Origin of the sequence: Micromonospora sp. NPDC005686, from assembly GCF_042871665.1 — a bacterium.
Lineage (GTDB): Bacteria > Actinomycetota > Actinomycetes > Mycobacteriales > Micromonosporaceae > Micromonospora.
In genome coordinates this window covers 221,008-275,412 of record NZ_JBIAIY010000010.1, presented here as the reverse complement: position 1 = coordinate 275,412, position 54,405 = coordinate 221,008, and the positions used below count along the sequence as shown (strand labels likewise).

The 54,405-nt window shown below is 72.7% G+C and carries 61 protein-coding genes and 1 pseudogene (1 of these 62 only partly in view); 27 read left to right on the top strand and 35 right to left on the bottom strand.

Annotated elements, in window-relative coordinates; genetic code table 11:
• Together ACFYON_RS23500 and ACFYON_RS23495 are read right to left on the bottom strand one after the other, a co-directional pair.
• On the bottom strand, positions 1–465 hold the 5' end (the start) of the coding sequence (locus ACFYON_RS23500) for a HAMP domain-containing sensor histidine kinase (RefSeq protein ID WP_354872085.1). The gene continues 885 nt to the left of window position 1, outside the view; 465 of the gene's 1,350 nt are visible here — the first part of the coding sequence; its start codon is at positions 463–465; its stop codon lies beyond the left edge, outside the window.
• The gene (locus tag ACFYON_RS23495; protein WP_354872083.1) at positions 462–1,136 is read right to left on the bottom strand and encodes a response regulator transcription factor; all 675 of its coding nucleotides are present in this window, start codon (positions 1,134–1,136) and stop codon (positions 462–464) included. The genes ACFYON_RS23500 and ACFYON_RS23495 overlap by 4 nt, the downstream gene beginning before the upstream one ends.
• 149 nt (positions 1,137–1,285) lie before the next feature.
• Here ACFYON_RS23495 and ACFYON_RS23490 point away from each other — a divergent pair, with 149 nt between their 5' ends.
• The 5 genes from ACFYON_RS23490 to ACFYON_RS23470 all read left to right on the top strand — a co-directional run bounded on the left by ACFYON_RS23490 (position 1,286) and on the right by ACFYON_RS23470 (position 4,412).
• Complete coding sequence (locus tag ACFYON_RS23490) at positions 1,286–1,651, top strand: STAS domain-containing protein (protein WP_354872080.1); 366 nt, start codon at positions 1,286–1,288, stop codon at positions 1,649–1,651.
• Positions 1,652–1,660: 9 nt separating this feature from the next.
• Entirely contained in the window at positions 1,661–1,975 is a 315-nt protein-coding gene (locus ACFYON_RS23485) for a hypothetical protein (RefSeq protein ID WP_354872078.1), read from the top strand.
• Entirely contained in the window at positions 1,972–2,538 is a 567-nt protein-coding gene (locus ACFYON_RS23480) for an STAS domain-containing protein (RefSeq protein ID WP_355096138.1), read from the top strand. The genes ACFYON_RS23485 and ACFYON_RS23480 overlap by 4 nt, the downstream gene beginning before the upstream one ends.
• Positions 2,532–2,822: a BON domain-containing protein gene (locus tag ACFYON_RS23475; protein ID WP_354872074.1), complete on the top strand. Its 291-nt coding sequence runs from the start codon at positions 2,532–2,534 to the stop codon at positions 2,820–2,822. The genes ACFYON_RS23480 and ACFYON_RS23475 overlap by 7 nt, the downstream gene beginning before the upstream one ends.
• Before the next feature lie 138 nt (positions 2,823–2,960).
• Positions 2,961–4,412, top strand: a complete 1,452-nt coding sequence (locus ACFYON_RS23470) for a cellulase family glycosylhydrolase (RefSeq protein WP_387189438.1) — start codon at positions 2,961–2,963, stop codon at positions 4,410–4,412.
• Positions 4,413–4,456: 44 nt separating this feature from the next.
• Here the strand turns inward: ACFYON_RS23470 and ACFYON_RS23465 are convergent, their stop codons facing one another.
• Positions 4,457–5,347, bottom strand: coding sequence for a diiron oxygenase (locus ACFYON_RS23465; protein ID WP_354872071.1), 891 nt, complete (start codon positions 5,345–5,347; stop codon positions 4,457–4,459).
• Between the two features lie 48 nt (positions 5,348–5,395).
• Here ACFYON_RS23465 and ACFYON_RS23460 point away from each other — a divergent pair, with 48 nt between their 5' ends.
• From ACFYON_RS23460 to ACFYON_RS23445, 4 genes are all read left to right on the top strand, one after another.
• Positions 5,396–6,112, top strand: coding sequence for a TetR/AcrR family transcriptional regulator (locus ACFYON_RS23460; RefSeq protein ID WP_354872069.1), 717 nt, complete (start codon positions 5,396–5,398; stop codon positions 6,110–6,112).
• Positions 6,109–6,378 (top strand): DUF4873 domain-containing protein, encoded by a 270-nt coding sequence (locus ACFYON_RS23455; RefSeq protein ID WP_354872067.1) that lies wholly within the window; start codon positions 6,109–6,111, stop codon positions 6,376–6,378. Before ACFYON_RS23460 ends, ACFYON_RS23455 begins: the two co-directional genes overlap by 4 nt.
• Positions 6,379–6,399: 21 nt before the next feature.
• Positions 6,400–7,038, top strand: a complete 639-nt coding sequence (locus ACFYON_RS23450) for a YdcF family protein (protein WP_387189360.1) — start codon at positions 6,400–6,402, stop codon at positions 7,036–7,038.
• 85 nt (positions 7,039–7,123) lie between these two features.
• On the top strand, positions 7,124–7,885 hold the full coding sequence (locus ACFYON_RS23445; RefSeq protein ID WP_387189362.1) for a glycosyltransferase family 2 protein: 762 nt from the start codon (positions 7,124–7,126) through the stop codon (positions 7,883–7,885).
• Between the two features lie 96 nt (positions 7,886–7,981).
• Here the strand turns inward: ACFYON_RS23445 and ACFYON_RS23440 are convergent, their stop codons facing one another.
• Together ACFYON_RS23440 and ACFYON_RS23435 are read right to left on the bottom strand one after the other, a co-directional pair.
• Positions 7,982–9,361: a PHB depolymerase family esterase gene (locus tag ACFYON_RS23440; protein WP_387189364.1), complete on the bottom strand. Its 1,380-nt coding sequence runs from the start codon at positions 9,359–9,361 to the stop codon at positions 7,982–7,984.
• Positions 9,362–9,488: 127 nt separating this feature from the next.
• Positions 9,489–10,574 (bottom strand): DUF4037 domain-containing protein, encoded by a 1,086-nt coding sequence (locus ACFYON_RS23435; protein WP_354872055.1) that lies wholly within the window; start codon positions 10,572–10,574, stop codon positions 9,489–9,491.
• A 99-nt stretch (positions 10,575–10,673) separates the two neighbouring features.
• On the opposite strand from ACFYON_RS23435, the gene ACFYON_RS23430 reads away from it, so the two are divergent.
• The gene (locus tag ACFYON_RS23430; RefSeq protein WP_387189366.1) at positions 10,674–11,597 is read left to right on the top strand and encodes a 5'-3' exonuclease H3TH domain-containing protein; all 924 of its coding nucleotides are present in this window, start codon (positions 10,674–10,676) and stop codon (positions 11,595–11,597) included.
• A gap of 8 nt (positions 11,598–11,605) precedes the next feature.
• Here ACFYON_RS23430 and ACFYON_RS23425 read toward each other — a convergent pair whose 3' ends face one another.
• Together ACFYON_RS23425 and ACFYON_RS23420 are read right to left on the bottom strand one after the other, a co-directional pair.
• Complete coding sequence (locus ACFYON_RS23425) at positions 11,606–12,493, bottom strand: MHYT domain-containing protein (protein WP_354872050.1); 888 nt, start codon at positions 12,491–12,493, stop codon at positions 11,606–11,608.
• Between the two features lie 168 nt (positions 12,494–12,661).
• The gene (locus ACFYON_RS23420; protein WP_354872048.1) at positions 12,662–15,442 is read right to left on the bottom strand and encodes a DEAD/DEAH box helicase; all 2,781 of its coding nucleotides are present in this window, start codon (positions 15,440–15,442) and stop codon (positions 12,662–12,664) included.
• Positions 15,443–15,528: 86 nt separating this feature from the next.
• Here ACFYON_RS23420 and ACFYON_RS23415 point away from each other — a divergent pair, with 86 nt between their 5' ends.
• Entirely contained in the window at positions 15,529–16,293 is a 765-nt protein-coding gene (locus ACFYON_RS23415) for an HAD family hydrolase (RefSeq protein ID WP_387188987.1), read from the top strand.
• A 56-nt stretch (positions 16,294–16,349) separates the two neighbouring features.
• A complete protein-coding gene (locus ACFYON_RS23410; RefSeq protein ID WP_387189369.1) occupies positions 16,350–17,285 on the top strand; it encodes a DMT family transporter in 936 nt (311 codons plus the stop codon).
• On the opposite strand, the gene ACFYON_RS23405 is transcribed toward ACFYON_RS23410, so the two are convergent.
• From ACFYON_RS23405 to ACFYON_RS23395, 3 genes are all read right to left on the bottom strand, one after another.
• Positions 17,248–18,174 (bottom strand): diacylglycerol kinase family protein, encoded by a 927-nt coding sequence (locus ACFYON_RS23405; RefSeq protein ID WP_387189371.1) that lies wholly within the window; start codon positions 18,172–18,174, stop codon positions 17,248–17,250. The two genes, ACFYON_RS23410 and ACFYON_RS23405, sit on opposite strands and share 38 nt — an antisense overlap.
• A 107-nt stretch (positions 18,175–18,281) precedes the next feature.
• The gene (locus tag ACFYON_RS23400; protein ID WP_354872042.1) at positions 18,282–18,932 is read right to left on the bottom strand and encodes a fasciclin domain-containing protein; all 651 of its coding nucleotides are present in this window, start codon (positions 18,930–18,932) and stop codon (positions 18,282–18,284) included.
• Between the two features lie 119 nt (positions 18,933–19,051).
• Positions 19,052–19,750 carry a hypothetical protein gene (locus ACFYON_RS23395; RefSeq protein WP_354872040.1) on the bottom strand — a complete coding sequence of 233 codons (699 nt, stop codon included), beginning with the start codon at positions 19,748–19,750 and terminating at the stop codon, positions 19,052–19,054.
• Between the two features lie 183 nt (positions 19,751–19,933).
• Here ACFYON_RS23395 and ACFYON_RS23390 point away from each other — a divergent pair, with 183 nt between their 5' ends.
• Positions 19,934–20,833: an ABC transporter substrate-binding protein gene (locus ACFYON_RS23390; protein ID WP_387189374.1), complete on the top strand. Its 900-nt coding sequence runs from the start codon at positions 19,934–19,936 to the stop codon at positions 20,831–20,833.
• Here the strand turns inward: ACFYON_RS23390 and ACFYON_RS23385 are convergent.
• The 8 genes and pseudogenes from ACFYON_RS23385 to ACFYON_RS23350 form a co-directional block, all read right to left on the bottom strand.
• Positions 20,805–21,539 (bottom strand): annotated as a pseudogene (locus ACFYON_RS23385) (ISL3 family transposase); the annotation flags it as partial. The gene ACFYON_RS23390 and the pseudogene ACFYON_RS23385 overlap by 29 nt on opposite strands.
• Positions 21,540–21,579: 40 nt before the next feature.
• The gene (locus ACFYON_RS23380) at positions 21,580–22,161 is read right to left on the bottom strand and encodes a dihydrofolate reductase family protein (protein WP_387189376.1); all 582 of its coding nucleotides are present in this window, start codon (positions 22,159–22,161) and stop codon (positions 21,580–21,582) included.
• Between the two features lie 63 nt (positions 22,162–22,224).
• Positions 22,225–23,064, bottom strand: a complete 840-nt coding sequence (locus ACFYON_RS23375) for a helix-turn-helix domain-containing protein (RefSeq protein ID WP_387321040.1) — start codon at positions 23,062–23,064, stop codon at positions 22,225–22,227.
• 369 nt (positions 23,065–23,433) lie between these two features.
• Entirely contained in the window at positions 23,434–24,387 is a 954-nt protein-coding gene (gene tatC, locus ACFYON_RS23370) for a twin-arginine translocase subunit TatC (protein WP_354872035.1), read from the bottom strand.
• 20 nt (positions 24,388–24,407) lie between these two features.
• Positions 24,408–24,737, bottom strand: a complete 330-nt coding sequence (tatA, locus tag ACFYON_RS23365; RefSeq protein WP_354872032.1) for a Sec-independent protein translocase subunit TatA — start codon at positions 24,735–24,737, stop codon at positions 24,408–24,410.
• A 219-nt stretch (positions 24,738–24,956) separates the two neighbouring features.
• Entirely contained in the window at positions 24,957–25,199 is a 243-nt protein-coding gene (locus ACFYON_RS23360) for a hypothetical protein (protein WP_387188992.1), read from the bottom strand.
• Between the two features lie 16 nt (positions 25,200–25,215).
• Positions 25,216–26,223 (bottom strand): YafY family protein, encoded by a 1,008-nt coding sequence (locus tag ACFYON_RS23355; RefSeq protein ID WP_354872026.1) that lies wholly within the window; start codon positions 26,221–26,223, stop codon positions 25,216–25,218.
• Positions 26,220–27,218, bottom strand: coding sequence for a WYL domain-containing protein (locus ACFYON_RS23350; protein ID WP_354872024.1), 999 nt, complete (start codon positions 27,216–27,218; stop codon positions 26,220–26,222). The genes ACFYON_RS23355 and ACFYON_RS23350 overlap by 4 nt, the downstream gene beginning before the upstream one ends.
• Before the next feature lie 103 nt (positions 27,219–27,321).
• On the opposite strand from ACFYON_RS23350, the gene ACFYON_RS23345 reads away from it, so the two are divergent.
• From ACFYON_RS23345 to ACFYON_RS23335, 3 genes are all read left to right on the top strand, one after another.
• Complete coding sequence (locus ACFYON_RS23345; protein ID WP_354872022.1) at positions 27,322–28,311, top strand: cation diffusion facilitator family transporter; 990 nt, start codon at positions 27,322–27,324, stop codon at positions 28,309–28,311.
• Positions 28,312–28,355: 44 nt separating this feature from the next.
• A complete protein-coding gene (locus tag ACFYON_RS23340) occupies positions 28,356–29,441 on the top strand; it encodes a DUF3866 family protein (RefSeq protein ID WP_354872020.1) in 1,086 nt (361 codons plus the stop codon).
• A 175-nt stretch (positions 29,442–29,616) separates the two neighbouring features.
• Entirely contained in the window at positions 29,617–30,561 is a 945-nt protein-coding gene (locus tag ACFYON_RS23335) for a hypothetical protein (RefSeq protein WP_354872018.1), read from the top strand.
• A 12-nt stretch (positions 30,562–30,573) separates the two neighbouring features.
• Here ACFYON_RS23335 and ACFYON_RS23330 read toward each other — a convergent pair whose 3' ends face one another.
• The 8 genes from ACFYON_RS23330 to arc form a co-directional block, all read right to left on the bottom strand.
• Positions 30,574–30,792: a hypothetical protein gene (locus ACFYON_RS23330; RefSeq protein WP_354872016.1), complete on the bottom strand. Its 219-nt coding sequence runs from the start codon at positions 30,790–30,792 to the stop codon at positions 30,574–30,576.
• A gap of 60 nt (positions 30,793–30,852) precedes the next feature.
• Entirely contained in the window at positions 30,853–32,211 is a 1,359-nt protein-coding gene (gene pafA, locus ACFYON_RS23325; protein ID WP_354872014.1) for a Pup--protein ligase, read from the bottom strand.
• A gap of 147 nt (positions 32,212–32,358) precedes the next feature.
• Positions 32,359–33,192, bottom strand: a complete 834-nt coding sequence (prcA, locus tag ACFYON_RS23320; protein ID WP_387188985.1) for a proteasome subunit alpha — start codon at positions 33,190–33,192, stop codon at positions 32,359–32,361.
• 54 nt (positions 33,193–33,246) lie between these two features.
• The gene (prcB, locus tag ACFYON_RS23315; RefSeq protein WP_354872012.1) at positions 33,247–34,086 is read right to left on the bottom strand and encodes a proteasome subunit beta; all 840 of its coding nucleotides are present in this window, start codon (positions 34,084–34,086) and stop codon (positions 33,247–33,249) included.
• Positions 34,005–34,553 (bottom strand): endonuclease VII domain-containing protein, encoded by a 549-nt coding sequence (locus tag ACFYON_RS23310; RefSeq protein ID WP_354872010.1) that lies wholly within the window; start codon positions 34,551–34,553, stop codon positions 34,005–34,007. Before ACFYON_RS23310 ends, prcB begins: the two co-directional genes overlap by 82 nt.
• Before the next feature lie 124 nt (positions 34,554–34,677).
• The gene (locus ACFYON_RS23305; protein WP_135239959.1) at positions 34,678–34,884 is read right to left on the bottom strand and encodes a ubiquitin-like protein Pup; all 207 of its coding nucleotides are present in this window, start codon (positions 34,882–34,884) and stop codon (positions 34,678–34,680) included.
• A 107-nt stretch (positions 34,885–34,991) separates the two neighbouring features.
• Positions 34,992–36,509, bottom strand: coding sequence for a depupylase/deamidase Dop (gene dop, locus ACFYON_RS23300; protein ID WP_354872007.1), 1,518 nt, complete (start codon positions 36,507–36,509; stop codon positions 34,992–34,994).
• A 166-nt stretch (positions 36,510–36,675) separates the two neighbouring features.
• A complete protein-coding gene (arc, locus tag ACFYON_RS23295; protein WP_387189390.1) occupies positions 36,676–38,457 on the bottom strand; it encodes a proteasome ATPase in 1,782 nt (593 codons plus the stop codon).
• A 177-nt stretch (positions 38,458–38,634) separates the two neighbouring features.
• Here arc and ACFYON_RS23290 point away from each other — a divergent pair, with 177 nt between their 5' ends.
• A complete protein-coding gene (locus tag ACFYON_RS23290; RefSeq protein ID WP_357711263.1) occupies positions 38,635–38,928 on the top strand; it encodes a ferredoxin in 294 nt (97 codons plus the stop codon).
• Between the two features lie 74 nt (positions 38,929–39,002).
• On the opposite strand, the gene ACFYON_RS23285 is transcribed toward ACFYON_RS23290, so the two are convergent.
• The 3 genes from ACFYON_RS23285 to ACFYON_RS23275 form a co-directional block, all read right to left on the bottom strand.
• A complete protein-coding gene (locus ACFYON_RS23285; RefSeq protein WP_354871999.1) occupies positions 39,003–39,575 on the bottom strand; it encodes a hypothetical protein in 573 nt (190 codons plus the stop codon).
• Positions 39,576–39,750: 175 nt separating this feature from the next.
• Positions 39,751–40,695, bottom strand: a complete 945-nt coding sequence (locus ACFYON_RS23280) for a tRNA (adenine-N1)-methyltransferase (protein WP_357711261.1) — start codon at positions 40,693–40,695, stop codon at positions 39,751–39,753.
• Positions 40,692–41,834: a M50 family metallopeptidase gene (locus ACFYON_RS23275; RefSeq protein WP_387188984.1), complete on the bottom strand. Its 1,143-nt coding sequence runs from the start codon at positions 41,832–41,834 to the stop codon at positions 40,692–40,694. Before ACFYON_RS23275 ends, ACFYON_RS23280 begins: the two co-directional genes overlap by 4 nt.
• A gap of 124 nt (positions 41,835–41,958) precedes the next feature.
• Here ACFYON_RS23275 and ACFYON_RS23270 point away from each other — a divergent pair, with 124 nt between their 5' ends.
• From ACFYON_RS23270 to ACFYON_RS23255, 4 genes are all read left to right on the top strand, one after another.
• Positions 41,959–42,876 carry a RecB family exonuclease gene (locus tag ACFYON_RS23270; RefSeq protein WP_387188983.1) on the top strand — a complete coding sequence of 306 codons (918 nt, stop codon included), beginning with the start codon at positions 41,959–41,961 and terminating at the stop codon, positions 42,874–42,876.
• Between the two features lie 171 nt (positions 42,877–43,047).
• Positions 43,048–43,764 (top strand): response regulator transcription factor, encoded by a 717-nt coding sequence (locus ACFYON_RS23265; RefSeq protein WP_354871994.1) that lies wholly within the window; start codon positions 43,048–43,050, stop codon positions 43,762–43,764.
• Between the two features lie 226 nt (positions 43,765–43,990).
• Complete coding sequence (locus ACFYON_RS23260; protein WP_387189394.1) at positions 43,991–44,755, top strand: ABC transporter ATP-binding protein; 765 nt, start codon at positions 43,991–43,993, stop codon at positions 44,753–44,755.
• Positions 44,755–47,304 carry an FtsX-like permease family protein gene (locus ACFYON_RS23255; protein ID WP_354871988.1) on the top strand — a complete coding sequence of 850 codons (2,550 nt, stop codon included), beginning with the start codon at positions 44,755–44,757 and terminating at the stop codon, positions 47,302–47,304. The genes ACFYON_RS23260 and ACFYON_RS23255 overlap by 1 nt, the downstream gene beginning before the upstream one ends.
• A gap of 52 nt (positions 47,305–47,356) precedes the next feature.
• On the opposite strand, the gene ACFYON_RS23250 is transcribed toward ACFYON_RS23255, so the two are convergent.
• Both ACFYON_RS23250 and ACFYON_RS23245 read right to left on the bottom strand, forming a co-directional pair.
• The gene (locus ACFYON_RS23250; protein WP_354871985.1) at positions 47,357–47,995 is read right to left on the bottom strand and encodes an HAD family phosphatase; all 639 of its coding nucleotides are present in this window, start codon (positions 47,993–47,995) and stop codon (positions 47,357–47,359) included.
• Positions 47,996–48,100: 105 nt separating this feature from the next.
• A complete protein-coding gene (locus ACFYON_RS23245) occupies positions 48,101–48,844 on the bottom strand; it encodes a neutral zinc metallopeptidase (protein WP_387189396.1) in 744 nt (247 codons plus the stop codon).
• Between the two features lie 111 nt (positions 48,845–48,955).
• On the opposite strand from ACFYON_RS23245, the gene ACFYON_RS23240 reads away from it, so the two are divergent.
• Positions 48,956–49,162 carry a hypothetical protein gene (locus tag ACFYON_RS23240; RefSeq protein WP_354871980.1) on the top strand — a complete coding sequence of 69 codons (207 nt, stop codon included), beginning with the start codon at positions 48,956–48,958 and terminating at the stop codon, positions 49,160–49,162.
• A gap of 11 nt (positions 49,163–49,173) precedes the next feature.
• Here the strand turns inward: ACFYON_RS23240 and ACFYON_RS23235 are convergent, their stop codons facing one another.
• The gene (locus tag ACFYON_RS23235; RefSeq protein ID WP_354871978.1) at positions 49,174–49,353 is read right to left on the bottom strand and encodes a hypothetical protein; all 180 of its coding nucleotides are present in this window, start codon (positions 49,351–49,353) and stop codon (positions 49,174–49,176) included.
• Between the two features lie 276 nt (positions 49,354–49,629).
• Between ACFYON_RS23235 and ACFYON_RS23230 the strand changes: the two genes are divergently transcribed.
• The 3 genes from ACFYON_RS23230 to ACFYON_RS23220 are packed head-to-tail and all read left to right on the top strand — an operon-like array spanning position 49,630 to position 50,720.
• Complete coding sequence (locus ACFYON_RS23230; RefSeq protein ID WP_354871976.1) at positions 49,630–49,959, top strand: hypothetical protein; 330 nt, start codon at positions 49,630–49,632, stop codon at positions 49,957–49,959.
• A complete protein-coding gene (locus ACFYON_RS23225; RefSeq protein WP_354871973.1) occupies positions 49,959–50,381 on the top strand; it encodes a MerR family transcriptional regulator in 423 nt (140 codons plus the stop codon). The genes ACFYON_RS23230 and ACFYON_RS23225 overlap by 1 nt, the downstream gene beginning before the upstream one ends.
• Before the next feature lie 3 nt (positions 50,382–50,384).
• Positions 50,385–50,720, top strand: coding sequence for a YnfA family protein (locus tag ACFYON_RS23220; RefSeq protein WP_354871971.1), 336 nt, complete (start codon positions 50,385–50,387; stop codon positions 50,718–50,720).
• 13 nt (positions 50,721–50,733) lie between these two features.
• Here the strand turns inward: ACFYON_RS23220 and ACFYON_RS23215 are convergent, their stop codons facing one another.
• A complete protein-coding gene (locus tag ACFYON_RS23215) occupies positions 50,734–50,889 on the bottom strand; it encodes a hypothetical protein (RefSeq protein WP_354871969.1) in 156 nt (51 codons plus the stop codon).
• A 188-nt stretch (positions 50,890–51,077) separates the two neighbouring features.
• On the opposite strand from ACFYON_RS23215, the gene ACFYON_RS23210 reads away from it, so the two are divergent.
• Together ACFYON_RS23210 and ACFYON_RS23205 are read left to right on the top strand one after the other, a co-directional pair.
• Positions 51,078–51,479: a hypothetical protein gene (locus ACFYON_RS23210; protein ID WP_354871966.1), complete on the top strand. Its 402-nt coding sequence runs from the start codon at positions 51,078–51,080 to the stop codon at positions 51,477–51,479.
• Between the two features lie 71 nt (positions 51,480–51,550).
• Positions 51,551–51,952, top strand: a complete 402-nt coding sequence (locus tag ACFYON_RS23205; RefSeq protein ID WP_354871963.1) for a hypothetical protein — start codon at positions 51,551–51,553, stop codon at positions 51,950–51,952.
• A 372-nt stretch (positions 51,953–52,324) separates the two neighbouring features.
• Here ACFYON_RS23205 and ACFYON_RS23200 read toward each other — a convergent pair whose 3' ends face one another.
• Together ACFYON_RS23200 and ACFYON_RS23195 are read right to left on the bottom strand one after the other, a co-directional pair.
• Positions 52,325–53,194 carry an endonuclease/exonuclease/phosphatase family protein gene (locus ACFYON_RS23200; protein ID WP_354871960.1) on the bottom strand — a complete coding sequence of 290 codons (870 nt, stop codon included), beginning with the start codon at positions 53,192–53,194 and terminating at the stop codon, positions 52,325–52,327.
• 73 nt (positions 53,195–53,267) lie between these two features.
• Complete coding sequence (locus ACFYON_RS23195; protein ID WP_355095653.1) at positions 53,268–54,374, bottom strand: family 43 glycosylhydrolase; 1,107 nt, start codon at positions 54,372–54,374, stop codon at positions 53,268–53,270.
• Between the last annotated feature and the right edge of the window lie 31 nt (positions 54,375–54,405).

Genomic DNA, 54,405 nt, shown 5'->3' with positions numbered 1-54,405 from the left:
CACCTGGAACGTCTCCTCGACCTCCCGCAGCGAGGTCAGCTCGTAGTAGCCGAGCGCGCCGGGCAGCGGCACGCCGACCAGCAGCGCGGGCTGACCGTCGAGCCGGATGCGCTGCACCGCGGGTTTGCCGGCGGCCACCATGCGCTGCAACTCCGGCGGCACCGAGCTGGCGCCCACGTCGGCGGTCCGGGCGTACCAGCCGTCGGGCAGGTGCAGCAGCGGCCGGCGGGCGCTGCCGGTGTCGAGCGAGCGCAGCACCGCCACCACGTCCGGGGTGCCGGTGTCCAGGCCGGAGCGAACCACGGCGGCGTCGTAGTAGGCGGCCCGCACCGCCGCGCGCTCCCGCTCGTCGAGCAGCGAGCGCCGGGTCAGGTCGTACGAGAAGAGGGCCATCAGCGCCGACAGCAGCAACGCGCCGACGGCGAACGCCGCGGTGACCCGGGCGCGGAGTCCGGGACGGGTCATCGCTGGAGCTTGTAGCCGAGACCGCGCAGGGTGACCAGGTGGCGCGGGTTGGCCGGGTCGGGTTCGATCTTCTGCCGCAGCCGACCCACGTGCACGTCGACCAGCCGCTCGTCGCCGGTCTCGTAGCCCCAGACCCGGCTGAGCAACTGCTGGCGCGACAGCACCCGCCCGGCGTGCTCGGCCAGCTCGCAGAGCAGCCGGAACTCGGTCCGGGTGACCGGCACCGGCCGGCCCGAGCGCCGCACCTCGCCGGCCTCCGCGCTGATCTCCAGGTCGCCGAAGAACTGGGCGGGCACGGGCCCGGACACCGTGCGCACGCGCCGTCGCAGCGCCCGCAGCCGGGCGGACAGCTCCTTGATCGCGACCGGCTTCACCACGTAGTCGTCGGCGCCGGCCTCCAGCGCGGCGACGATGTCGTGGGTGTCGTCGCGGGCGCTGATCACCACGACCGGCACGTCGTCGTCGCGGCGCAGTTGCCGGATGCAGTCGAAGCCGTTCATGCCGGGCAGCATCAGGTCGACGAGCACGTAGTCGGCCGGCTTCTCCCGCTGCCGGCGCAGCCCGTCCTCGGCGGTCGGCTCGCCGTGCGCCTCGTAGCCCTCCTCCTCCAGGGCGAGCTGCAACGCGAGCCGGATGCGGTCGTCGTCCTCGATCACCAGTACGGCCGTCATATGGGCATCATGACCGGCCCCGCACGGGTCGCCCAATTGCGCAGGCCGTTCGTGCTTTTTGTCATCGAACCGTCATGCAACCGTCCGGGGACCTCCAAGATCCGCGCGCAGAGTGAGGTCTGCCCCGATCCGACCACGGAAGCGACGCGATGCCCGCCACCCTGCCGTCCCCGCCGGAGTCCGCCGTGCCGCACGTGCGCGTGGACATCACCGACGAGCTGGACCTCGCCGGGCTGCCCGAGGTCGCCCACGTGCTGGACCGCATCCTCGCGCTGCGGCCCCGCGAGCTGACGATCGACCTCGCCGGGTGCCGGCATGTGGACCCCGCCGCCCTCGCGCTGCTGCTGGACGTGCACCGTCGGCTGGCGCGGCAGGACGGCCGGCTCACGCTGAGCAATCCACACCCGCGGATCCGGCGCATCCTGGAGACCTCCGGGCTGGGTGCGGTACCCGTCGTCGACACGCCCCGTCCGGCCGCGCGCGGCCGGGCCCGGGTCGCGTCCGCATCACGCTGAGGAGGATCGGTGACCGGCAGCACGCTCGTCGGAGCGCTCGTGGTGGGCCTGGCCGTCGGCGGGTTGGGACGTCTCGTCCTGCCCGGGCGCAAGGCCGTCCCGGTCTGGCTGACGCTCGCGCTCGGCGTGGCGGCCGCGCTGCTCGGCGCGATCGTGGTCGGTCTGGTGGATCACCGCACCGGCGGCTCGCCGCTGCTGCCGCTGATGGTCGAGACCGGTTTCGCCGCCGTGGCGGTCGTGCTCGCGGTGGTGGCCGCGGGCGGGTCGGAGGCCGAGGGGCAGACGCCGCCCGCACCGGGTGGCCGGCGAAAGGAGGAGGTGTGACTGTCGTACCCGCGGACCACCTGATGATGCTCATCTGCGACGGCTGCGGCGACAGCGTCACCGGTACGGGCACCACGCTGCCCGACGCCGAGGTGGTGTGGACGCTGGTGTTCGACCACGACTGGGTCGGCTCCCCGTTCGCGTCCGGACCGCACCACTGCCCCCGGTGCAGCACCCGGGCGGCCATCGCCGACGGCGGCCTGGGCCTGGACGATCTGGAACAGGTCACCGGCACACCGGCCGCCCTCGACGTCGACCCGGCCGCGACGGTACGCCGTGCCCTCGCCGAGCGCTCCGTCCGCGACGACGTGGAGCTGGTCGACCTGTCCGGGCTCGAGGTGATCGACCCCACCGGGCTCAGCCTGCTGGTGCGCGCGCACCAGGACGCCCGGCGCGACGGCCGGCGGCTGTGCCTGCTGTCGCCGTCACGGTTCGTGCTCACCGTGCTGCACACCATGCGGCTCGACGGCGTCTTCACAGTCGTCGACGGCCGCGTCCCGGCGCCGGGGCCCGTGTCCCGCCGGCCGGTCCTGACCGAACAGAAGGAGACCTCCCCGTGGTGATGCCCTGGCCGTACCCCGAGTTCCCGTTCGCCGACGGCCGGCCGGAGCCCGACGACGCGGACACCCGGCTCGCGTCGCTCGTCGCGCAGCGGCTCAGCGCCGACTGGACCACCCGGCGGCAGCAGATCACCGTGACCGTGCAGAACCGGGTGGTCATCCTCGCCGGCCTGGTGGCGGACCCGGCGACGCGTCTGGTCGCCGCCGAACTGGCCTGGGACGTGCCGGGCGTGTTCGACGTCTGCAACGCGCTTAGGCTCTACGGCGGGCGGCGCGGCGGCCGCTGACCCGCGTGGTTGCACGCATCGGCGTCCACCTCTACGCTCTGGCGTGGGAGCGCTCCCCCAGGCAGCCACGTCGAGCTTTCCGGGCAGGTTCACGACGGGCACCGTCCGATCACCATCCAGACGATGGGACCTTCCCGTATGTTCTCGATTCCCCGTCCGTCCCGGCGGCACCTGCTCGTCGGCGGCGCGGTCGGCGCGCTCGCCCTGGCGGCGACCGCCGTGCTGCCGTCGACGAACGCGATGGCGGCAACCGGCTGCGCCGTCACCTATACCACCAACTCCTGGCAGGGCGGCTTCACCGCGACAGTGGTGGTGCGCAACCTCGGCGACCCGGTGAGCAACTGGACGCTGGGCTTCACCTTCCCCGACGGCGGCCAGCGGGTCGTGCAGGGGTGGTCGGCCACCTGGCAGCAGAGCGGCTCGGCGGTCACCGCGCGCAGCCTGGACTACAACGGCGCGCTCGGCACCGGCGCGAGCACCACCGTCGGCTTCAACGGCTCGTGGACCGGGTCGAACCCGAGTCCCACGTCGTTCACGCTCAACGGCACGGCCTGCACCGGCGGCACGAGCACCCCGCCACCGAGCACGCCCCCGCCGAGCACGCCCCCACCGAGCACGCCGCCGCCCACGACGCCGCCGCCCCCGACCGGCACCACGCCGGTCGCGATAAACGGCCAACTCCAGGTCTGCGGCGTCAACCTCTGCAACCAGTACGGGCGGCCGATCCAACTGCGCGGCATGAGCACGCACGGCCTCCAGTGGTTCGCCAACTGCTACACCGACTCCTCGCTTGACGTGCTGGCGAACGACTGGCGGGCCGACCTGCTGCGCATCTCGATGTACGTGCAGGAGCAGGGCTACGAGACCAACCCGGCCGGCTTCACCAACCAGGTGAACTCGCTCGTGGACAAGGCCGAGGCCCGGGGCATGTACGCGCTGATCGACTTCCACACGCTGACGCCCGGCGACCCGATGTACAACCTGGACCGGGCCAAGACGTTCTTCGCCAACGTGTCGGCGCGCAACGCCGCGAAGAAGAACGTGATCTACGAGATCACCAACGAGCCCAACGGCGTGAGCTGGTCGACCATCCGCACCTACGCCGAGCAGGTCATCCCGGTGATCCGGGCCAACGACCCGGACGCGGTGGTCATCGTCGGCACGCGCGGCTGGTCCTCGCTCGGCGTCTCCGACGGCGCCAACTCCGACGAGATCGTGAACAACCCGGTGCGGGCGCAGAACATCATGTACGCGTTCCACTTCTACGCCGCGTCACACAAGGACAACTACCGCAACGAGGTGCAGCGGGCGGCGAGCCGGCTCCCGCTGTTCGTCACCGAGTTCGGCACCGTCACCTACACCGGCGACGGCGCCGTCGACACCGCCAGCAGCAACGCCTGGCTCGACCTGCTCGACCGGCTGAAGATCAGCTACGCCAACTGGACGTTCTCGGACGCCCCCGAGGGTTCGGCGGCGCTTCGGCCGGGCACCTGCGCGTCCGGCTCATTCGGTGGAACGTCGGTGCTCACCGAGTCCGGCGCGTTCATGCGCGACCGGATCCGTACCCCGGACAACTTCCCCACCTCCTGACCGGGCGGCCGGCGGCGATCCTTTCCCCTTCGGGTCGCCGCCGGTCAGCCCTCCACCAGCCCGGCCCGGCGCCACAGCACCCGGCCCGGCCCGGCGACGAGTCCCAGCTCGGTCAGATGCTCGGCGATCCGCTGCGCGGACCAGCGCAGGGTGGCCCGCCAGTGCGGGTTGGCCCGCGCCGCGGCCCGGCCGGCCGCCGGGTCGATCCCGACCGCCGCGTACGCCCGCGGGTGCACCAGCCGCCGCGTGATCGAGTACGCGGCCCGGCCGATCACCAGGCGCGCGTACGCGAGCGCCACCGGCCCGGCGTCCTCGACCTGCCGGGTCAGCTCGTCGCGGGCGAAGCGCACGTGCCGTGCCTCCTCCACCACGTGGATGCGCGACACCATCCGGATCAGCGGCTGCAACGACTCGTCGGCCATGATCTCGCGCTGGAACGAGTCGAGGATCTCCTCGGCGATCAGGATGGCCGCGTACATCTGCGGGCCTCTCGCTGTGGACTTGAGCCAGCGTCCGAGCAGGTGGTCGAACGGCTCGGCGCGGTAGACCGGGGCGCGGGTGGCCTCGATGAGCCGGCCGAACATGATGGAGTGCCGGCACTCGTCGGCGACCTCGGTGAGCGCGTACTGGGCGTGCCGGCTGGTCGGGTCGGCGTCGTAGTACTGGCGGATCAGCATCTGCATGAGGATCGTCTCGAACCAGATCCCGGCGCTGGCCGCGCTGGCGACCTCGTGCTTGGTCAGCTCGATCCGCTGGTCCTCGGTCATGCCGTCCCACAGCGCGGTGCCGTAGAGGCTGCTGCGCGACGGCGGCAGCCAGTACGCGCCGGGCACGGGCGGCGCCGACCAGTCGATGTCGACCATGGGGTCGTAGCTGGTGCGCACCGAGGCGGAGAGCAGGCGGTCGGCGACCGCCTCGCGCGGGAATCCGGCCATGACCCCTCCATGTTGACGTAACTTCGAGTAACTGTTACGAGTGGTAGCATGCGACGCACCACCACCGATGTCAATGGCCCCGACGCCGGCGGGGAGCCGGCCGCGCCCCGCCCCGGCGGGCGGCGCGACCGCTGGGCCGACCACCGCGAACAGCGGCGTCAGGAGCTGATCGCGGCCGCCGTGCAGGCGCTGCTGCGGCACGGCCCGACCGTCGACATGGACCAGGTCGCCGCCGCCGCCGGGGTCAGCAAACCGGTGCTCTACCGCTACTTCGCCGACAAGGCGCAGCTCTGGCTCGCGGTCAGCGAGGTGGTCGCGGCGCGCGTGGTGGCCGCCATCGCGCCCGCGGTGGAGCAGGTACGTGAGGAGCGGGCGCTGGTCGAGGCGACGATCGACGCGTACCTGAGCGTGGTGGAGTTGGAGCCGTCGCTCTACCGGTTCCTCGTGCACGAGTCCGGGCATCCCGGCATCCAGCAGGTGGTCACCGGCACCAGCCGGCAGGTCGCGACCGGGCTGGCCCGGGTCATCGGCGACCGGCTGCGCGCGCTCGGCCTCGACGCCGGCCCGGCCGAGCCGTGGGCGTACGGGCTGGTCGGGTTCGTGCAGGCGGTCGGTGACTGGTGGACCACGCACGGGCAGCCGATCCACCGGGCCGCGCTCACCGAATACCTGACCACGCTGCTGTGGAACGGCATCGAGGGGGTCCGGCGCGGCGCGGACCTGCCGCCGGAGCTGACCCGCGCGCACGAACGGATCGACAGGTGACCTGGGAGGGCACGGCCGAGATCGCCGGCACCACGGTACGGCTGCACGCCGGGGGACGGTTCGAGCCGGTCGACGGCCAATACCACTGGGCCGGGCGGGTGGAGCCGGAACCACGCCTGGTCCGGCTGCTGCGCTCCGGCCGCCGGGACGTGGAGGTCCGGATCGGCGAACGGGCCGCCCGGGCCCGGCTGACCGAGGTGGACCCGTGGGGTGGCGTCCGCATCACCGGCGTCGGCACACCGCCCTGGCCGCCGGACGACGAGTGATCCGGCCCGTACCGTGAAGGGATGACGCCTCCCGCCACCGTGCTGCTGGTCTTCGGCCGTGGAGTGACGGCCGGCGACGGCGGCTACCGGCTCACCGCGGAGAGCGTCGCGCGCACCGAGGCGGCGGTGGCCTACGTCCGCGCGCACGCCGAGGCGTTCCGGCGCACCCCCGGCGCACGGGTGGTGTTCACGGGCGGCTGGCCGCACGGCCCGGCCGGTGAGCCGGCCCCGCCGCCCGGCTTCCGCGAGGCCGAACTGATGCGGGCGCTGGCGCGCGAGGCCGGGCTCGACGCGTACGCCCGGTCGGCGGCCGAGACCCACTCCCGCACCACGGTGCAGAACCTGGCGCACACCGTCCAGGACGGGCTGCTGGGCACAACGGAGTTCACCGCGCGGCGCCCGCTCGGGCTGGTCTCCCACCCGTGGCACCTGCCCCGCGTCCGGCTGCTCGCCGCGCGTGTGCTCCGCCTGTCCGGCCCGGCGCTGGTCGACGTGCCGGTGACCGCGCCCGACCCGGTGCCCGTGCGGCGGGAGCGGGCCGCCCGGGCGCTGAGCCGGATCGGCTTCATCGGCGTGCGCACCCCGGAGGCGTCGCTGCGCCGCGAGCGGGCGCTGACCCGCGCCGCCGAGCGGGTCGGACGCCTCACGCCCCGACGGTGATTCAGGCGAGCGCGCCCGGGGTACGACCGTCCTTGATCGACCCGGCGGACCCTGCCGGCGGGCGAGACCACCCCCGGGAGGCCCCGTGATCGTGCTCGTGCCGGTGTACCGACCGGGCGACCGCCTGCCGCCACTGGTCGGCGACCTGAAGGACGCGCTGCCGGGCGCGGAGGTGCTCGTCGTCGACGACGGCAGCGGCCCGGCCGCCGACGGGGTGCTGCGCGCGGCCCGCGCGCGGGGCGCGACGGTGCTGCGCCGCCGGGTCAACCGGGGCAAGGGCGTGGTGCTGCGCACCGGCTTCCGGTACGCCGCGACGCGCCACCCGGGACGCGACGTGGTGTGTGTGGACGCCGACGGCCAGCACAGCGTGCCCGACGTGTGCCGTGTGGTGGAGCGGACGCGCGTCAGCGGAGCGCCGACGCTCGGCGTACGCGCATTCGACGGTGAGGTCCCGGCGCGCAGCCGGTTCGGCAACGCGGCGACCCGGGTGGCGTTCCGGCTGACGACCGGCCGGGACGTGCGCGATACCCAGACCGGCCTGCGTGCCTACCCGGCGGCCCTGCTCGGCTGGCTCAGCACGATCCCCGGTGACCGTTTCGAGTACGAGATGACGGTGCTGCTGCGGCTGGCGGGCGCCGGGCTGCCGGTCGAGCAGGTGGACATCGCCACCCACTACCACGGCGGCAACTCGGGTTCGCACTTCTCCGCGCTCGCCGACTCGGTACGGATCTACCGGCCCCTGCTCGGCTTCGCCGCGGCCCGGCTGACCGGACGCCGCGACGTGGACACCGCGCCGGACCACGCGTTCCCGGCGTCGCCCTCCGCACCCGTGACCCGGACTCCCTGAGCGCGCGGCGGTGCCCCTGCCCGCCCGCGCCTGATCGGCGCGGCTTAGCCGAGGTGGCGGCATCCTGGAGATGCCGCCGCCTCGGCGTGGAGCGGATCAGGTGGTCGTGCAGGGGTTCCCGTTGAGCGTGAACGCGGCGGGCCTACCGGTGTTGCCGGTGTGGGTGGCCTGGAAGCCGATGTCCACCGAGCCGCCCGGTGGGATCGACGCGTTGTAGGACACGTTGCGGGCGGTCACCGCGCCGCTGGACGGGCTGTACGTGGCGTTCCAGCCCCCGGTGATGGTCTGGCCGCCCGGCAGCGTGAACGCGAGGGTCCAGCCGTTGAGCGCCGTGGTGGACGTGTTGGTGATGGTCACCGCGGCGGTCAGCCCGTTGTTCCAGGCGTTCACCACGTACCCGATCCGGCAGGCGCCCGACGGCGGCGGCGTGGTCGGCGGCTCCGTGGTCGGCGGCGCGGTGGTGGGCGGCGCGGTGGTGGGCGGCGCGGTGGTCGGGGGCGCGGTCGTCGGGGGCGCGGTGGTCGGGGGCGCGGTCGTCGGCGGCGCGGTGGAGTCCAGGCCGAAGAAGCGGATGGCCTGGGCCGCGTCGACCGGCAGGTTGTGCGTGACGCCCTGCATGCTGATCGCCTCGACCGTCGCGGTGCCGCCGGTGCCGCCGTAGCGGGTGCGGGTGTAGCCGGCCTGCGGGCTGTCCGTGTACGCGGGCGTCTGGCTCAGCCCGTTCACGTTGGTCCACTGGTCGATCTGCTCGCCGAAGTTCGGGTAGCGCAGCGTCTCGTCGTTGGTGCCGTGCCAGATCTGCATCCGCGGACGCGGGCCGGTGTAGCCGGGGTAGGCGTTGCGCACCAGGTCACCCCACTGCTGCGGGGTCTTGAGCACCTGGCCGTTGGCGCACTCGCTGTTCCACTCCGAGCCGTTCGTGGTGGCGAAGCAGGCGAAGGGCACACCGGCGAAGGCGGCGCCGGCCCGGAACACGTCCGGGTAGTCGCCGAGCAGCACGTTCGTCATCATCGCGCCGGACGAGGTGCCGGTGGTGAAGATCCGCTGCGAGTCGACCGGGTAGCGCTGCCGCACGTAGTCCACCATCGACTTGATGCCCACCGGGTCGCTGCCGCCGTCGCGGCGCAGCGCCTGCGGCGAGGAGACGTCGAAGCACTTGCTGCTGCGGGTCACCGACGGGTAGACCACGATGTAGCCGTACCGGTCGGCGAGCGCCGCGAACTGAGTGCCGGAGTACATGGCCGGGCCGCTGCCGGTGCAGTAGTGGTTCACCACGAGCAGCCCGGGCCGGGCCGCGACGGTGTCCGGGACGTACAGGTACATGCGCAGGTTGCTCGGGTTGGCGCCGAAGTTCGTCACCTCGGTCAGGGCGGCGGCCGAGGCCGGCCCCGGCAGGGCGAGCGCCGCTCCGACGGCGAGCCCGGCGGCGGCCAGCGCCGCGCCGAGCAGCCGGAATCTGCTCATTCTGGACAGCATGTGTTCTCCTCGATGGTGGGAACGCCGCAGGTGGCGGCGTTCTCGCCGGCGAGGCGCCTGCGACGGGCGGCCCGGACCCTCGGAGACGAGATAGACAGTCGCTGATCGATGCGACCCGAATCGGAGTCTAGGCCCCGACCGGCGCGCGGACAACCGCGGCGGCCACCCGGCGGGCCCGGTCCGGGCGGGTGAGCACGTCCACGTTGTCCACGTACTGGTCCACCGCGCCCACCGGCGGCCGGTCACGCAGCTGCGGGTCGGTGATCGCGGCGCGCAGCGCCTCGACGAACCGGCCGGCGTCCACCACCAGAAACGGCCGGTCGTGGAACGGGCGGGCGGCCGGGTCCACCGGCGCCGCCAGCGCGGCGTCGTTCGTCCAGCCGGCCACCGTCTCCAGCGCCCCCACCAGGCCGGGCTCCCGGGCCGTCCAGTCACCCGGCCCGAGCGCGGCGCCGAGCCCGTCCACCACCGGCGCCGCGGCCGGCAGCGCCGTGAACACCGTGCCGAGCCATTTCGCGTACGGCGGCCAGCGCCGGTGCAGCAGCAGGCCGAGGCGCATCAGGTCCCGGGCCAGTCCGGCGACCACGATCCGGCTGCCCAGTTCGTCGCCGACCTCGGCGCACCGGCCGGCCAGATGCTCGGCCTGCGCGACCCGCTGCCAGCCGGACGCCAGCACGTGCCGCCACACGTCGTCCGGATACCAGGCGAGCCGGTCCCGGACGGTGGTGAGCGCGCCGTCGAGCCCGTCGTGGAATACCGCTCCCCCGGTCAGCTCCGCCAGACGCTGCGTCGGCGTCGCCAGCCAGTCCGCAGTCGCCAGCCCGGCGCGCGGGTCGGCGCCCAGCCGCTCCCGCAGCCATCCGCCCAGCTCGTCCACGCTCACGCCGTGCCGGTCGCCGTCGGCGCGGACCGTGCCGAGCCGCGCCGCCGGCCCGCCGGCGTACCGGGTCGGCCAGCCGAGGAACCGCGCCGGCAACTCCGCGTCGAGCACCGCCCGTACCGGCGCCACGTCGTGCGCGTCCGCCACGAAGACCTGGGTACGCGGACCCCAGTCGTGGTCGGTGGAGCGCGGCGTGTCGAGGCCGAGCAGCTCGGAACCGCCGTCGAGCAGACCGGCGGAGTACGGCAGGCCGGGCAGCCGCCGCGCCAGCAGCGGACCCACCACCTCGTCGTGGAATCGGCGGGCCAGGGTCAGGCCGGGTACGAAGCTCACCCCGCCAGTCTGCGCACCGCGGGCCCCGCGCGCCCTCCGGTTTACCGCCCGGCGGTCGCCTCCCCCATCTCGTCACAGGGCTGTGGAAGGCTTGCCGGCGTGGCATACCGACAGCCGATCCTCCTGATCGACTCCCCCAGCCTCTACTTCCGCGCCTACTTCGGCATCCCCGAGTCGGCCGCCAGGACCGGCGACGGCCAGCCGGTGAACGCCGTACGCGGCTTCCTCGACATGCTCGCCCAGCTCGTGCGCACCCGCCGGCCCGACCGGATGATCTGCGCGCTCGACCACGACTGGCGGCCGGCGTGGCGGGTGGAGCTGCTGCCGTCGTACAAGGCGCACCGGGTCGCGCCCCAGGGCGGCGAGGTCGTGCCGGACACGCTGTCCCCGCAGGTGCCGATGATCCTGGAGGTGCTGGACGCGCTCGGCATCCCGGCCGTGGGCGCGACCGGCTACGAGGCCGACGACGTGCTCGGCACGCTCGCGGTGACCCAGCCGGGCCCGGTCGAGGTGGTCTCCGGCGACCGCGACCTGTTCCAGCTCGTCGACGACGCCCATCCGGTGCGCCTGCTCTACGTGGGCCGGGGCGTGGCCAAGCTGGACGACTGCGACGACGCGGCGGTCCGCACCCGCTACGGCGTGCCGGCCGACCGGTACGCCGACTTCGCGGCGCTGCGCGGCGACCCCAGCGACGGCCTGCCGGGCGTGGCCGGGGTCGGTGAGAAGACCGCGGCCCGGCTGATCGACCGCTACGGCGGGCTGGACGGCATCCTGGCCGCGCTCGACGACCCGCGCTCCGGTTTCGCCTCGGGGCTGCGGGCCAAGCTCGACGCCGCCCGTGACTACCTGGCCGTGGCGCCGAAGGTGGTCCGGGTCGCCACCGACGTGCCGCTGCCCGAGCTGGACCCGACGCTGCCGACGGCCCCCGCCGACCCGGACCGGCTGCTGGAGCTGGCGCAGCGCTGGAACCTGGCCGGCTCCTGCCGCCGCCTGGTGGACGCACTGGCAGGTGACCGATCGTGATCAGTTGATCACGAACGACGGTCGGTGCTCCGGCGGGACGGGAACGGGGCGCCGGGCTGCGCCAGCGTCGACCGGGCACGCAGGCCGACCGGGTCCGGCGCCGGTTCGGCGGGCGCGCCCTGCGGCGCCTCGCCGAGCCGCGAGCTGACGTACGCCAGACCGGCGCGGTCGTCGTCCGACGGCGCGGCGAGCAGCGCGTAGACCAGCCCGACCACACCGAAGACCACCGCCAGCACGATCGGCACCAGCAAGCCGCTCACCTCGGTGCCGGAGACCGGGCCGCGGCTCTCGTGCAGGTGCACCGACAGGGCGCTCATGCCGGTGAAGTGCATGCCGTTCACCGCGATGCCCATGACGAGCGCCGAGGCGCCGATGGCGAGCACCCGCCGCACGGTCATCGCCAGCCAGAGCGCCACGGTGGCGGCCACGATCGCGATGACCACCGACAGCGTCACCCGCAGCGGGTCGTAGCCGAGCGAGCCGTCCAGGCGCATGGCGGCCATGCCGGTGTAGTGCATGGCGGCCACCCCGGCGCCGGTGAAGAACCCGCCGGCGAGCAGCCGGGGCGCGGCGAGCCGGCCGGTGCCCACGATCGCCAGGCCGATGCCGACCGCCGCCACCGCGATGGCCGTGCTGGCGGCCGTCAGCGGCACGTCGTAGCGGATCCGGGTGCCGGCGACGGCGAACCCGAGCATCGCCATGAAGTGCATGGCCCAGATGGCGGTGCCACCCAGCGCCCACGCGGCGAGCAGGCCCCACCAGACGCGCTGGCCGCCGCTGGTGGCGGTCCGGATCCGCCCGGCGCAGACCAGCCCGAGCGCCGAGCCGAGCACTGACAACGCGTAGCTGAGCGCGGGTGTGATCCACCCGTACTCGAAGTGATTGATCTCGCCCACGAGGCCCTTCCCTCACATCCGCCCACGAGCGCGAAGCCACGGCGCTCCCCGGCAATGATCGGGCAGCACGTGGTCAGGTCGCACGCCGACCCCCCGACAATTCGCACGGTCGCGACAGGGTGACGCAGCGGTGTGCCGGTTCCGGCAACCGGTGACCCGAAATGACCATCAGGCGGACGCGTGGTAGGCCAGCACGCCCCGGTTCACCGCCGCGATGGCCTGCCGGGCGGTGCCGCGCAGCTCGGCCGAGGCGCCACCCGAGTCGGCGAGCTGGCCGAGCAGGTCGACCACCTGGCGCGCCCAGCGGACGAAGTCGCCGGCCGGCATCTCCCCGTCGATCTGGTGGCCGCTGGCCAGCACCTTCGCCAGCGCCTCACCGCGCGCCCACCGGTAGATCGGCCAGGCGAAGCCGAGATCCGGCTCCCGGGTCACGGCCAGGCCGCGCGCCGCCTCGTCCGCCTCGATGTCGCCCCACAGCTTGAGCGTCTCGTCGACCGCGTCGGCCACCGCGCCGCGCGGCAGCGAGGCCCGCTCGTCGACGTCCCGCCGTGCCTCGAAGACCACCACCGACACGGCGGCGGCCAGCTCGGCCGGGGACAGGCCGTCCCACACCCGGCGGCGCAGGCACTCGGCCACCAGCAGGTCGGCCTCGGTCCAGATCCGGGCCAGCATCCGCCCGACGTCGGTGACCTCGCCGTCGGCGGCCAGGTAGCCGCGCGCGGTGAGCAACGCGACGATCCGGTCGAAGGTACGGGCAAGCGAGCCGGTCCGCCCGGACACCCGCTCGCGCAACTCCTCGGTGTCGCGCTCCAGCCGACGCCGCCGCTCCGCCCAGCGGGCGTGCTCCTCCCGGTCCGGGCAGGCGTGGCACGGGTGCGCGCGCAGCTCGACGCGGAGCTGGCTGAGCCGGTGGTCCTCCCCCACCGCCTGACGGGACCGACCGCCCCGCCGGCCGCCGTGGCGGTCCAGGCCGGTGCCGCTGACCGCCGCGGCCAGGTCCCGCCGGGCGGCGGGCGAGCGGTGGTTGAAGTGCTTCGGCACCCGGATGCGGGTGAGCACCTCGGCCGGGGTGGTGAAGTCGCCCGGGGTCACCCGCCCGGCCCAGCGGTCCTGGGTGAGGACCAGCGGCCGGGGCTCGCCGAACCCGCCCGTGGCCGGATCCAGCACCACGGCCAGGCCGGCCCGCCGCCCGGACGGCACCCGGATCACGTCACCGACCCGCAGCCGCTCCAGCGAGGCGACGGCCGCCGCCTTGCGCTGGGTCTGCCCCTGCCGGGCGATGGCGCGTTCCCGGTCGGCGATCGCCACCCGCAGCGCGAAGTACTCGTCGAAGTCGCCGTGGTGGCAGGCGGCCTCCGCGCCGTAGGCCTCGATCGTCTCGGTGTTGCGCTGCACCTGCCGGGCCAGGCCGACCACCGACCGGTCGGCCTGGAACTGCGCGAACGAGGACTCCAGCAGCTCCCGCGCGGGCGCCGCGCCGACGCTGCCGACCAGGTTGACGGCCATGTTGTACGACGGCCGGAAGCTGGAGCGCAGCGGGTAGGTGCGGGTGGAGGCGAGCCCGGCGACGTGCCGGGGGTCGGTCTCCGGCGACCAGACCACCACCGCGTGGCCCTCCACGTCGATGCCGCGGCGGCCGGCCCGGCCGGTGAGCTGGGTGTACTCGCCGGGGGTGAGGTCGACGTGCGCCTCGCCGTTGAACTTGACCAGGCGTTCCAGCACCACGCAGCGGGCCGGCATGTTGATGCCCAGCGCGAGCGTCTCGGTGGCGAAGACGGCCTTGACCAGCCCGCGGACGAACAGCTCCTCGACCACCTCCTTGAACGCCGGGAGCATGCCGGCGTGGTGCGCGGCCAGGCCGCGCTCCAGCCCGTCGAGCCACTCCCAGTAGCCGAGCACCGACAGGTCCTCGCCGGGGATGGCGGTGACCTTGGACTCGACCACCCGGCGGATCTCGGCGCGTTCCTCCGCGGAGGTCAGGCGCAGCCCGGCGGCGAGGCACTGCTGCACGGCGGCGTCGCAGCCGGCCCGGCTGAAGATGAACAGGATGGCCGGCAGCAGGCCCTCCCGGTCGAGCCGGTCGACGATGTCCGGGCGCATCGGGCCGCGCCAGCGGGGGCCGCGCCGTCCGCCGCCGGGACCGGCGCTGCGGCCCTCGCCCAGCTCCAGGCGGCGCATCGTGTCCCGGGTGTAACGCAGCAGCTCGGGGTGCACGTCGTGCTTGCGGGCCGCGTCGGCGTCGTGGAACAGGTCGAACATCCGCTTGCCGACGAGCATGTGCTGCCACAGCGGCACCGGCCGGTGCTCGGAGACCACCACCGCGGTCTCGCCCCGCACGGTGACCAGCCAGTCGGCGAACTCCTCGGCGTTGGAGACGGTGGCCGACAGCGACACCAGCGTGACCGACTCCGGCAGGTGGATGATCACCTCTTCCCAGACCCCGCCGCGGAACCGGTCGGCCAGGTAGTGGACCTCGTCCATCACCACGTACGCCAGGCCCTTGAGCGTCGCCGAGCCGGCGTAGAGCATGTTGCGCAGCACCTCGGTGGTCATCACCACCACCGGCGCGTCGCCGTTTATCGCGTTGTCGCCGGTGAGCAGGCCGACGTGCTCGGCGCCGTAGCGGTCCACCAGGTCGTGGTACTTCTGGTTGGACAGCGCCTTGATCGGCGTGGTGTAGAAGCACTTGCGCCGGGCCTCGGGCGCGTCTCCGCCGGGCCGGCCGCGCAGCGCCAGGTGCACCGCGAACTCGCCCACCACGGTCTTGCCGGCGCCGGTGGGCGCGCAGACCAGCACGCCGCTGCCCCGCTCCAGCGCCTCGCACGCCTCGCGCTGGAAGTCGTCGAGATCGAAACCGAGATCCAGGGAGAATTCGTCCAGGGCCGGGAAGGCGGAAGCCTGCGCGGCCCGGCGGCGCGCCGCGGCGTACCGCTCGGCGGGGCTCGACATGACACCAAGATTAATCGGTACGACCGACGAGTACCGGTCAAGGCCGTCCGGCAGGGCAGTCGGAGCGGGTAGGTAGGGTGCACGACGTGCCGGACCGTACCGAACTGCCCCACCTCTCGAGCGGCGCGGACGACGCCGTCCGCGCGAGCCCGTCCCGCCGGCCCGTGGAGGCGGTGCTCTTCGACTTCCACGGCACCCTCGCCCAGGTGGAGGAGCCGCTGGCCTGGGTGCTCGCCGCCGCGGCGGCCTGCGGCGTCGAGCTGGACCGGATCCGGGCCACCTCGCTGGCCGACCGGCTGCTCACCGCCGGACGCGCCGGCGGCCCGCTGCCGGCCCGGGTGCCGCCCCGGCTGGCCGAGCTGTGGGCCGACCGCGATCTCTACCCGCACGCGCACCGGGGCGCGTACACCGGGCTGGCCGAGACCGTGGACACCGGCATCGACGGGCTGGCCGACGCGCTCTACGAGCGGGTGCTGGTGCCCGAGGGCTGGGTGCCGTACCCGGACACCGCGCCGGTGCTGGGCGCGCTGCGGTCCGCCGGGGTGAAGGTGGCGGTGGTCAGCAACATCGGCTTCGACCTGCGGCCGCTGTTCGCCGCCTGGGATCTCGACGCGCTCGTCGACGCGTACGCGCTGTCGTACGAGGTGGGGCGTTGCAAGCCGGACCCGGGCATCTTCCTGCGCGCCTGTGGGATGCTCGGCGTCGACCCGGAGCGCACGCTCATGGTGGGTGACACACCGGCCGACGCCGGCGCGGTGGCCGCCGGGTGCGGCGTGCTGGTGCTGCCCTGCGCCGACGCGGGCCGCCCGAACGGGCTCGGCGCGGTGCTCGACCTGGCCGGAGCCGGCTGAGCGCCGGCCCACCCGGCGGCGGAAGGGCGTCGCGGCGGACCGGCTACCGTCAGGGCATGACCGGTGCCCACCCCGTGCCGTCGCGCGCGCCGGGACGGCTCGGCGGGGTCGCGCTGGTGCTCGGCGGGGCGCTGTCGGTGCAGTTCGGCTCCGCGCTGGCCGCGCTGCTGTTCCCGCGTACCGGGGTGGCCGGGGCGGTGACGTTGCGGCTGACCATCGGCGCGCTGGTGATGCTCGTGGTCTGCCGCCCCCGGGTACGCGGGTACGGCCGCCGCGACTGGGGCGCCGTGCTGGCGTTCGGGCTGGCCCTGGCCGGCATGAACTCGATCTTCTACCAGGCGATCGGGCGGATCCCGCTCGGCCCGGCCGTCACCCTTGAGGTGCTCGGCCCGCTGGCGCTGTCAGTGCTCGCCGCGCGCCGGGTGGCCGCCTGGTGCTGGGCCGCGCTGGCGCTGGCCGGGGTGGCCCTGCTCGGGCAGGGCGGCTTCGACCGGCTCGACCCGGCCGGCGCCGCGCTCGCGCTGACGGCGGGCGCCCTGTGGGCGGCGTACATCGTCTGCTCGGCGCGGGTCGGCGCGCGGTTCGCCGGCGCCGACGGGCTGGCCCTGGCGCTGACCGTGGCCGCGCTGCTCACGTTGCCGTTCGGGCTGGCCGACGCGGGCGGCCGCCTGGCCGATCCGGTGGTGCTCGGGCTGGGCGCCGCGCTGGCGCTGCTCGCCTCGGTGCTGCCGTACAGCCTGGAACTGGCCGCGCTGCGGCGGCTGCCGACGGCGACGTTCGCGGTGATGATGAGTCTCGGTCCGGCGATCGCCGCCGTGGCCGGCTGGCTGGTGCTCGGCCAGGCGCTGCGCCCGGTCGAGGTGCTCGCCATCGCGCTCGTGGTCGCCGCGAGCGCCGGCGCGGTCCGCGCCGCCGCCCCGCCACCGGACCCGATCACCGCGGCGGACCCGGCGGTCAGCGCAGCAGCCGCAGCGCGCCCGGCGCGGCGCTGACGGTCACCGGCAGCTCGAAGGCGCGCTCCCCGTCGGCGTACGTGGTGATGCCGTCGGCGGCCAGCTCCACCGTCCGCGCCCGGTAGACGCGCGCCAGCGGGTGCGTGACATGGGTGCCCTGGTAGATCTGCGGCTTGACCCGCATCAGCGTGCGCCTGTCGAAGCGGCCGCCGACCACCACGTCCAGCAGGCCGTCGTGCGGGTCGGCGGCCGGGCAGATCCGCATGCCGCCGCCGTAGCTGGCCGTGTTGCCCACAGCGATCAGCACCGCGTCCACCTCCTGCGCCACCCCGTCCAGGACCAGCCGGTAGCGGCGTGGTCGCAGCCGGGCCAGCTCCACCACGATCGCCAGGTCGTACCGGCGAGGGCCGCGCGGCCAGCGCATCCGGTTGGCGCGTTCGTTGACGATCGCGTCGAAGCCGGCCGCGAGCACCGCGCCGAACCAGCGGTCGGCGACGCCGGGCCGGGACAGCCGCGCCAGGTCGACCGGGCGGGAACGGCCGGCGGCGAGCGCCGCGGTGATCACCTCGACCGCGGCGGCCGGGTCGGCCGGGAAGCCGGTCTCCATCGCGAAGTCGTTGCCGGTGCCCGCCGGGACCGGCCCGAACGGCACTGCCGTGCCGGCGACCGCCTGCACCGCCCGGTGGACGGTGCCGTCGCCGCCCACCGCGACCAGCGCCCCGGCGCCGCCGGCGACAGCGGCGTGGCACGCCGCCTCCGCCTCCTCGGGGGTGCCCGCGCGCAGCAGCTCGACCGGGCGGCCCGCCGCGGCGAGGCGCTCCAGGATCCCGGGCAGCAGACCGCGGTGCCGCCCTCGGCCGGCGGTCGGGTTGGCGAGCACGGCGACGGGGCCGGGCGGGACAGGGTCGTGCTCGGTCACGGCGAGCACCGTACGGCACACCGCGCGCGGCCCACCAGAGCCAGGTCACGCGGCGGGCGGGCGGCACACGCCGACGGCGCCCGGCAGGGGGTGCCGGACGCCGTCGCGGGGGTGGTTCAGGGCAGGTCGATCGGGCGCAGCACCCGGTCCACCGCGTGCGCGATCTGCTTGTTGCCCTTGTTGATGTCGTACCGCACCACCCTGGCGTTGCGGTCGCTGGTGTCGGCGTCGACAAGCCGCACCTCGCGGCCGTACCAGCAGCGCTTCACGTCCACCTCGACGGTCGCGCCGAGCGCGGTGGTCAGGTCCGCGCCGTCGGCCTTCAGCGCCGCCTTGCGGTCGATCGTCGCGCCGGGCACGACGTGGTAGAGCAGGACGTCCTCCACGGTGTCCACGCCGAGCCCGGCGACCGCGTCGAAGGCGGCCTTCTCGCCGGGCAGCTTCCTCGCGTCGGTGATGTCCCGGACCAGCTCCCGGAACGCGTAGTCGTTGGGCACGAACGCGGTCAGCGCGACAGTGCCGTCGGTGAGCACCTTCACCGGCGAGTCCGGCTTGGCCTGCAGCACCGTCAGGACCGCCTTGGTGAGGACGTCGAAGTCCCGCGAGTTGCGGTCGAAGCCGCTCTTGTCGGCGGTGAGCACGGCGGCCAGCGACCGCGTACCCGGCTGCTTGGCGCCGGCCTGGGCGGGCACGGCCGCGGCGGTGGTGGCCACCGCCGCCGCGGTGGCGCCCACGGCCAGCCGGGCGGCGAGACGAGCAATGTTCATCGGGGAGCCTTTCGTCGAAGCGACCAGGTCCGTGACTGTCGTCACGACCATTGCTTCGCCCGGACCGTCCCCGGTGGATGCACCCGGATCGACGAAACTCGGATCGACGCCCCTGTGCCTCAGCGCACCACCAGTCGCTTGCTCACCGACGGCACGCCGTCGCCCTTGACCTTCAGCGACCAGTCACCGGCGGCGCCGAGCGTCACCACCGTCTCGGCGGTGCCGTTGGCCTCCGCCTTCATCTCGGCGACCCGCTTGCCGTCGGGGTTGAGCACGTACAGCGTCCGGGCCCCGGCGGTCTTGTTCGTCACCTTGAACGCGAGCTTCTCGCCGGGCTCGGCGATCAGGCCGTCCACGCCGCTGATCGCGTCGCCGGTCAGCTCGATCGCCACCGACCGGTCGTAGGCCACCTCGGCGGCCGCGCTGGCCAGGTTGCCGTCGTCGGAGACGGTGATCTTGGTCCGTACGCCGTCGCCCTGCCGGCCGGGCTTGCAGGCCACCTCGTACGTGCCGGTCTGCAGCGAGGCGCGCAGGTCGCCGCTGCGGCCCGCCGGCACGTCCGCGACCTCGGCGATCACCTTGGTGAAGCCGTCGCCCTCCCGGCCGTAGACGTAGACGCCGGTGGCCTGCTGGCCCCGGTTGGTCACGGTGAAGGTGACGGTGCCCGGGGTGAACAACGTGGTGGTGACCTCGCAGCTGGTGTCGGTGGCGGTCACCGGCACCTGCTGGCCTTTCGGCGCGGGCTCGTCGTCACCGCAGGCGGTGAGCGCGGTGGCCGCGCAGAGGACGGTCAGGACGGCGGCGGTACGGCTCTTCATCGGGTTCTCCGGAGCGGAGGTCAGGCGGGCTGACCGGAACGGGGCGCCGACGCACCCCGGCACACCGCCCGGGGGGCTCGGCGGAGTCAGCAGAGTCTAAGCGCGTACGGCATCCCGGCAAGGCCCGAGGGCGGTCCGATGTCCGCCCGGGCCAGCTGTGGGGCGTGCGGGCATGATGGCGGCATGCGGCTGGTCTCCCTGCTCCCCTCCGCCACCGAGATCGTGTACGCGCTCGGCCTCGGCGACGACCTGGTCGGTGTCACGTTCGAGTGCGAGGTGCCCGCGTCGTACCGGTCGGGCACCACTGTGGTCGTCGGTGGCCGGGACACGCGCGGCATGAGTCCCGGCGACATCGACGCGTACGTCCGGGCGCAGGTAGCGGCCGGCGCCGACCTCTACACGCTGCACGCCGGGGCGCTGGCCGGACTGGATCCGGACCTGATCCTCACCCAGGATCTGTGCCGCGTCTGCGCGTTGCCCTCGGGCCGGGTCGCCGACGCCGTGGAGCACCTGGGGTGCCGGGCGGACGTGCTGTCGCTCGACCCGTACACACTGGACGACGTGCTGGAGTCGATCCGGGCGGTGGGCGCGGCGGCCCGGGTGCCGGAGCGCGCGGAGGCCCTCGTCGACGGCTTGCGGGCCCGGCTCGCGGCGGTCGGCGCGGCGGTGGCGGACCGGCCCCGGCCCCGGGTCGCTGTGGTCGAGTGGGTGGACCCGCCGTTCGGCGCCGGGCACTGGATCCCCGACCTGGTCGACGTCGCCGGCGGCGAGCCGGTGGCCACCCATCGCGGCGCCCGGTCCGCGCCGACCACCTGGGAGGCGCTACGGGCCGCCCGCCCCGAGGTGGTGCTGGTCGCGCCGTGCGGGTTCCGTCTCGACGGCGCCGCCGAGCAGGCCGCCGCGGTGGCCGCTCACTTCCCGGACGCGCAGGTGTGGGCGCTGGACGCGGACGGCCTGATCGTGCGCGCCGGCCCGCGCCTGGTCGACGGCGCCGAGGCGATAGCCGCGATCCTGCACCCCGACGCGGTCCCCCGCCGGCCCCCAAAGCGGCTCTTCACGATCGAGGGTGTAGTCGCGGCCTGAAGCCTCCGGTCTCCAGCAGCGATCTGGCGATGTAGTTCGTGAGGCTGCGGAACCCGAGTGCGGAACCGCGCAGGTGCTCGAGCCGGCCGTTGATCGCCTCGGTGGGGCCGTTGCTGGTTCCGGGCCGGTCGAAGTAGGCCAGCACGTCGGCTGCGCGCTTCTTCAACGTGCGGCCGAGCGTGGTGACCTCGACCAGTGCGTTCGGGACACCGGTGCTGATCGTGTCGATCAGCTTGACCATCAGCTCGCGGCCACGGCGCCGGTCCTCGTGTCGGTAGGCGGCGATCATTCGCTGGTAGATGCCCCAGGTCGCCTCGACTTCGACATGCGCGTCGTCGGCGAACAGCGCGGTGAGCCGAGCGGCCTGCTCGTCGGTGAGCAGCCCGGCACCTGTGTGCAGGGTCCTGCGCGCGGAGTAGAGCGGGTCGTTCTTCATGCCGCGGTGGCCGTGGATCGCCAACTGGACCCGGCGGCGGCACCGGTCCAGCGCATCGCCGGCCAGGCGCACGACGTGGAAGGGGTCCATGACCACGGTCACGTCGGGGAGCTCTTCGGCGGTGGCGGTCTTGAAGCCGGTGAAGCCGTCCATCGCGACCACGTCCACGGCGTCGCGCCAGGCCTCGTCGCGGTCGGCGAGCCAGGACTTGAACGTCTGGTTGGAGCGGCCCTCGACCATGTCGAGCAGCCGGGCGGGACCGGTGCCATCACCGCCGCAGCGGACTTCTTCGCGTACCCACTCAGATCGGTCATCGGCGCACCCGATAGCGCAGGTGAAGCACCCGGTTGCCCTGAACAACTACGTCTGGGCCTTCCAGCAGGTGCTGCGCGTCGACGGACCCGAAGTAGCGCTTGCCGGAGCCGAGCACGACGGGTGCGACGTCCATGCGTACCTCGTCGACCAAACCTGCGGCGAGCATCTGGCCGCCGACGTCGCCGGCGGCCACCTCGACAGTGCGGTCACCCGCAAGCTCTCGCGCCTTGGCCACGGCTGCCTCGATGCCGTCGACAAAGTGGAAGGGCGCCTGAGGGTCCCAGCCCTCGGGCGCACCACGGCGACTCACGACGACCACATGGTCGATCCCACTCGGAGGCGTCCCATCCCAGCCGTCTGTGATGTCAAAGACGTGACGGCCGGCGATCGTCACACCGATCTCGTCCCAGTACGGCCGGATGTGGTCGTAGGACGCCTGCGACACCTTCAGAACGCCACCGTCGTCCAACGGCACGTCACCGCTGACCAGCCACTCGAATATCGGACCGGGATCGTCGTTCTCAGCTGCGATGAAACCATCCACCGAAACCGACGCGTTCATGACCACTTTGCCCATGGATTCCTCCTCTGTTGGGAGTCCCCAGTCTTGTGCGGCGTGAGCTGTCGCTCTTGTACGAAATCAATCGGCTGGCAGCGGCCAGCCGCCCAGTGCGTGGCCAGGATGGTCGCGCAGGAATCGCCGCCGGACTTCGACGTACCTGGTCGGCGTGAGACCGGTGAACTCCCGGAACTCGCGCACGAAGTGGGCCTGGTCGAAGTAGCCCGCGTCGGCGGCAACGTCTCCCCAGTCGATCGGTGCAGCGACGTCGATCGCCAACACGGTGGAGGTGAAGCGGTAGCTGCGAGCCAGCCGTTTCGGCGTGACACCGACGACGGTCTTGAACCGCTTCGCCAAGTACGTGCTGCTGGCGCGGGCCGCCACACCGATGTCGCTGATTGGCACTGTCCCGCCTGTCGCCGCGATGGCGCTGCTCACTTGGCGGACCACGTCAAGACCGTCGATCGCCCGCAGCCGTCGCACCAGTTCCTCTTCGAGCAACATCAGCATCTTGTGCGGTGCGTCTGCCAAGGTCAGTCGGCGTCGCAACTCAGCGATAGCGGGCTGGCCCCAGATCTGCTCGACCGTCGCCGGTCGGTCGCACAGCTCGGCCGCGGGCATCGGAAGGAACGGTGCCAGCCCCCACGGCTTGAAGTGGACGCCGACGGACCGGGTCGGGGTTGGGTAGCTGAACTCCCACGCGCGGGTGGGCGTGGTGACCGCGCAGCCGTCGGCGTACTCCACGGCTTCTACGTCGGTGCCTGCGCGGATGAGAAACGGCGCCCCGAGGTTGACGATGAGCAATGGCGCAGGCGCCGCCGGCAGCATCAACCGGGAGTACGGCGGGGCGCCCTCCAAGTAGTAGAGGTCGTCGATCAGCCCGTCCAGCGGCGGACCGGGCACCCTGGACACATACTCCACGCCGACATCATCGCCGACGGCCCCCCATCCGGCATCACGCGCCGCCGCCAGCATCGAGCCGGCGCCGATCACTGACGGGCCCCCGGCGCATTTCGGTCCCCAACTACACCCCAAGTTGTGAAGAGCCCCCAGAGCAGCCCGCCGCCTAACCTGACCCACCGTCCCCGCCCCAACCCCGCCCCACGGCGATCTTGCGGTTTCGGCCCGGGCAAAGTGCCGATATCCGGCATTCGAGGGGCACAAAGTCCAAGATCGCCGCAGGGTGGGCCGAGGGCACCAACTCCGAGGTCGACGCGGGACGGGCGGCTGCGGAGACGCGGACGCCGTCCCCGTGCGGCGGGGACGGCGTCCGGAGATGAGCGGGTCGGATCAGGTCATGTCGTCGTAGCGGCGCTCGATCGGCTTCGGCGCGACGATCGGCTCCGGTGCTCCGATCGGCTCGGACACCTCGATCCGGGCACCGGTCGGCACCGGCTCGTTCGACAGGTCCAGCGGTGACACCTCGTCGTCCGCGATGCCGGCGTAGACCTCACGCCCGCGACCGCGCCGCCTGTCGTTGAGGAACGCCACCCCCACCGCGGCGAAGTAGAGCGCGCAGAGGCAGATCGCCAGCGCCGTCATGCCGAACGGGTCGGGTGTCGGCGTGACCACCGCGGAGAACGCGAAGAACACGAAGACCGCGATCCGCCACCAGCTGAGCAGCCGTTTGGCGCTGGCCAGGCCGGCGAAGTTGAGCATCAGCACGATCAGCGGGAACTCGAACGCCACCCCGAACAGCAGGATCAGGTTCGTGACGAACGAGATGTAGCGGGTCACCTCGAGGTTGGTCGCGATGTCGTCGCCGGAGACGTTGAGCAGGAACTCCAGACCCTTGGTGGTGACGAAGAACGCCAGCACCGCGCCGGCTGCGAAGAGCGGGGCCGCGAGCGCGGTGAAGACGTACGCGTAGCGCCGCTCGTGCCGGTGCAGGCCGGGCGCAATGAACGCCCAGAGCTGGTAGAGCCAGACCGGCGCCGCGATGATCAGACCGACCCAGAGACCGATCTTCAGATTCAGCAGAAAGACGTCGGCGACGCCGAGCTGCACGAACAGGCACTTGCCGGTTTCCGGATCGGTCGACTGCGGCAGGTCGCAGTAGGGCTTCGACAGCAGCACCCGGACCGGCGTGGCCAGCCAGATGCCGAAGCCGAAGCCGACCAGGATCGCCAGCGACGCCCGGAACAGCCGGTTACGCAGCTCACGGATGTGCTCCATGAGCGTCATCGAGCCGTCGGCGGCCCGCGCGAAGTCGCTCGGTCCGCGCTTCTTCAACCCGAAGGCCACGGTGGTTGAGGCCTCTCGGATCAGTTCTCGCGGACGCGCTGCACCGGGTCGGCCGGCGGGGCGACGGGCTGCTGCTGCGGGGCGTACGGCTGCTGCTGGGCGTACGGCTGCTGCACGTACGGCTGCCCCTGGACCGGCTGCTGGGGCTGGAGCGGCTGGTAGCCGGCCTGCGCGTCGGCCTTCTCGGCGAGATCGCGGTCGTCGTCGTCGTGCAGGCTCTTGGTCTCAGCCTTGATGATCCGCAGCGAACGACCCAGCGAGCGGGCCGCGTCGGGGAGCCGCTTCGCGCCGAACAGCAGGATCAGCACGACCACGAGTACGGCGATGTGCCACGGCTTGAGGGCACCCATGGGAAGCTCCAGTCGCTCTGTGTAGTAGTGAGGGGTAGGTCGTCGCCCATCGTACGTGCGTAGCAGCGCCTTGCCACCCCCGCGGGCCTGCTCGTGCGGGCCCGGTCGGTGAAGTTTCGGCCAACCTGGACTGTCCCGTCAACCATCCGGCACCGCGCATTTCTGCGCGGAACCGCCCAGGAATGCGCAAACGGCGCTCAACCGGCCGACGGGCGTCGATCAGTCGCCGCGTCTGGCCTTGATCAGCTCGATCCGCTCCTGCGCGACGGCCGCCCGCTCCTGGAGCGACTCGGCCCGCGCCTGCACCTGCTCGGCGGCGGCACGCAGCGACTCCGCCTCGGCCGCCCGGCGTTGCAACGCCAGCGCGGAACGGCGCAGCCCGGGCAGCCGGCTCACCACCGGACGGATCGCCAGGGCCAGTACGACCAGCGCGAACACCACGACACCGAGCACGATCCACATCACCACGGCGGTCAGCCTATCGGGTGCCGCCGACCGCCGCCGGGTCGGCGCTGCCGGCCGGGGTGGCGTACGCGTCGAGCGCGGCCACGGCCTGGGCGCGTACCTGGTCGGCCAGCTCGGCCGGGGCCACCACAGTGACCTCCGGGCCCAGCCCGAGCACGAATCGCCGGGCCCACCCGAGGTCGGTGACGCGCAGAGACACCAGCCACTGCTCGCCGTCGGCCTCGACCCGCTCGCACGGATAATATTCGGTGATCCACCGCTCGCCCCGGCCGATCCGCAGCGTGATCAGCGGCAGGTCGGCCGACGGGCGGAACACGCCGTCGCTGAGGTCGTGCGGGCGGGCCTGCGGCGGCACCACCGCCTGCTCCGGCAGCTCGGTCACCGCGTCGATCCGGTCGGCCCGGAACAGCCGCACCGCCTCGGCGCGGCGGCACCACGCCTCCACGTACGCCCGGCCGCCGACCATCAGCATCCGCAGCGGGTCGATGGTGCGTTCGGTGGTCTCGTCCCGGGCCGCCGTGTAGTAGGTGATCCGCAGCGCCCGGCCGCGCTCGACGGCGGCGCGCAGCTCGCGTACCCGGGCGGTGTCGCCGGGCAGGCGGACCTCGACCGGCGCACCGGCCAGGTCACCGGCGGCGCTCTCGATCTTGGCGAGTGCCCGCTCGACCGCCTCCCGGTTGGCCACGCCGGGCGTCTCGGCCAGCATCCGCAACGCCACCACCAGCGCCAGGGCCTCGTCCGGGGTGAGCCGCAGCGGGCGGTCGATCCCGGCGTCGTAGGTGATGGTGACCCGGTCGCCGTCGAACGCCATGTCGATCAGGTCACCGGGGCCGTAGCCGGGCAGCCCGCACACCCACAGCAGCTCCAGATCCTCCCGGAGCTGCTTCTCGGTCACCCCGAGGTCGTGCGCCGCCTCGGCGATCTCGATCCCGGGGCGGGCCAGCAGGTAGGGCACCAGGTTGAGCAGCCGGGCCAGCCGGTCGGCGGAGGCGCGGCCCGGGCGGCCCGCCGGGCGGGTCACCGGGCACCCCCGGCGACCGCCAGCTCGTCGTGCCGGGCGGCCACCTCCTTGAGCCGCTGGATGACCGCCTCCCGCACCTCCGGTGGCTCCAGCACGCGCACGTCCGGGCCGTACCCGACGATCTGGCCGGCCAGGTAGTCGGCGTCGGCGTACGGCAGCACCAGCCGGTCGCCGTCCGGACCGGCCTGGCACTCCACCGCCCAGCGGCGCAACCCGGCCACGCGGCCCGGCGTGGCCAGCACCGTGGCCCGGCCGGTGTGCTCCACCGGCCCGGACCAGCGCGCCACGTGGCTGATCAGGTCGACCCCGGCGGGCGGCGCGTAGGCCCCCGGCTCGCCCGTCGCCCGGACCGCGCCGACCACCCGGGACAGCCGGAAGCAGCGGGTCGCCGCGCGGTCCAGGTCGTGGCCGACGACGTACCACCGGCCGCGCCAGCAGACCACGCCCCACGGCTGCACCCGGCGACGGGTGGGCGCGTCCCGGTCCGGCACGCGGTAGTCGAAGCTGACCTCGCGCCGGTCCCGTGCGGCGGCGGTGAGCGGCGCGAACGCCGGGTCGACGGTGACCATCGGCTCCAGGCCCAGCGTGGCCTGCGGATCCACGTCGATGCCGGCGGCGCGCAGCTTCGCCAGCCCGGACGACGCGGCGGCGGCCAGCCCGGCGTGCTGCCACAGGCGGGCGGCGATGCCCACCGCGGCGGCCTCGTCCGGTTCGAGCGGGATGTCGGGCAACGCGTAGGCGCGCGGCGCGATCCGGTAGCCGGGCTCGGCGTCGAAGACGCTCGCCGTGCCGGTCTCCAGCGGCACGCCCAGCTCACGCAGCTCGGCCTTGTCGCGCTCGAACTTGCGCTGGAACGCCTCGTGGTCCTTGGCGTCGTCCGGGTCGTGCTCGTAGCCGGGCACGGTCGCGGCGATCTGCGCGGCGGTCAGGAAGCGTCGCGTCGACAGCAGGCAGATCACCAGGTTGACCAGGCGTTCGGTACGGGTCCGGGACACGTGCAAACGCTAGCAGCCCGCGTGTCCGGCGCGGGCACCCGCGCGGCGCGGCGCGGGGGTCTTCCACCCGGCGGCGGACATCGACCGGTCATAGGGTGAGCGCATGGCGGAGCCGGAGGTCAAGACCGAGAGCGTCGGCACTGTCGTGGTGGCGGGCGCGGCGAACCTCGCCATCGCGGTCGCGAAGCTGGTCGCGGGCCTGATCTCCGGCTCCGCGGCGATGCTCTCCGAGGCCGTCCACTCGCTGGCCGACACCACCACCGAGGTGCTGCTCTACCTGGCGCTGCGCCGCGGCGCGCGGCCGGCCGACACCCGGCACCCCTTCGGGTACGGCAAGGAGAGCTACGTGTGGGCGTTCCTCGCCGCGCTGTTCACCTTCGTGGCCGGGGCGGGCTTCGCCGTCACGCACGGCGTCACCACCATCCTGGTGCACGAGCACAGCGGCGAGTACGTGGTCTCGTACGTGGTGCTGGCGGTCTCCTTCGCCATCGAGTCGGTGTCGCTTGCCCGGGCGGTCCGGCAGGTGCGCGGCGAGTCCCGTCGCTGGGGCACCACCTCGCGCCGCTACCTGCGCCTGACCGCCGACACCACGGTGAAGGCGGTCTTCCTGGAGGACAGCGCCGCGCTGATCGGCCTGCTGATCGCCGCCGGCGGGCTCACCCTGTCGCACCTGACCGGCGACGAGCTGTACGACGGCGTCGCCTCCATCCTCATCGGCGTGCTGCTGCTGGTGGTCGCCGCGATCCTGGCCCGCAGCAACATCTCGCTGCTGGTCGGGCGCTCGGTGTCCGACCGGCTGCACCGGCGCATCGAACGGGAGCTGGCGGACGTGCCGACGGTGGACCGGGTCGACACGCTGATGACCATGTTCCTCGGCCCCGACGACATCCTCGTCGCCGCCAAGGTCGACTTCCGCGACGACGCCACCGGCGCCGACATCGAGGCCGCCGCCGACGAGGCCGAACGCCGGCTCACCGGGCACTTCCCGGAGATCGCGTACGTCTTTCTCGACCCCACCCGGTCCCGCTCGGCCGACCGGCCCGCCCGCACCACCCAGGACGAGGCGGGGCGCCCTGTCGACCAGGACACCTGACCCGCCCGGGTAACCGCCCGGCGCCGGCCGATACCGTGCACCGCATGGTGCGATGGCGGTCCGGCACGGTCACTGCGGTACGGCGGCGGTGGACCGGCGCCGTCGAACTCGACGTCGAGCTGCCCGACGGTGGACGGATGCGCGCCCTGGCCTACCCGGCCCTGGTCGGCGAGCCGGAGCCCGGCGACCGGGTGCTGCTGAACGCCGGGGCGCTGCTGATGGGCCTCGGCACCGGCGGCTACGCGCTGGTCGTGGCGCTGCCCGACCGGCTGCCCCCGGACCCGCCGCGGGCCGGCGACAGCCGCGACGCCGGGCACCTGGTCAAGGCCCGCTACACGCCGCTGCAACCGATCCTGCTCGGCGTGGACGAGGAGGCCTCACCGCACCACGACACCCTGGCCGCCGCCGACACCGTCGACGGCATGCCGGTGGTCACCGCCGACCTGCACTCCGCGCTGCCGGCGATCCTCGCCGGGGTACACGCCGACGCCCCGGACGCGCGGGTGGCGTACGTGCTGACCGACGGCGGCGCGCTGCCGGCCTGGTTCTCCCGGACCCTGGCCGGCCTGGCCGGGCACCTCACCGGCACGGTGAGCGTGGGTCAGGCGTTCGGCGGCGACCTGGAGGCCAGCACCCTGCACAGCGGCCTGCTCGCCGCGCGGCACGTGCTCGGCGCGGACCTGACGATCGTCGCCCAGGGCCCCGGCAACCTCGGTACCGGCACCCGCTGGGGCTTCTCCGGGGTGGCCGTCGGCGAAGCGGTGAACGCGGTCGCCACGCTGGGCGGGCGCCCGGTCGGATCGCTGCGCATCTCCGACGCCGACGCCCGGCCCCGACACCGGGGCGTCTCCCATCACAGCCTCACCGCGTACGGCCGGGTCGCGCTGGCCCGCGCGGAGCTGGTGGTGCCGGACGGACTCCATCCCACCCTGGCGGCGGAGGTCGCCACGGCGCTGGCGCCGCTGGCCGACCGGCACACGATCGTCACCGTGCCCGCCGACGGCCTCGACGCGGCCCTGCGGGCCGGCCCGGTCGGCCTGTCGACGATGGGCCGGGGCCTGGACGCCGACCACGCCTACTTCCTGGCCGCGGCCGCGGCCGGCCGCCACGCGGCCCGCCTGCTCGGCTGAACATGCGGAACGCCGCGGGGATCAGCGCCGGGACAGGTCAGCACGATTGAAGAACCGGGGCCCCACGCGGCCTCCCATACTGTCCGGGAAATCGACTCCGGTCACCCCGTCACCGCCGTCGCACCAGGCAGCCGCGCGGAAAACGCGGCTGGCCGCCGTTTAGGAGGCGACTCCCATGGCACTGCGACAGTTCCCGAACGCGACCCCCGACGCCGGAATCTCCACTGACCGCCCGCCGCATCCCCTCCGATTCGCCCTGATCAGCGCGGCAGCCGGCGTGCTGCTGGCCGTCCTGTGGTCCTTCGAGTTCGTCGACAAGGTCATCGGCGACAACGTCGCCAACACCGTGCTCGGCCACGACGCCAAGGGGACCGCCATCACCGGCGCCGTCGGCGGGATGCTCTTCGCCTTCGTCTCCGGCTTCGCCGGCACCTTCACCGCCTGCAACATCGCGGTGGCGGCCTCGGTCGGGCCGATGAGCCAGGCCTCCGGCGCCGACCCCGCCGGCGGCACCCGGCCCGCGCTGCGCGCCCTGCTGCGTCCGGTCGGCTGGCTCGCCCTCGGCATGGTCGTCGTCTCGGCCAGCTACGGCATCATCGGCGTCCTGCTCGGCGAGCGCCTGCCCCAGCTGTCCACCGAGGTCGTCGGCGGCGTCCCGGTACGCCTCATCCAGTCGTCGGTCGTCTTCGGCGTCATCGGACTCGCCCTCACCTATCTCGGGCTCGCCGCGCTCAGGCTCGTGCCGGACATCTTCGCGCACCGGCCCGTCGCCCGGGTGATCACCATCGGCGCGATCGTCGGCGGGTTCCTCGTCGGCCGCCCCTACCCGATGTTCAACAAGCTGTTCCACTGGGCCGTCGACACCGGCAACCCGCTCTACGGGGCGCTGGCGTTCACGCTGCAGTCCCTCGGGAACATCCTGCTCGTCACGGCCGTGTTCGCCCTCGCCGTGGCGATCAGCCGGGGACGCTTCCTCGCCTGGATGGCCGACCCCCGCCGCGCCGCCACCGTCACCGGAGCGCTGCTCGTCGCGCTCGGCGTCTTCACCGTCATCTACTGGGACATCCGGGTCCCGGCCATGTTCGGCTTCGGCTGGTTCCCCCGGATGCCATACAACTGAGCCGCCCCGACCTCAGCCGAGCAGCAGGATCAACGCCAGCCAGCCGCCGACGATCAGCACCAGCGCCGCCGCCAGCACCCAGGTCGGCACGGTGTAGTCGCCGCGCCTGTTGCGGTCGACCTCGGCGCGGATCTTCTCCCGGCGGCGGTCGATCCAGTTGAGCTTCTCGGCGCCGTCACGGCCCGAGGACGTCTCGCGGCCGGACCCGCCGGCGGATTCGGAAGTGTTCATCGCGACGCCAGCGTACCGGTGAACGGGCGGCCGGTGCCGGGCACCGGCCGCCCGTGACGATCACATGCTCGCGATCAGCCGTTCCACCCGCTCGTCGTAGGCCCGGAACGGATCCTTGCACAGCACCGTGCGCTGCGCCTGGTCGTTCAGCTTCAGGTGCACCCAGTCCACGGTGAAGTCCCGCCGCTTCTCCTGGGCGTGCCGGATGAACTCGCCGCGCAGCCGCGCCCGGGTGGTCTGCGGCGGCGTCTCCTTCGCCTCGAAGATCTCCGGGTCCGTGGCCACCCGGTCCACCTCGCGGCGGCGCTCCAGCAGCCCGTACAGGCCGCGACCGCGCCGCAGGTCGTGGTAGGCCAGATCCATCTGCGCCACCCGCGGGTGCGACAGCGGCAGGTCGTGCTTGCGCTGGTAACGCTCGATCAGCTTCAGCTTGGTGACCCAGTCGATCTCCCGGGCCACCGGGTCCAGGTCGCCGATCTCGACCGCCCGCAGCACCCGGCCCCACAGGTCGACCACCCGCTTCGCGGTCTGGTCCCCGCCCCGGCGCTCCACGAACTCCGTCGCCTTGGAGAGGTATTCCTGCTGGATCTCCAGCGCCGAGACCTCCTTGCCGGAGGCCAGCCGCACCTTGCGCCGCCCCGTGATGTCGTGCGACACCTCGCGGATCGCCCGGATCGGGTTCTCCAGCGTCAGGTCGCGCATCACCACGCCGGCCTCGATCATCCGCAGCACGATGTCGGCGGTGCCGACCTTCAGCAGCGTGGTGACCTCGTTCATGTTCGAGTCGCCGACGATCACGTGCAGCCGGCGGTAGCGCTCGGCGTCCGCGTGCGGCTCGTCCCGGGTGTTGATGATCGGCCGGCTGCGGGTGGTCGCCGACGAGACGCCCTCCCAGATGTGCTCGGCCCGCTGGGACAGGCAGTAGACCGCGCCGCGCGGCGTCTGCAGCACCTTGCCCGCGCCGCAGATCAACTGCCGGGTGACCAGGAACGGGATGAGCACGTCGGCCAGCCGGCCGAACTCGCCGTGCCGGGACACCAGGTAGTTCTCGTGGCAGCCGTACGAGTTGCCGGCCGAGTCGGTGTTGTTCTTGAACAGGTAGATCTCGCCCGCGATGCCCTCGTCGTGCAGCCGCTTCTCCGCGTCGACGAGCAGCCCTTCCAGGATCCGTTCTCCGGCCCGGTCGTGCGCCACCAGGTCGGTCACCGAGTCGCACTCCGGAGTCGCGTACTCCGGGTGCGAGCCCACGTCCAGATAGAGGCGGGCGCCGTTGCGCAGGAACACGTTGCTCGACCGGCCCCACGACACCACCCGCCGGAACAGGTACCGCGCGACCTCGTCGGGGGACAGTCTGCGTTGCCCGCGATAGGTGCAGGTGACGCCGTACTCGGTTTCGAGGCCGAAGATTCGCCGCTCCATGATGAGACATTAGCCGCCCGGAGCCCCAGATGGGCACCGCCGGCGTTCGCCGCTTGCGATCTGCCCCGCGCGGAGCGGCGAGGTGGCGGTCTCCGTACGCGAAAGACCCCGCCACCTCGGCGAGGTGGCGGGGTCCGCAAGCGCATGTCACTCGGCGGGCTTGTCCTCCGCGTTGCCCTCCAGATCGGCCGAACCCGCCGACGTGGTCGGCTTCCCCGCCTCCTCCGTCGGCACCGTCGGGGTCTTCGCCCGGCCCGGCGCCGGCGCGATGTCCCCCTCGGCGTCACCCTCCAGCAGCGCGGTCAGCGCCGCGCCGGTGATCCGCCGGAACGTACGCCCCACCCGGCGCCGGTCCAGCACCGCCACCTCGAGCTGGTTCGCCGCGATGGTGCGGGCCGCACCGCCCTCGCCGCCGACGCTGCTCAGCGCCTTCATGGCGGCACGCACCGCCTCGGACAGCGACATCTCCGGCCGGTGCTCGTTCTTCAGCACCCCGCTGATCGCCTCGGCCTGGCCTCCCATCGCCATCCGGCCCGGCTCGTCGTTCACCGAGCCGTCGTAGGTGACCCGGTAGAGGGCGTCGTCCTCGGGCGAGGCGCCCACCTCGGCCACGCAGATCTCCACCTCGAACGGCTTCGACTGCTCGGTGAAGATGGCGCCGAGCGTCTGCGCGTACGCGTTCGCCAGCGCCAGGCCGGTCACGTCCCGCCGGTCGTAGCTGAGCCCGTTGAGGTCGGCCATCCGCACGCCCGCGCGGCGGAGGTTCTCGAACTCGTTGTACCGGCCGACCGCGGCGAAGCCGATCCGGTCGTAGATCTCGCTGACCTTGTGCAGCGTGCTGGACAGGTTCTCGGCGACGAAGAGCACCCCGCCGTCGTAGCTCAGGACCACCGCGCTGCGGCCCCGGGCGATGCCCTTGCGGGCCAGCTCGGAGCGGTCGCGCATGATCTGCTCGGGCGAGGCGTAGAACTGCATGGCCACGGCGGCGGTTCTCCTTCTGCGGGACTGCTGACTCGGTGGACGGTGGGAGCGGGCTCAGCCGCCGGGGTTCTCCATCCGGCCGGACACCACGCTCTCCGCGATCGCCGCCGTCTCGGCGGCGGTGAGCCGGTGGGTGCCCTCGGCGGTAGCGGTCATCACGACCGGGTAGATCCGCCGGGTCAGGTCGGGGCCGCCGGTGGCGGTGTCGTCGTCCGCCGCGTCGTAGAGCGCCTCGACCGCCAGCCGCGTCGCGTCCTCGACCGACAGGCCGGTCCGGAACCGCTTCTTCAGCGCGGACTTGGCGAACAGCGAACCGGAGCCGATGGCGTCGTAGCCGGTCTCCTCGTACGGGCCGCCGGTCACGTCGAAGCTGAAGATCCGCCCGGCCCGCGCCGGGTCGCTGGCGGCCAGGTCGAAACCGGCGAACAGCGGGACCACGGCGAGGCCCTGCATGGCCGCGCCCAGGTTGCCGCGGATCATCGAGGCGAGCCGGTTGGCCTTGCCGTCGAGCGAGAGCATCGCGCCCTCGATCTTCTCGTAGTGCTCCAGCTCCACCTGGAACAGTCGCATCAGCTCGATGCCGATGCCGGCGGTGCCCGCGATGCCGACCAGCGAGTACGCGTCGGCCGGGTGCACCTTCTCGATGTCGCGCTGGGCGATCAGGTTGCCCATCGTGGCCCGCCGGTCGCCGGCCATGACCACGCCGCCGGCGGCCGAGATGGCGACGATGGTGGTCGCGTGGGGCGCCAGGTCGGCGGCCATGCCGGGCGGCAGTGGCCGGCGGCCGGGCAGCATCTCGGGGGCCACCCTGCTCAGGAACGCTGTGAAGGAGGACGTCCCCGCGTTGGTGAACACATCTGGAAGACGCCCGGATGGATCAAAACCCGCTGCCACGTGGTTCCTCTCAGGTACGTGATCGCCCTGGCCAGGACGTCGGCGTTGTCCTTGAACTGGCCAAGACCACCGTTGCAGTTGAAGCAGAGTATCCCGCGCACCCATCCGGTGCGATGATCGTGGTCCAGATGTTCCGGATCGGGGCGCCGGCAGATCGCGCACACGCCGCCCTGCTCGGCCAGGAGCTCCTGGAACTCCTTCTCCCCGACCCCGTAGCGGCGACGCAGGTGGTACTCGCGATTGCCGCCGTAGAGCCGCGCTTGGACTCGTTGCCGCGGGCCACATGGCACGGTTTGCAGTAGCTGTGCCGGCCGCTGGCGTTGGTCGTTCGCGGGAAGTCGTCGACGGGCTTGATCTGCTCGCAGTCGGGGCACCACTTGAGGCCGTCCGCGACCGGCACCGCTGCCCTTCGCTGCGGGGCCATCCCGCGCTTGCGGCGGCTCGCCTCCGAGCGGGCAGCGGCACATGTCTTGCAGTAGAACGCCAGCCCGTCCGGACGACGGCGATTACGGTGAAACGCCGACGCGGGCAGCGATTGGCGGCACTGGGGGCAGAGCTTGTCCGACGCCTCCGGCAAATCGGACACAAGCCTCATTGACCCCCCTTCTGCACATATCCCCTCACGAATTCCTCTGCGTTCTCCTCCAGGACGGAATCGATCTCGTCGAGCAGGTCGTCCACGTCCTCGGTGATCTCGGCGTGCCGCTCGGCCACCTCGGGGTTGGCCTGCGCGGTGACCTCCTCGACCTCCTCGCGGGACTTGCCGGACTGGGTCTGCCCACCCTCTTGTGTCGCCATGGTGGTGCCTCCTCCACGATCGCCTGCGATCAACTTACCTCGCGGGAGCGACGAAAGACCCGCCGCGAGCCCGTTTCCGGCACCCGGCGGGCCTTCCGGCACCGGGGTCACCCGCCGGTGAGCGTCTCCAGCAGATCCTTGGCGCTCGCGCAACGGTCGAAAAGCTCGCCGACGTGCGCGCGGGTGCCCCGCTCGGGCTCCATCATCGGCACCCGGACCAGCGACTCCCGGCCCACGTCGAAGATGACCGAGTCCCAGCTCGCGGCGACCACCTCGGAGGCGTACCGGTCCAGGCAGCGGCCCCGGAAGTAGGCCCGGGTGTCCTCCGGCGGCTCGGTCATCGCGGTGCGGGTCTGCTCGTCGGTGAGCAGCGTCTTCATCGAGCCGCGCTGCACCAGTCGGTGGTAGAGGCCCTTCTCCGGCCGCACGTCGGAGTACTGCAGGTCGACCAGTTGCAGCTTGTGCGAGCCCCAGCCGAGCTTCTCGCGCTCCCGGTAGCCCTCCAGCAGCCGCAGCTTGGCCACCCAGTCCAGCTCGTCGGCGCACTCGAACGCGTCCCGGCCGAGCCGGTCGAGCACGCTCTCCCAGCGGCGCAGCACGTCGGCGGTCTGCGCGTCCACGTCCTGGCCGTAGCGGTCGTCCACGAAGGAGCCGACCCGCTCCAGGTACGCCCACTGCACGTCCAGCGCGGTGAGCTTGCGGCCGTCGCGCATCCGCATCAGGTGCTTGAGCGACGGGTCGTGGCTGACCGCGCGCAGCTCGGCCACCGGGTCGGCGATGCCCAGGTCCGCGCCGAGCGCCTTCTCCTCGATCATGGCGAGGATCAGCGAGGTGGTGCCGACCTTGAGGAACGTGGAGATCTCGGAGAGGTTGGCGTCACCGATGATGACGTGCAGCCGGCGGTACTTGTCGGCGTCGGCGTGCGGCTCGTCGCGGGTGTTGATGATGGGCCGCTTGAGCGTCGTCTCCAGCCCCACCTCGACCTCGAAGAAGTCGGCACGCTGGGAGATCTGGAAACCGCTCTGGCCGCCGTCCTGGCCGATGCCGACCCGACCGGCGCCACAGACGATCTGCCGGGTGACGAAGAACGGCGTCAGGTACGCCACGATGTCGGCGAACGGCGTCTGCCGGCGCATCAGGTAGTTCTCGTGCGCGCCGTAGCTGGCGCCCTTGTTGTCGGTGTTGTTCTTGTAGAGGTGGATCGGGTGGGTGCCGGGGATGGTCGCGGCCCGGCGGGCCGCCTCGGCCATCACCCGCTCCCCCGCCTTGTCCCACCGCACCACGTCCAGCGGGTTCGTCACCTCGGGCGTGGAGTACTCCGGGTGCGCGTGGTCGACGTAGAGCCGGGCGCCGTTGGTGAGTATGACGTTGGCGAGCCCGAGGTCCTCGTCGGCGAGCGCCTCGGCCGGGTCGTACGCGGCGCCGGAGTAGGTGAATCCGCGGGCGTCGCGCAGTGGCGACTCCTCCTCGTAGTCCCAACGGGCCCGGCCGCCCCGGTTGAGTTCCGGCCGCGCCCCGTAGGCGTTGACCACCTGGGAGGAGGTGACCATCGGGTTGGCTCCGGCCTGACCGGGCACGGAGATGCCGTACTCGACCTCGGTGCCCATGATCCTTCTGACGCTCATCGACCTACCCGCTCCGCTCGCCGTCGGGGTCCCCGTCATGTCGAGCGTAGTCGGCGTGACGCGCCGAGGGGGCGTCGCGGCAGCGCCGGTCCGGTGTGGCGGCTCACCCGGGGTACGCGCGGAGGCCCGCGGCGCGTACGCCGCGGGCCTCCGTCGAAGGGTCGGACTACAGGTACTGACCAGTGTTGCTGGCGGTCTCGATGGACCGTCCGGCCTCGGTGCCCTTGCCGCCGGAGACGAGCGTCCGGATGTAGACGATCCGCTCGCCCTTCTTGCCGGAGATGCGGGCCCAGTCGTCGGGGTTGGTGGTGTTGGGCAGGTCCTCGTTCTCGCGGAACTCGTCGACGCAGGCGTCGAGCAGGTGCTGAAGGCGCAGTCCTTTGCGTCCAGAGGCGAGGAACTCCTTGATGGCCATCTTCTTGCCCCGGTCGACGATGTTCTGGATCATCGCGCCGGAGTTGAAGTCCTTGAAGTAGAGGACTTCCTTGTCGCCGTTGGCGTAGGTGACCTCGAGGAAGCGGTTCTCCTCGGTCTCGGAGTACATCCGCAGGACCACCGCGTCGATCATCGCCGCGACGGTGGCCTGGGCGTCGCCGCCGTGTTCGGCCAGGTCGTCGGCGTGCAGCGGCAGGCCGGCGAGGATGTACTTGGAGAAGATGTCCTTCGCCGCCTCGGCGTCCGGCCGCTCGATCTTGATCTTCACGTCGAGCCGGCCGGGGCGCAGGATCGCCGGATCGATCATGTCTTCCCGGTTGGAGGCGCCGATGACGATGACGTTCTCCAGGCCCTCGACGCCGTCGATCTCGCTGAGCAGCTGCGGGACGATGGTGTTCTCCACGTCGGAGGAGACGCCGGAGCCGCGGGTACGGAACACGGAGTCCATCTCGTCGAAGAAGACGATCACCGGGGTGCCCTCGCCGGCCTTCTCCCGCGCCCGCTGGAAGATCAGCCGGATGTGCCGCTCGGTCTCGCCGACGTACTTGTTGAGCAGCTCGGGGCCCTTGATGTTGAGGAAGAAGCTGGTGTGCCGGTCCTTGCCCTCCCGCTCGGCGATCTTCTTGGCCAGCGAGTTGGCCACCGCCTTGGCGATGAGCGTCTTGCCGCAGCCGGGTGGGCCGTAGAGCAGGATGCCCTTCGGCGGCCGGAGCTGGTGCTCGCGGAACAGGTCCGAGTGCAGGAACGGCAGCTCCACCGCGTCGCGGATCTGCTCGATCTGCGCCTGGAGGCCACCGATGTCCTCGTAGTTGACGTCGGGCACCTCCTCCAGGACCAGCTCCTCGACCTCGCTCTTCGGGATCCGCTCGTACGCGTACGCCGAGCGGGGCTCGATCATGAGCGAGTCGCCGGCCCGGATCGCGCTGCCGATCAGCGTCTCGGCGAGGTGCACGATCCGCTCCTCGTCGGAGTGCGAGACCACGAGCGCCCGGTCACCCGGAGCGCCCTCGGGGCCCGCCAGGATCTCCTTGAGCATCACCACCTCGCCGACCCGCTCGTAGCCGAACGCGTCGACGATGTTGAGCGCGTCGTTGAGCAGGACCTCCTGGCCGCGGCTCAGCTCGTCGACCTCCAGCGAGGGCGAGACGGCCACCCGGAGCTTGCGCCCGCCGGTGAACACGTCCACCGTGCCGTCGTCGTGCTTGGCCAGGAAGACGCCGTAGCCACTAGGCGGCTGGGCAAGACGGTCGATCTCCTCCTTGAGCGTCACGATCTGCGCGCGAGCCTCCTTGAGGGTGCCCACGAGCCGTTCGTTGTTCTCGGTCAGCCGCGCCAACTGTGCCTGGGTGGCCGCCAGCCGCTCTTCGAGCTGCCGGACGTGTCGAGGGCTTTCGGTCAACTTCCGCCGCACCAGAGCGAGTTCCTCTTGCAGGAACGCGACCTGCGTGGAGAGATCGTGGGCTTCCTTTTCCCACCGTGCGGCGCGCGAGTCCGCGTCGTCGCTGCGTGCCACGTCCCACCTCCCCGGGGGGCTTGAACGTTCTGACCTAACACTAGCCGCTATGAGCCCGATTCGGTCCACAGCAACGCGCTCGTCACCGAAGCTTGATCGCGAAGGGCTGGTCGCGGGGCGGGTACGGGCGTTCGGGTACCGTCGGAGTGTGGGACGGGAGAACATGGGGGGTGCTTCGTGACCGACGTCGCGACCGACCAGTTGCAGGTCTGGGTTGATCAGGACCTCTGCACCGGCGACGGGCTCTGCGTGCAGTACGCGCCGGAGGTCTTCGAGTTCGACGTCGACGGCCTGGCGTACGTCAAGGGGCCGGACGGCGAGCTGCGGCAGGCCCCGGGCGCCCGGGCGGACGTGCCGGAGCACCTGCGCCTCGAGGTGATCGACTCGGCGAAGGAGTGCCCGGGCGACTGCATCCACGTGGTGCGGGGCAGCGACGGCGTCGAGGTGGCCGGCCCGGAGGCCGAGGACTGAGGCGGAGACGAACACGACGGGCCGGGGACGTGGTCCCCGGCCCGTCGTGTGTCCGCCCTAGAGCAACGGCCGCCCTAGAGCAACGGCCGCCCGACGACCGAGGCCACCAGGCGGGCGAACTCCTCCAGCCGGGCGATCTGCCCCGCGCCGCCGTCGTCGAGGGTCTTGCCGAAACGCAGCGCGTCGTGCCGGGGCGCGCCCACCACCTCGTCGCTGGGCGGCGCCTCGTCGAGCGAGCTGAGCAGCAGGTACACGTCGATGCTGTCGACCCGTACGGCGCCGTTGTCGGCGCGCATGAGCCGCCGCCGGCAGCCGACCTCGGTGACCGTCGACAGCGGCACCACCCGCAGCGAGGAGGTCATCGCGCCGGGCGGCCCCTCCCCCGGCGGGACGTCCTCGCCGTGCCAGAGCACCAGCCGGCTGCCGTCGCAGACGACGACCTCCTGCCACACCCCGTTCACCTCGTTGACGAAGCGCTCCAGCGTGAAGCCGAGCACGGACGCGCCGCGCAGCACGCCGTCGAGCGCCTCCAGCGCGATGTCCGGGTCGCGCAGGTACGCCCGGGCAGCCGATTCCAGGTCCTTGTAGGGGGACCAGTCCGGGAAGACGGCGGGCAGGTCACCGTTGCCGTAGCCGGGGTCGCTCACGCCGCCTCCCGCCCGGCCGCGCCGTCGTGCTGCCACCGGCCCCGGTCACCGGCACGGGCGCGCCGCCCGACGCGCGCCCCGATCCGCTCGCTCATGCCACCGTCTCCACCCGCTTCGGTGTCGTTCCCACCGGCACACATGATCCGCCCGTACGCGCGCGGCCGCGCGGCGGGGGTCAGGACTGCTCCGGCTCCTCGGCCGCGCGGGCCGCGGCGGCGGCGCGCAGGGCGTCGCGGCGCTGCGCGTACGCCTCGGCGCCCTTGCTGGGCTTGCGCCGGCGCGGCGGCGCGGTGACCCCGGGGGCGAGCTTGCGGGCGGAGACCAGGAACGCGGTGTGAGCGATCATCCGGTGGTCCGGGCGGACCGCCAGGCCCTCGGCGTGCCAGTCCCGGACGAGTGACTCCCAGGCGCGCGGCTCGGTCCAGCCGCCACGCTCGCGCAGCGCCTCGACCAGCTCGGACAGCTGCGGCGTGGTGGCCACGTAGCCGATCAGCACACCGCCGGGCACGAGCGCCCGCTCGACCATGTCGAGCATCTCCCACGGTGTGAGCATGTCCAGGATGATCCGGTCGAAGCCGGTCTCGGCGCAGTCGGCGACGTCGCCGACGTGCAGCCGCCAGGCCGGGTGCGAGCCGTTGAAGAACGCCTCGACGTTGCGCCGGGCGATCTGGGCGAAGTCGTCGCGCAGCTCGAACGAGTGCAGCTCGCCCTCGGTGCCGACGGCCCGCAGCAGCGAGCAGGACAGCGCGCCGGACCCGGCGCCGGCCTCCAGCACCTTGGCGCCGGGGAAGATGTCGCCCATGGCGACGATCTGCGCCGAGTCCTTCGGGTAGATCACCTGGGCGCCGCGCGGCATGGACAGCACGTAGTCCGACAGCAGCGGCCGCAGCGCCAGGAACGCGGTGCCGCCGCCGGTGGTGGTGACCACACTGCCGTCGGGCAGGCCGATCAGGGCGTCGTGCTTGAGGATCCCGCGGTGGGTGTGGAACTCCTTGCCGGGCTCCAGCGTCACGGTGTGCATCCGGCCCTTCGGGTCGGTGAGCTGGACCCGGTCGCCCGGCCGGAACGGCCCGCGGTGGACCGGGGGCAGCGCCGGGACGGTGGAGATCTCTGCGGTCACGTGTTCGTCTTCCGTTCGGGTTCCAGGAGCTGGGCGAGATCCGCGATGTGCAGCACGCCGACCACATCTTCGCCTGCCGTCACGACGTACTGCGCGCCCGGGTGGGTGCGCACGGTCTCCAGCACCCGCTCGCCGTCGGCGCCGAGCGGCAGGACCGGCACGGCGGACAGGTCGCGGGCCACCTCGTCCACCGCGACCCACGGCCGCCGTTCCCGGGGTACGGCGGCGACGCGGACCGGGTCGACGAGGGCGACGGTACGGCCGGCCGAGTCGACCACGCCGAGCGCCGCGTCGGGGGTGCCCGCCTCGTCGCGGCGGCGCTCGGCCTCGGCCAGCGGCGTGCCGGCGGGCACCGGCAGCACCGGGCGGGCGAGCCGGGCCAGGTCGACCAGGTGCAGCCGGCGGCCGATGCGGGCCAGCCGGATCGACTGGCCGGCGCCGCGCCACAGCGTCAGCGCGACGAGCAGCAGCAACGGCAGGGCCAGCGGGGCGAGCGCCCGGCGCATGGTGAGCACCACCACCAGCACGAGTGTGCCCAGCGCGACGGCCCGGCCCACCCAGCCGGCCACCTCGGTGCCGCGGTGCCGGTCGCGGGTGAGCGCCCACACCGCGGCGCGCAGCGCCCGCCCGCCGTCCAACGGCAGCCCGGGCAGGCTGTTGAAGATCGCCACCACCACGTTGCTGACCGCGAGCTGGAAGGCGAGCTGGTGGCCGAGCGTGCCGGCGGGCAGGGCGAGGGTGGCGGCGACCGCGACCGCGCCGAGCACCGCGGAGACGGCCGGCCCGGCCAGGGAGATCAGCAGCTCGACCCGAGGGCTGGGGGCGTCGCGGTCCATCTCGGTGTAGCCGCCGAGCAGTTCCAGCGTGATCCCCCGCACACCGATGCCGTACCGGCGTGCGGTCAGCGCGTGGCCCAGCTCGTGCAGCAGCACGGAGCCGAGCAGCGAGATCACGAAGCCGAGACCGACCAGATAGCCGCCGAGCGGGCCGAGGTCGAGCTGGCGGCGGGCCAGCGCGGCGTACAGCACCGTGACCACGACGGTGAGCAGCAGCATCGAGGCGTCGACGCGCAACGGCACCCCGAGGATCCGGCCGAGGCTGAGCCCTGGCCGGCGGGGTCCTCGGCTCCGCTGCTGCACCGGCCCGATGCTACGTGAGCCCGAGGAGCGGGCCGCCGCGGTGAGCACCGCGGGCGCGGATCGGCGATCATGTTCCGGTACGGCGACCACGCCCCTGTCACACGGGTGCCCTAACCTTCCGGGCATGACGGCGGAACCGATGATCGACAGTCACGGCGACCAGACGGCGGCACCGGCCCCGGTCACCGTGCGGGCCTCGTTGTCGCCGTCGCGGGCGGCCGACTTCAAGACCTGCCCACTGCTCTACCGGTTCCGCAGCATCGACCGGCTGCCCGAGCGGCCGACCGTCGAGCAGGCCCGGGGCACGCTCGTGCACGCCGTGCTGGAGCGGCTGTTCGACCTGCCGGCCGCCGCGCGCACCCCGGAGTCGGCCGGTGACCTGGTCTCCCCGCAGTGGGACCGGCTGGTCACCGAGGAGCCGGAGCTGGCGACGCTGTTCACCGACGGCGACACCGTCGGGCCGCAGGAGTTCCTCCGGTCGGCGACGGCGTTGCTGGACGGCTACTTCGCGGTGGAGGACCCGCGCCGGCTGGAACCGGCCGAGCGCGAGGCGCTGATCTCCGCGGTGGTCGACGACGAGCTGCTCATCCGGGGCTACCTCGACCGGCTCGACGTCGCGCCGGACGGCGCGCTGCGGGTGGTCGACTACAAGACCGGCGGGGCGCCACGCGAGGCGTTCGAGGCGCGGGCGCTGTTCCAGCTCAAGTTCTACGCCCTGGTGCTGTGGCGCACCCGGGGCGTGGTGCCGCGGGTGCTGCGCCTGCTCTACCTCAAGGACGCCGAGGTCTGCGACTACGCGCCGGACGCCGACGAGCTGGTGCGCTTCGAGCGCACGGTGGTGGCGCTGTGGCGCGCGATCGAGCAGGCCACCGCCCGGCAGGACTTCCGTCCCCGGCCGAGTCGCCTGTGCGACTGGTGCAACCACCAGGCGCTGTGCCCGAGCTACGGCGGCACGCCGCCGCCGTTCCCGGTGGCCGCCGCCGCGCCCGACCCGCTCGTGGACGCCCGATCCCGCCCGGTGGCGCCCGGCGCCGACGAGTAACCCCCGGGCCCGCCCGCCATCCTGCGGGAACCGGGCGGCCTGGTCGGGGTGCGGGCGGTGGCCGCCCTCTACCGTGGTGCGGCCGCCCGGTGCCGCTACCGGGCGGCTCGTGGGCGTGCGCCGATCCCCGGACGGACGGCCTGACCGCCCCGGGGACGACGAGGGGGACGCATGACCGATGGCGCCGTGTTCCGGCCGGTGCGGGTGCTGCTCGCCGACGACCAGCCGCTGCTGCGTACGGGATTCCGGATGGTGCTCGGCGCGGAGGACGACCTCGACGTGGTGGGCGAGGCGGGCGACGGCGCGGAGGCGGTGGAGCTGTCCCGGCGGCTGCTGCCCGACGTGGTGCTGATGGACATCCGGATGCCCCGCCTGGACGGGATGGCCGCCACCCGGGCGATCGTGGGGGCCCGGCTGCCGGTACGGGTGCTCGTGCTCACCACGTTCGAGCAGGACGACCACGTCGTCGGGGCGCTGCGGGCCGGGGCGACCGGCTTCCTGACCAAGGACGTGCCGGCCGAGGATCTCGTCGCCGCGATCCGCACGGTGGCCGCCGGTGGGGCGGTGGTGGCCCCGCGCGTCCTGCGCCGGCTGCTGGACCGCTTCGCCGAGCTGCTGCCGGACCCGGCCGCCGCGCCGGCGCGGGCCCTGGATCCGCTGACCGACCGGGAGCGCGAGGTGCTCACCCAGATGGCGCGCGGACTGTCCAACGCGGAGATCGCGCGGGCGCTGTCGGTCAGCGAGACGACTGTGAAAACCCATGTCGGGCACGTGCTCACAAAGCTACGGTTGCGCGACCGGGTGCAGGCCGTCGTGCTCGCGTACGAGACGGGCCTGGTCCGTCCGGGCGCCGAGGTGGCGCGGGTCACCTACCGTGACCAGCGGTGACGCTGCGGTGTTGACCCTGACACGAGGTCAGGGCCGGATGCCGGCGCCGCCGGCCTGGTCAGGGGTCACCCTGACCGGCGAATGGGGGGCGACCCCCAGCGAAGACCAGCACGGATTCCACCGCAGGTCGGAGGATTTTCCACCGCCCGGCCACGAGGATGGACTCCGCCGCACCGGCCAGCGGGGGCGGTGCGGCTTTGCGCAGAACGACGGAAGAGGTATGAACGTGACCGCGACGGTAGACCGACGGCAGGCCGCAGCCAGGGCGAACGACGTGTGGAAGGTGTACGGCAGCGGCGAGGCGCAGGTCGTCGCGCTGCAGGAAGTGACCGCCGAGTTCGAACGCGGCCGGTTCACCGCGATCATGGGGCCGTCCGGCTCCGGAAAGTCCACCCTGATGCACTGCCTCGCCGGTCTGGACACGGTGACCAGGGGCACCGTGTCCATCGGCGAGACCACTGTGACCGGTCTCAACGACGCGGGCCTGACGAAGCTGCGCCGGGACAAGGTGGGCTTCATCTTCCAGCAGTTCAACCTGCTGCCCACGCTCACCGCGCAGGAGAACATCCTGCTGCCGCTGTCGATCGCCGGCCGCAAGCCCGACCCGGCCTGGTACGACACCGTGATCGACACGGTCGGCCTGCGGGATCGGCTCGGGCACCGCCCGGCGCAGCTCTCCGGCGGCCAGCAGCAGCGCGTCGCGTGCGCCCGGGCGCTCGTCTCCCGCCCCGAGGTGATCTTCGCGGACGAGCCGACCGGCAACCTGGACTCCCGCTCCGGCGCCGAGGTGCTCAAGTTCCTGCGCAACTCGGTCCGCGAGCACGGCCAGACCATCGTCATGGTCACGCACGACCCGACCGCCGCCGCGTACGCCGACCGGGTGGTCTTCCTCGCCGACGGGCAGATCGTCTCGGAGCTGATCGAGCCGACCGCCGAGACGGTGCTGGACACGATGAAGAAGCTGGACGCCCCGGTCGAGGTGGGCAACTGATGCTGCGGGCAACGCTCAAGAGCCTGCTGGCGCGCAAGCTGCGCCTGCTGCTGTCCGGGCTGGCGGTGGTGCTCGGCGTCATGTTCGTCTCCGGCGCGTTCGTGCTCACCGACACGCTCGGGCGGTCCTTCGACGCGGTCTTCGCCGACGCGTACTCCGAAGTCGACGTCAGCGTCGAGGCGAAGCCGAAGATCGACGTCTCCACGACCGAGGGCATGCCGGTGAGCACCCCGATGCCGGCGTCGGTGCTCGACCGGGTCAAGGCGGTGCCGGGCGTCGCCGACGCCGAGGGCGTCGTGGCCGCCGAGGGCGCCCGCATGATCGGCAGCAACGGCAAGGTGGTCACCTCGTTCGGGCCGCCGCAGCTCGGCCAGAACTGGCTCGGCGAGGGCGACCTGGTGGAGATGCGCGAGGGCCGCGGCCCGCAGGCCGACGACGAGATCGTGATCAACGCCGCGCTGGCCGAGGCGGGCAAGGTGAAGGTCGGCGACCGGGTCGGCGTCCTGACGCTGGCGCCGAAGAAGGAGTTCACGCTCGTCGGCGTGTTCGGCTACAGCGGCGGGCGGGACTCGATCGGCGGCGCCAACGAGGTCTACTTCACCACTCCGGTGGCGCAGCAGCTGATGCTGGGCAAGCCGGACGTGTTCAGCAACGTCAGCGTCCAGGCCGCCGACGGCACCACGCCGGCGGCGCTGCGCGACGAGTTGGCCCGCACGCTGGGCGCCGACTACCAGGTCAAGACCGGTGAGCAGCTCGCCGCCGACGCCTCGGCCGGCCTCAAGGAAGGGCTGTCGTTCTTCAACAAGATCCTCCTCGGGTTCGCCGCGGTGGCGCTGCTGGTCGGCACGTTCCTGATCCTCAACACGTTCTCGATCATCGTGGCCCAGCGCACCCGTGAGCTGGCCCTGATGCGGGCCATCGGGGCCAGCGGCAAGCAGGTCATCGGCTCGGTGGTGCTGGAGGCGCTGGCGGTCGGCCTGATCGCCTCGGTGCTGGGGCTCGCCGCCGGCATCGGCGTCGGCGCGCTGCTGGCGTACCTGTTCGGTCAGCTCGCCGGTGGCCTGACCCTGGCCGGGCTGGGCGTGCCGCCCTCGGCGGTGATCGGCGCGTTCGCGGTCGGCATGCTGATCACGGTGATCGCCGCGCTGCTGCCGGCGTTGCGCGCCTCGCGCATCCCGCCGATCGCCGCGATGCAGGACGTCGCCACGCCGGACCGGCCGCTCACCAAGGTCACCGTCGGCGGCGCGGTGGTCACCGGCATCGGCGCGGTGCTGCTGTTCCTGGGTCTCGGCGGGCACGCCCGCGGCAACACCCTGGCGACCATCCTCGGCGGCGTGCTGTTCGCGTTCATCGGGGTGGCGCTGCTGACGCCGATCATCAGCCGGCCGGTGGTCTCGCTGCTCGGCGCCATGTTCTCCTGGTCGGTGCCGGGCAAGCTGGGCCGGCTCAACTCGGGCCGCAACCCGCGCCGCACCGCCATCACCGCCGCCGCGCTGATGGTGGGCATCGCCCTGGTCACCGGCGTGACGGTGATCCTGGACTCGGCCAAGGGCAGCATCGGCGCCCTCGCCGAGGACACCATCAAGGCGGAGCTGGTGATCTCCGGGTCCTCGTCCGGGCCACGTCCGGCGAGCTTCGACCCGGCGGTGCTGGAGAAGGCCGCCGCCATTCCCGGCGTGCGACTGGTCTCCGGCGAGTACGGCGACATGGCGATGGTCGGCGGCGAGCGGACCTGGGTCTCCGCGTCGAGCAACGTGGCGGCGCTGCAGCAGATCTTCGGGGCGAAGGCCACCGCCGGTGACATCAGCAAGCTGGCGCCGGACCAGATGCTGGTCAGCTCCGACACCGCGGAGGCCCGTAACCTGACCGTCGGCTCGACGGTGCCGGTGCAGTTGTCCCGCGGCGAGGCCCGCACCTACACGGTCAGCGGCATCTACGAGAGCTCGCAGCTGACCAACCCGGTGACGCTGCCGCCGCAGGCCACCGCGGACTTCAGCATCCCGCAGCCCATCCAGGGCTTCCTGCAGCTCGCCCCCGGCACGTCGGTGGACGCGGTGCAGCCGCAGGTCGAGCGGCTGCTGGCGGACAGCCCCGAGGTGTCGGTGGCCGACCGGGCGGCGTTCATCGAGCAGCAGACCGGCCAGCTGGACTCCCTGCTCCAGATGATCCAGATCCTGCTCGCGCTGGCCATCGTGATCGCGGTGCTGGGCATCATCAACACGCTCGCGCTGTCCGTGCTGGAACGGACCCGGGAGCTGGGCCTGCTACGGGCGATCGGCCTGCGCCGCGCCCAGACCATGCGCATGATCACGGTCGAGGCGGTGGTGATCTCCATCTTCGGCGCGCTGCTCGGCGTGGTGGTCGGCGCCGGTCTCGGCGCGGCGGTGGTCGAGGCGCTCAAGGACGAGGGCATCACCGACCTGATCCTGCCCTGGGGTCAGATGGTGACGTTCCTGATCCTGGCCGCGATCATCGGTGTGATCGCCGCGGTGCTCCCGGCGATCCGGGCCGCACGGATCAACGTCCTGGGCGCCATCGCCCACGACTGACGTGAAAGGCAGGGCCCCTTCTTGACGCCTCGCGCACAGGAAGGGGCCCTTCCTAACGGTTGAGCAGCGCCGCGAGCAGCTCCAGGTCCGCGCCGAGCAGGCTCTCCACCTGGTGTACGCCGTCGGCCGGCGCCAACGGCACCTCGGCCGGCACGGCCAGCACCGCCGCCCCGGCGGCGAGCGCGCTCGCCACCCCGGTCGGTGAGTCCTCGATCGCCACGCACCGCTCGACCGGCACACCCAGCAGACGCGCGGCGGTCAGGTACGGCTCCGGGTGCGGCTTGGCCACGCCGACCTCGTCGCCGCAGACCACCGCGTCGAAGCTGTCCCGGCCCAGGGTGTCCAGGGCCACCTCGACCAGGGACCGGCCGCTGGAGGTGACCAGCGCGGTGGGGATGCCGGCCTCGCGTACCGCCCGCAGCAGCGCCAGCGCGCCGGGACGCCACCGCAGCCCGGTGCGGAACAGGTCCAGGATCCGGGCGCTGATCCAGTCGGCGCTGGCCTGCACGTCCCGCTCCGGCTGGCCCAGGTCGTCGTGCACGATCCGCATCGCGTCGGCCATCCCGGTGCCGACGATCGCCCGGCGGGCCGAGTCGGACAGGACACCGCCGTACACGGCGGCCAGCTCCTGCAACGCGACGTCCCACAGTTTCTCGCTGTCGACCAGGGTGCCGTCCATGTCGAAGAGCACGGCGGCGGGGTGTGAGCTGCTCAGCGGGGGCCTCCTTCGGTACGCGTACCCCGCCGATCCTGCCAGCCGCGCCTGTCACCGTCCCCGATCGGGGTGACCCGGACCTCAGCCGAGGCCGCAGGCGCCCAGCGACTTCTCGTACCCCCGGAAGAACGACTCGCTGCGCTGCTCGGCGGTGCCGTGCGAGCCCTCGGCGAACCAGGGCTGGTCGGGGTCGTCGCCGACCGCCAGCAGCCCTTCCTTGAACTCCTCCAGGTCACCGTCCTCCACCTCCAGCGCCCCGGAGCGCACGCTGTCCCCGAGGTACGCCCCGGCCATGCAGTCGGCCTGCAGCTCCTGCTGGATGGTGAAGTTGTAGCGGATGCCCAGCCGCACCTGCATGCCGTGGGCGTACTCGTGGCCGAGCAGGTAGAACAGGAACGCGTCGCCGATCTGCCGGAACGCCGCCACCGACCAGTTCACGTCGTAGGCGATGAAGTCGCCCGCCGAGCAGTAGACCGCGTTGTTGCGCGGCAGCCCCTGCCCGGCACAGGCCACCTCGCCCTCCCGGGTGTAGGGCACCACCCGCCGGATCGGGGTGAACCGCTCGCCGGAGGCGCGGAACTGCTCCGCCCAGTAGCGTTCGGCCAGCCGGACGGCGTCCTGGATGTCCTGCTTGAACTCGGCCACGCTCGTGGTGCCGTCCGCCCGGGTGGTCTGCGACTCGGGCTGCGCGCCGCGCGGGGGCGCGGGCTGCCGCGGCTCGCTCTCGTCGAAGCCGCCGGCCATGCAGCCGGCCGCCACCAGCGCGGCCACCACCAGCCCGGCGATCGGCCCGCGCCCCTGCCGTCGCGCCCTGTCCCCCACCATGACCTCCCGGCTGTCGCACCCGTGTCCCCCCCCCCCGCAGTACCCCCGGCGGGCGCCGGTGATGCTCACCGGCTCTCACGCACCGCCACCGGGAAACGTTCACCCGGACCGGTGGCCCGGGGAACGATCTTCGGCACGATGCTGCTGAGCGTCGGCGGCAGCCGGTACGCCCTGGTCGCCGTGGGCACCACCGTCTCGCCGGCACCGAGCGCCGGACAACTGCGACGGCTGGACGAGTACGAGGTCCGCGCCGAGCCGGTTCCCGACCTCGCGTCCTGGTGGGAGGTGCTGGCGCGGGCCGGTGTGGCGGTGCGCTGACCGCGCGGCGGTCAGTCCAGGCCGCGCATGATGTGCGGCTCGCCGTCGTCGTCGCCGAAGCAGCGGTGCAGCACCTGGGCACGCGCCCACAGGTCCAGGCTGCTCGGCGGCCCGACCCGCCCGGCGCCGGCGGGTGTGCTCAGCACGGGAGCCGGTTCCGGCGGGACCTGCGACGTCACCTCGTCGGTCATGTCCGCCCCTTTCGTCGTACCCATGCTCGCCCTCGGGCGTTTCCGCCACGTCAACGGGACGGCGCGGGCGTGGACGCGGCGCCTGGCCCGGCGTCGGCCCGTACTCCGGTGACGGTAGCCCGCCGGACCGGCGAGCACAGCCGTATTCCGGACGTCGCCGCAGGTCGCGGCCGGGAAGGGTGGACCGGCGGCCGGCTGGGGTGACGGTGTGGCGGGTGTCGCCGCCCGGTGACCGGCACTTGCATCCGGTACCGGGTACGGGCTTACCGTCGAGGCATGACCGATGACTCCTGGATACCCGACGCCTGCACCCTGCCCACCGCCGAACGGCCGCTGCGGCTGGCCGAGTTCGACGGGCTGTTCCACGACGCGCTGCGCGGCGCCGACCGGCTCTCCGCCCGGCATCTGCGGCTGCGGCTCGACGGCCGCGCCGAACCGGTCGCTCGCGACCTGGTCGCCCGCGAGTCGTCCTGCTGCTCCTTCCTCACGTTCGACGTCGCCCGCGCGGACGGAGACGCACTGACGCTCGACATCCGGGTGCCGGCGGGCCGTGCCGGCGTACTCGATGCCCTGGCCCGGCGGGCCACGGCCGCGCGGGGCCGGTGATGGGCGAGCCGGGGCTGCGCAGCGGCCGGCTCGCCCACGCGGCCGGGGTGAACGTGCAGACGCTGCGCTACTACGAACGGCGAGGGCTGCTCCCCGCGCCCCGGCGGTCGCCGGGCGGGCATCGCCTCTACCCGGCCGAGACGGTCACCCTGCTGCGGGTGGTGAAGGCCGCGCAACGACTCGGCTTCACCCTCGCCGAGGTCGCCGACCTGCTGGCTGCCGGACGGCGCGACACCGGCCTGCGGACCCGGGCCCGGGACAAGCTCGCCGAGGTGGAGCGGCGGCTGGCGGACCTCACCGTCGTCCGCGACACGCTCCGGGCCGCCGTCTCGGCCGGCTGCGACGACCTGATCACCTGCGCCGCGAGCCCTCGCTGTCCGCTGCCCCTCGTCGATCCGGACCACGGCCCGGCTACGGTCTGACGCATGACGGTCGCGCGTTCCATGCTGCTGTTCCTGCTGGCCGCGCTCGCCGAGATCGGCGGCGCCTGGCTGGTGTGGCAGGGCTGGCGGGAGAACCGCGGGCTGCTCTGGATCGCCGCCGGGGTGATCGCGCTCGGCGCCTACGGGTTCGTGGCCACGTTCCAGCCGGACCCGAACTTCGGCCGCATCCTCGCCGCCTACGGCGGCGTGTTCGTCGCCGGGTCGCTCGCCTGGGGCATGCTGGTCGACAAGTTCCGGCCCGACCGCTACGACCTCGTCGGCGCGGCCATCTGCCTGGTCGGCGTCGCCGTCATCATGTACGCCCCGCGCACGGGCTGACGTACGCACGCCCTCAGGCGTATCGGGCGATGAAATCCTCGGAACGCCAGCGGGCTCCCTCGCTGAGATACTGGAAGTTCAGCGTCACCTCCGCCCTGCCGGCCTGCTGCGCCATCTCCCGCAGCGGCATCGTGAGGAAGACGGAGTCGCGGTCGATCGAGAACTGCATGGGCGAACCGTAGTACCGCCTGTCACCTCCGCCGCAGCGCCTGCCGGCGACCGACCGGGTGCCACGGCCGACACAGCTTATTGCGATCTACAGGATTCGATCAGGGAAGTTCGGGAACTTCGATACGGACCACACGCCGGGTGCCGCCAGTCGGCGCCCGGCGCCATGTACGACCGAGAGGTGACACCATGACCTTCCGCGCCAGGCTCGTCGGAGCCGCACTCGTCGGGACGCTCGCCGCGGGTGGATCGGCACTGGCCACGGCTACCACGGCCAGCGCGCAGGCCGAACCCTGCGTTCAGCGCATCGCCGTGGTGAACAACGCCGCCTTCCTGATGTCCTTCAGCGTCCAGGCGAGCAACGGCCTGGAGACGGCGAACACCGACACGTACCCGATCAACCAGTCGCGGACGATCGATCTCACCACCACCGCGCTGCCGGTCGGCTCGGATGTCCGGCCCGTCGTGGACGCGGTGGCCGGAACGCAGCGGACCCCGAGCAGCTTCGTGTCGTACTGCGAGAACGGGCAGACCGCCACGTACTCGGTGACCGGGACGACGTACGACTTCTCGGTCACGCTGATCGGCTGATCGACGCGTCGATCCTTCGGGGCGCCCGCCATCCCGGCGGGCGCCCCGCGCTCGTCCGCTACGGTGATCAGGTGCCTGTGCCCCGGCTGATTCCCATCGCGCGCGAGCCCGGCTACCGGACGGACACGATCGGCCGCTACGACGACGGGCTGTTCCTCGCCTCGGCGTGGGACCACCACGCGTACGTGCACCTCTTCGACCACGACGGAACGTACCGGCACTCGACGATCACGCGGATCCGGGACCGAGGCGCGCTGCACGAGGCGCTCGACGGGCTGCTGGCAAGCCTGCCCGGCAGGTCGTACGGCGACATCGCCGTTCGACTGTTCCAGACCCGTCACGACGGCGTCCTCTTCGGCCTGATCGACGAGTCCGGCGACCGGGCGGGCGACGGCAGCCACGTCGACTGGGTCGAGCTGTATCCGGATCGCCTCGGATTCCGGGAGCCGTGGGACGGGCTCTACGACACGTGAAGCCGCGACGGCAGCCGGACAGCGCGGTGACGCTGGACCCGGCGGCCCTGACCGATCTGTGGGAGCAGCGTTGGTCCGGGTGCCCGCCGATCGCCCACCTGCTGCGCGGCCGACATCCGGATCGGTGGGTGAGGTTCCACAGCCTGCCGGGGTCCAAGCGCTACGCGATCGTGCTCGACCGGCACTACACGGTGCTGTCGGAACTCGGCCCAGGCGCCGTACTTCTCGTGGTGACCAGCGAGCGGACAGCGAGCCCGGCACCCGCCCAGGGGAGTTCGACGGACTGGCTCTCCCGGCAGCCGTCCGGGCTCCAGATGCCACGGGAGGGGAGCCGGGGTGTCCCCGGCTCCCCTCCCCCGACGTCTCCGTCGGTCAGGAGGCGAGGGTGAAGTCCGCAACGACTCCATTGTGGTCGGACTCGGTGTCCCCGACGATGCGGTAGTCGGTCATCCACATCACCTGCAAGCTTTCGAGCCGCTTCCAGAAGTAGATGTAGTCGATGTGCCGGTTGCCGTGCGTACCGGTCCCCTTCACCCCGTGGAGGTTGTAGCTGGAGCGCAGGTTCGGCAGCTCGTTGGCCTCGAAGACCTTCCACGGGAACTTCGCGTACCCGCGGGCCTTGTCGGCGCTGAAGTCGACGTTCAGGTCACCGCTGACGACGACCTGGCCGTCATCCTTCTTCTGGCGGGCCAGCTCCTTGATCTCAGCGAACTGCTTCTCCGCGCACCGGGTGCGCGGAAGGTCTTCCGGCCAGCCGTTGTTGTCGATACCGGCGTTGGCGTGGAAGTTGATGTGGAACACGTACCGCCCGGTCACCTTGTGCCGGTACTTGACCCAGTTGTTGTAGCGCGGCGGCGGCGGCTCGTCGGGGTTGGTGTCGCACACGAACTTCGACCCCTTGTCGACCACTTCGAACATGCTCTTCTTCGCCAGCAGCGCGTCACCGGCCGCGTGCACCGAAGTGGTCGGGGCGTAGAACGTCCAGCCGTTGTCGGCGGCCCAGTCCACCAGGAAGGCCCTGCGGGAGCCCACCTCGTTGAGCGCGACCATGTCCGCCTTCGAGGTGATCAGCTTCAGGTCGTGGAGGAACTTCTCGTGGCCGAGGCCGGCGTAGATGTTCAGGTGGCCGGCCTGGAAGGTCGATGCCGCCGCAGCCGGAGACGCCGGCGTCAGGATGGTCACCAACGTGAGCGCGGCGAGCAGGGCCACGGCACGGCGGCCGGCCCGAAGGGCTTTTCTCACTCATTTTCCTTTCGTGTGAGGACACACCGGTCCGGTGCCGCCATTGGTGGCGGTCGGTGTCCGGCGACAATTGTCAGAGCTCCACCCTGAAGTCGGCGTCGGAGCCGGAGCCGGTGATGACCAGACGCCCGGTCCGGCTCTTACGCCCAGAGCTGTCGTCGGCGAGGTAGTTCCACGTCACCCACGGCTTGCCGTCCCGGGCCCGGTAGACGTCCATCGCACCCGGCCCACGCCTGTTTCCCGGCAACGAGTACTTGCGCATGGTGTCGGGCAGGTGCGCGGCCGGACCCGAGTAGGAGAACCAGGCCCGGTTCGGTCCGGGCATCGGCGAGCACAGGCCGTCGTCGATTCGGTCGCCGCAGAAGGCGATGCCGGTCGAGTAGTAGTTCTCCCGCCAGGCGTTGCCGGAGTAGAAGAGATACCAGGAACCGTTGTGGGGAAACGCACTCGGATTCTCGATGACGGCGACCCCGCCGGTGTCCCGGTACGTGACCCAGGACAGATTGTCGCTGCGGAAGATGACGACCGGATCGCTGTCGCGGTCGACGGTGCCGTTGGGGTTGAACTTCAACCTCATGACGGAGAGCGCCGACTCCGCCCCTTCCGCCCGCTGCCCGTCCCGCCAGGTCATCCAGATCGCACCCGCGGGACCGGCGACGACGTCCGCGTCGAGTGCCCACCGGTCGCCCTTGTCCGGGCAGGCGATCGGCGTGTCCTCGGCGGTGAACCCGCCGTACGGGTTCTGGGAACGAGCCACGCCGATGCACTTGCGCCCGCCGTCGTTCTTACGGCTCGCCGTGTAGAAGAGGTAGTAGCGGCCGACCCCGTCCTTGACGTGGTAGAACGCCCCCGGGGTCCAGATCCCGGAGCCGGCCTCGACCCACGCCCCACCGCCGTCCGGCATGGCGTCGCCGGCCACGATCGGCGAGGTGCCCACCACATCCCCGGAGCCCGAAACGGCGTACGGCACCTTGCGTCCACCGCTACTGGCCCCGTACGTGATGTATTTGTTGGAGCCGTCATGCAGAGCGATGGTGTCCGCGCCGGGGAACGGAAAGTCCTGCGACTCGTCGGCCGGGTCGACGACGGCCGCGCCGGCGGACGGCGCGGCGGCGACGCCGACCGCGGCCGTGAGGGCTACTACCAGCCCTGCCGCACACGCGCGGATGGTGACTCGCATGAGACTCCTCTGATCCAGCTCAAATGCTGAG

Bases quoted from the DNA above. Each gene is read 5' to 3' on its own strand.
- ACFYON_RS23495 (WP_354872083.1), bottom strand. From the start codon at position 1,136: ATGACGGCCGTACTGGTGATCGAGGACGACGACCGCATCCGGCTCGCG.
- ACFYON_RS23490 (WP_354872080.1), top strand. From the start codon at position 1,286: ATGCCCGCCACCCTGCCGTCCCCGCCGGAGTCCGCCGTGCCGCACGTG.
- ACFYON_RS23470 (WP_387189438.1), top strand. From the start codon at position 2,961: ATGTTCTCGATTCCCCGTCCGTCCCGGCGGCACCTGCTCGTCGGCGGC.
- ACFYON_RS23465 (WP_354872071.1), bottom strand. From the start codon at position 5,347: ATGGCCGGATTCCCGCGCGAGGCGGTCGCCGACCGCCTGCTCTCCGCC.
- ACFYON_RS23460 (WP_354872069.1), top strand. From the start codon at position 5,396: ATGCGACGCACCACCACCGATGTCAATGGCCCCGACGCCGGCGGGGAG.
- ACFYON_RS23450 (WP_387189360.1), top strand. From the start codon at position 6,400: ATGACGCCTCCCGCCACCGTGCTGCTGGTCTTCGGCCGTGGAGTGACG.
- ACFYON_RS23440 (WP_387189364.1), bottom strand. From the start codon at position 9,361: ATGCTGTCCAGAATGAGCAGATTCCGGCTGCTCGGCGCGGCGCTGGCC.
- ACFYON_RS23420 (WP_354872048.1), bottom strand. From the start codon at position 15,442: ATGTCGAGCCCCGCCGAGCGGTACGCCGCGGCGCGCCGCCGGGCCGCG.
- ACFYON_RS23410 (WP_387189369.1), top strand. From the start codon at position 16,350: ATGACCGGTGCCCACCCCGTGCCGTCGCGCGCGCCGGGACGGCTCGGC.
- ACFYON_RS23400 (WP_354872042.1), bottom strand. From the start codon at position 18,932: ATGAACATTGCTCGTCTCGCCGCCCGGCTGGCCGTGGGCGCCACCGCG.
- ACFYON_RS23395 (WP_354872040.1), bottom strand. From the start codon at position 19,750: ATGAAGAGCCGTACCGCCGCCGTCCTGACCGTCCTCTGCGCGGCCACC.
- ACFYON_RS23390 (WP_387189374.1), top strand. From the start codon at position 19,934: ATGCGGCTGGTCTCCCTGCTCCCCTCCGCCACCGAGATCGTGTACGCG.
- ACFYON_RS23380 (WP_387189376.1), bottom strand. From the start codon at position 22,161: ATGGGCAAAGTGGTCATGAACGCGTCGGTTTCGGTGGATGGTTTCATC.
- tatA (WP_354872032.1), bottom strand. From the start codon at position 24,737: ATGGGTGCCCTCAAGCCGTGGCACATCGCCGTACTCGTGGTCGTGCTG.
- ACFYON_RS23360 (WP_387188992.1), bottom strand. From the start codon at position 25,199: ATGTGGATCGTGCTCGGTGTCGTGGTGTTCGCGCTGGTCGTACTGGCC.
- ACFYON_RS23345 (WP_354872022.1), top strand. From the start codon at position 27,322: ATGGCGGAGCCGGAGGTCAAGACCGAGAGCGTCGGCACTGTCGTGGTG.
- ACFYON_RS23340 (WP_354872020.1), top strand. From the start codon at position 28,356: ATGGTGCGATGGCGGTCCGGCACGGTCACTGCGGTACGGCGGCGGTGG.
- ACFYON_RS23335 (WP_354872018.1), top strand. From the start codon at position 29,617: ATGGCACTGCGACAGTTCCCGAACGCGACCCCCGACGCCGGAATCTCC.
- ACFYON_RS23330 (WP_354872016.1), bottom strand. From the start codon at position 30,792: ATGAACACTTCCGAATCCGCCGGCGGGTCCGGCCGCGAGACGTCCTCG.
- pafA (WP_354872014.1), bottom strand. From the start codon at position 32,211: ATGGAGCGGCGAATCTTCGGCCTCGAAACCGAGTACGGCGTCACCTGC.
- ACFYON_RS23310 (WP_354872010.1), bottom strand. From the start codon at position 34,553: ATGTGCCGCTGCCCGCTCGGAGGCGAGCCGCCGCAAGCGCGGGATGGC.
- ACFYON_RS23305 (WP_135239959.1), bottom strand. From the start codon at position 34,884: ATGGCGACACAAGAGGGTGGGCAGACCCAGTCCGGCAAGTCCCGCGAG.
- dop (WP_354872007.1), bottom strand. From the start codon at position 36,509: ATGAGCGTCAGAAGGATCATGGGCACCGAGGTCGAGTACGGCATCTCC.
- ACFYON_RS23270 (WP_387188983.1), top strand. From the start codon at position 41,959: ATGACGGCGGAACCGATGATCGACAGTCACGGCGACCAGACGGCGGCA.
- ACFYON_RS23265 (WP_354871994.1), top strand. From the start codon at position 43,048: ATGACCGATGGCGCCGTGTTCCGGCCGGTGCGGGTGCTGCTCGCCGAC.
- ACFYON_RS23255 (WP_354871988.1), top strand. From the start codon at position 44,755: ATGCTGCGGGCAACGCTCAAGAGCCTGCTGGCGCGCAAGCTGCGCCTG.
- ACFYON_RS23245 (WP_387189396.1), bottom strand. From the start codon at position 48,844: ATGGTGGGGGACAGGGCGCGACGGCAGGGGCGCGGGCCGATCGCCGGG.
- ACFYON_RS23235 (WP_354871978.1), bottom strand. From the start codon at position 49,353: ATGACCGACGAGGTGACGTCGCAGGTCCCGCCGGAACCGGCTCCCGTG.
- ACFYON_RS23230 (WP_354871976.1), top strand. From the start codon at position 49,630: ATGACCGATGACTCCTGGATACCCGACGCCTGCACCCTGCCCACCGCC.
- ACFYON_RS23225 (WP_354871973.1), top strand. From the start codon at position 49,959: ATGGGCGAGCCGGGGCTGCGCAGCGGCCGGCTCGCCCACGCGGCCGGG.
- ACFYON_RS23220 (WP_354871971.1), top strand. From the start codon at position 50,385: ATGACGGTCGCGCGTTCCATGCTGCTGTTCCTGCTGGCCGCGCTCGCC.
- ACFYON_RS23215 (WP_354871969.1), bottom strand. From the start codon at position 50,889: ATGCAGTTCTCGATCGACCGCGACTCCGTCTTCCTCACGATGCCGCTG.
- ACFYON_RS23210 (WP_354871966.1), top strand. From the start codon at position 51,078: ATGACCTTCCGCGCCAGGCTCGTCGGAGCCGCACTCGTCGGGACGCTC.
- ACFYON_RS23195 (WP_355095653.1), bottom strand. From the start codon at position 54,374: ATGCGAGTCACCATCCGCGCGTGTGCGGCAGGGCTGGTAGTAGCCCTC.